Source organism: Coleofasciculus sp. LEGE 07092 (genome assembly GCF_015207375.1).
In the GTDB taxonomy this organism is placed as follows: domain Bacteria; phylum Cyanobacteriota; class Cyanobacteriia; order Cyanobacteriales; family Coleofasciculaceae; genus LEGE-07092.
The window spans coordinates 1-49,522 of sequence record NZ_JADEWY010000037.1 but is presented as its reverse complement, the minus strand read 5'-3'; the positions used below and the strand labels follow the sequence as shown (position 1 = coordinate 49,522).

Genomic DNA, 49,522 nt, shown 5'->3' with positions numbered 1-49,522 from the left:
AAGCAAGTTACCGTCAATGCGAACTACATCGGCGCTGATGCTCAAACCGTGGAAAACGCGGTGACAACCATCCTGGAACGGGAAATCAATGGCGTCGAAGGGATGCGCTACATGACCTCGAGCAGCAGTAATGACGGTAGCAGTTCGATTACCGTGACCTTTGATGCGACACGAGATCAAGATATTGCAGCGGTCGATATCCAAAATCGGGTGTCGATTGCCCAGCCGCAGCTACCCGAAGCCGTAACCCAAACGGGGGTGACGGTGAGTAAGGAATCCAGCAGCATCCTCATGGGCTTTGGTCTTTACTCCGAAAAGGGCGAGTACGACAACGTATTCTTAAGTAACTATGCCGACCTCTATATAGTAGATGCCCTAAAACGAGTGGACGGCGTTGGTAATGTCGTAATTTTTGGGGAACGTACCTATGCCATGCGCCTGTGGCTTGACCCCAACCGACTTGCCAGCCGCAACCTGACGGCTCAGGATGTGGTTGATGCCCTGCGAGAGCAGAATATCCAGGTGGGTGCTGGGCGTATCGGTCAGCCGCCAGCCCCGGATGACCAACAGTATCAAATTGACCTCCGGGCAGTTAGCCGACTTAAGGATGTCTCCGAATTTGAGGAAATCGTCCTGAAAACGGGTGAGGAGGGTTCGCTGGTCAAGCTAAAAGATGTGGGGCGAGCGGAATTAGGTGCGGAAAATTATAACACATTTCTGCGATTTCGGAAAAATGAAGCCGTGGGTTTGGGGATTTATCAAGTTCCCGGTAGTAATGCCCTGGATGTGGCTAGGGGAGTCAAAGCGGAAATGGCACGCTTGGCGGAGACGTTCCCACCGGGGATGGAAGTCGATATCGGTTTCGATACAACCGATTATGTGGAACAGTCCCTCTCAGAAGTCGTCTTCACCCTCCTGCTAGCGGTGGCGCTGGTAGTCGTGGTGATTTTTATTTTCTTGCAGGATTGGCGAACCACTCTAATTCCCGCGATTACTATTCCTGTTGCTTTAATCGGGACGTTTATCTTTGTTAAGGTATTTAACTTTTCGATTAACAGTTTGACCTTATTTGGTCTGACACTGGCAACAGGGATGGTGGTAGATGATGCAATTGTGGTGGTAGAGGATATTATCACTAAGATTCAAAAGGATGGCATGAAACCGCGTCGGGCGGCAATCGAGTCGATGCGGGAATTGTACGGGGCGGTGATTGCCACATCCCTGGTGCTGATGGCAGTGTTTATCCCCGTTGCCTTCTTTCCAGGCACGACGGGCGCACTTTACCGCCAGTTTGCCCTGACGATTGCGTTTGCGATCGCCGTTTCCACCTTTAACGCCCTGACTCTCACACCTACCCTTGGCGGTTTATTACTGCGTCAGAAACCCGAAACTCATGGTTGGCTTGATCGCATTTTTGGCGTGTTTAATCGCTTCTTAGAATGGCAGCAAAATCAGTATAAGCGATCGCTCAACGTTCTGGTAAAAGTTAAACTCTTGGTGATCCTGGTTTTTATCGGTCTTTTGGCACTGACAGGCTGGTTTTTCACCAGTGTGCCTTCAGCGTTTCTCCCCGATGAAGACCAAGGGTATTTCATTACGATTATTCAAGGACCAGAGGGAACATCGCTGAACTACACCAGCGAGGTGATGAGTCAGATTGAAGACATTATTCTAGAAATACCGGAAGTTCGAGCCACGTTTGCCGTCGGCGGCTTTGGTTTTAGTGGCAGTACTGCCAACAGTGCCATCATTTTTACAACTCTCACGCCTTGGTCAGAACGCAAAGACCCGTCTCAGTCAGCCCTAGCCATTATCGACCGAGTACGCGGTCCCCTGATGGGAATTAAAGAAGCGAGGGTTTTACCTGTTAACCCACCGTCTATCCAGGGTTTGGGCAGTTTTGGTGGCTTTCAGTTTCAGCTACAAGACAGACAAGGCAACCTGAGTCTGGAAACACTCATTGAGAATATGGGTAAGTTGCTGGGTGCTGCCAATCAGCATCCTGACTTGCAGGCAGTGTTTAGTACCTATGCGGCGAATACGCCTCAGATGCTGATTGAGGTTGACCGCAATCGAGCTAAGGCGCTGCAAGTGGATATTGATGATATCTTTAGCACCTTACAGACTTATCTGGGTTCACGTTATGTCAACGACTTTAACCTAGATCGGCGGACGTATCGGGTGTATGTCCAGGCAGACAAGCAGTTTCGCTCCAACCCAGAGGATATTAATCAACTCTATGTGCGATCGCAACAGGATCAAATGATTCCCCTGAGCAATTTGGTAACGCTCACCCCCACCACTGGAGCGCAAACAATTAACCACTATAACCTGTTCCGTTCGATTGAAATTAATGGTGCAGCGGCTCCTGGTGCTAGTTCTGGGGATGCGATTAATGCTATGGAACAGGTGGCAACTCAGGTACTACCACGGGGTTTGGGCTACGAATGGGCGGGGACTTCCCTGGAAGAAATTGAGTCGGGTGGTCAAGCACCGCTTATTTTCGGCTTTGGATTGGTGTTAGTCTTCTTAGTTCTAGCTGCCCAGTACGAAAGCTATGTTGACCCCGTTATTATTCTCTTATCTGTTCCTTTGGCAGTTTTAGGTGCGCTTCTAGCTCAGTCACTGCGGGGTTTTCCCAATGATGTCTACTGTCAGATTGGTCTAGTGATGCTAATTGGTTTGGCGAGTAAGAACTCGATTCTAATTGTGGAATTTGCCAACCAGCTTCGAGAACAGGGTATGCCGTTAACGAAGGCAACTGTTGAAGCGTCACAACAGCGCTTGCGACCCATTTTGATGACGGCTATTTCTACGTTATTGGGTATTTTTCCCTTGGTTATTGCGACGGGTGCTGGGGCTGGTAGTCGTCAATCTTTGGGTACGGCTGTGTTTGGTGGGATGTTTGTGGCGACGTTTTTAAGTTTGTTTGTGGTGCCAATTCTGTATATTGTCATCAAGGGAATAAGCGATGATTGGTTCAATTCTAAGGGTAAGCCACGGCAGGAGCGAGATATTGAGAAGTTAGAGCGTCAATCAGAGTTAACAGGTATTTCAGGAAAGCGGTAAGTCTAGTAATGCTGTCTGGAATGAGTCCTTGAGCTTGAGCGTGGCGAGATACAGCAGGTACTCCAGATCCCCGACTTCTTGGAGAAGTCGGGGATCTTGCTTGGGTATACTGTATTTCATCAACCTGAAATAGGCTGTATAGAGTTAAGAGAGTTCATGAATCTTAAGCGATCGCTAGATAGAATCAGCCATTTGATGTCACTGTTCGTAACCCAGGTAAGGGCTGAGACAGCAATGGGGAAAACAGACATTAACAAAGTGGCTGAAACTGTATTAATTCCTATCCTTGCTGAAGTTTACGGTTATAAAGAACTCAAGAATCTGAACTATACAGAAGATAGTAACTATCCCGGTATTGATTTGGGAGATGAGACGGCAAGGGTAGCGTTTCAAATTACATCAACACCTAATAGCAGTTGCCAAGCGATGAAGAGGATCTGAAGATAAGGCTTTATAACCTCTTGCGAGAACGCGGTGCAAGAGAAGGCAAACCTTTGGTCATTGTCTTGGATGGTTTAGATGAAGCTGAACGTCCTTTCTCGGCTCCTTTTCCTACTCCTCTGCCTGAGAATGTGTTTGTCATTGCTTCAGCGAGAGCTGACGAAGGACAAGAGCAAAAATATTTGGAAGGCTGGACAGATAATTGCCAGCTATCACATCTTGAACGTTTGTATAAGCAAGCGATCGCACAATGGTTACGAAATACGGATGAGTTGGCAGCATTTGCCGAAGATACCCATTTTGTTGCCCAACTTGATGAAATTACTCAAGGATTTCCGCTTTACTTGCGCTACCTGACTGAGGAATTGAGTCATGCGGCAAAACAGGGACAGGATGTGCGGGAACTATTAGCACAGACGCCTAAAGGGTTTGAGCGGTATGTGGAGCAGCAGTTAAGGGGCTTAGACGAACTGGAATTGCCAGATGAGCGGTGGCAGTTTTTTGCACTGCTGGCGGTAGCGAAAGGGGTACTTGAAAAAGAGGATGTTAAAGCGCTGACGGGAATGCGCGATCGCCAATTACGGCAGTTGCATCAGAGTTGGCAGGTGACGCGCTGGATGAGAATTAGCGAGGGAAAGCTCTACGCTTTTGCCCACCCTTTGCTAGCTACGACGTTTGCCGCCCAGTTGGGAGACGATGCTGAGGATGCTTTGCACGATTTAATTGACTACTGTGCTAAGTGGGAGAAATACCAGAGTCGTTATGCTTTGCGGCATTATGCAGAACACTTGCGGGAGGTGGAGCGGTGGGAGGAGCTGTATGCGATCGCACGGGATGAAGATTTTGCATCTACCCAACAGCAACAGTTACCCGATGAACCTGATTTGCCTCTGAAGACGGTGCAAACTGCCTTACTAGGTGCTGCGGAGGAAGACAAGACAGAGATAATGGCTGAGTTTGTGCTGGTACACGCACACAGACTGGGGCAGACAAATGCTCAAGAGTCACCACTAGATGCCTTGCGATCGGGTAGTCTTAAAAGGGCATGGAGACTGGCTGATCAGTATGAAATTGAACGGCGTATTCTGTGGTATTTGTTGCTGGCGTGGGAGTTGAAAGATGAGGGAAAGCTGGATGAAACACGCGAGACTTTAGATAAGTTGCAGAAGAAAGAATTACCTCATTTTCAAGTAAATTGGGATACCCGTTGGCAAGGTGATTATGCTGCTTATTTCCTCGCATATATTTTTATCCAGAATAAGGATATCTGTAGCATTAAGGATATCTGTACTGTTATAGTTCAGCAGATTTTGGAGAAATATCACCGCATTACTCTGTATAGGATTTTTAGCAACTATGGCGACTTGGATGCCATCGAAGAGATAGCAGTATCGCAAGCTGAAGCAAGAGAGTTTATCAAACATACGAATGCTCGTAAGACTAGCGAAGAAATTGAGAATCGAGGAGGACAGCATAGTAATTTTCTAACAAAAGCAGAAGAATACGCCAAGGCAGAGAATTTTACTGCCCTACGGGAGATTGTTGAGGAGGTTGAAAAGATATACGGTTGGACACAACTAGAAGCCCTAGGTTTGATTGCAAAGAAACTAGCAGAAGACGGGCAACCTAGAGAAGCCAGATCTACTTTTGCCGCTGCTCTCAAGTTGGCACAAGAAGCTGAACCTGAGTTTTTAAAAGCTTTAGCACTAGCAGAAGTAGCAGAGGTACAGGTAAAAGTCGAACAGAAGAAGGAGGAAGAGATAGCTACCGCCAGCATTGCTCATCAGATTGCCCAAGGTATTAAAAGCCATAGAAAAAAAGAAAGAGTAATTATCACAGCAAAAATAGCAGAGGTAATGAAAAACGCAGACAAGGGAGAGGAGGCGAAAGCTATTTTTGATAGTGCCCTAGAGATTGCCCAGTCAATTGAAACTCAAGATGGACGTGTAAATAGCTTCACAATAGTAGCTAAGGCACAAGTGAGGGCAAAGGAGTATCCTGAAGCTCGTAAGACGGCACAAAGGATTGAATTTCCTTGGAGCAAAGCTGAAGTGTTTGGAATTATAGCAAAGGCAGAGGCAGAAGATGGAAAAGATGAGGCACAGGCAACCCTCTCGACGGCCTCTGAAATTGCCGAAGGACATTCCCTGGATTGGGTGAATGCTCTATTTACAATAGCATTGGCACAAGCGGTTATAGACGAAGAAGCTGCACTAGCTACCTTTAAAGAACTCCTTGTATCTGCCAAAAAACTTCTAAGGGAGCGAGACATTTACTTGTCAAAAATAGCAGCAGCACAGGCACAGGCAGGAGAAATTTCCCATGCTCTGGAAACTACAGACGAGATTGAGGATGAATCGGAACTGGTGAAAGCTCTTTCGTGGATTGCCTTGACTCAGTTTAAGAAAGGAAAAAAACAAGAACTATTGAAAACTCTCACTGCTGCCCTTCAAGCTAAAGACAAGATAGAGGATGAACAAAAACTTATACAAGCGCTCAAGGCGATTGTAGGGATGCAGGTAATGGCAGGTAAGGGAGAGGAAGCAGTGAGGACAGCGGAGAAAATACTTACAGAGCGTAACTTGTATCTACCCGGAATTGCATCATGGCTGGTCGAAACAGGCGATCGGGAGAACTTCAAACGCTTGTTAATTCCCTGCGTTTACTACCTGGATACTGCTTATCAGATGTGTGGACTTCTGGCGAAACTTTATCCTGATCAAGCAACAGATATCGTCAAGGTTGTGAAAGAGTTTAGTGTAAGTTCAACTTAGAAGCTGGTGAATTCATCAAAGGAATAAACTGATGGCAAAACAAGACCCAGCAAAATTAAAAAAAGTATCTGTAAACCTTCCCTTCGGCATCGGCGGCGCAGAATGGGAAAGAGCAATATGCTAATGCTTTGGGAGAAATTGTGGGAGTAGAGGAATAATTGGCTGCCATCTTTCACAACTCTCTTATCAGGCTATTATATAGATTTTGCACTAACCCTTTAATCAGCCAGGGATTCAAATCCCTGCGTCATAGCTAAAGTCCTCTGAAGAGGACTAACACAATAAGTTTATATGAACCTACAAGAATTTTAGTCCATTTCAATGGACTTGATCTATGAGCCGTGGAATTAATTCCACGGCGGATAACTAATTCAGTGCAACATCTCAGCCTAAAAAAATATCTCGCAATCTAAAATACCCAATCTGACAACCCGCATAATCGCATTCATTCAAATAATCCAAAGGATACCATTCATTTCTACTAATCGATTCAAAATAACTACCATCCTGCTGGGCAACTTCCGGCTCCGTACCCGTTACATCAGCATAATACAGATAGCAAATTTCATTCGTTTGAGTCCCAACAATATACTTACCCAGCGGCAAAACCCCAACTGAAAAACCCGCTTCTTCATACACCTCTCTTACCGCCGCTTCCTCTGGCAACTCCCCTTCCTCTATCCCCCCAGTAATGGGGCAAGGATAAAGCCGATGTTCTTCATGAATATCAGGAATATCGATACAAAGAGGCTGCTGTCTAATCAGAACCTCATACTCTCCGCTATTAACCTTGCTTTTTCTCACCAGAAATATCGCAACAGAGTCTCTTCCTTTTCGTTCCAGGTAATGATAACCCCTAACCGTTTCCTTAATAGCAATCCAATCTGTACTAAAAATAGTTTTTTCCTTGCTCATCATGCTGACTGCAATATTTTGTCAACATTCCCAGGACTTACCCATTGACAGAAACCAAAATTTATCAAGCTGGAGCATCAGGACTGGGAAGGTTAACTCCACCAAATACCAAGCAGCCATCCGGATGACTTTGACGTTCTGAATGCACCTTCTCCCAAATCACTGAAGGTGTTAATTTTTCGGAATTCAAATAACGATTAATTGTATCGTGACTCAACTCTTTACTGTGTTCGGCAAACTTTGTCAGGGTATAATTAATTTGACTACTTAGGAGATATTGACAATAGTCCAAATGATTTATGCTCATTTTCAAAAATGAATTTTGATGCTATTTTATCATTCATTATTGTTTATTTCTAGCTCAGGATAATTTTAGCGATTCCTCTCTAGCTCGCTCTGGAGTTTGCCCCAATCGTTGCACGCTACATATAGCGTTGCCTAGTCTTGTGAGATACGTCTTTGAGCTTCAAGTCCCCCTTTATAAGGGGGATGCGAGGGGATCCTATTGTACCCACATGAGAGAGAACCGCTATGGTAAAATCCTTGCGGAATGAGGCAACGGATTTGGTAGCGGATGTTGAAAGGGAACGGAGAACGGGCAATCCTGTAGTTTTCCCTATTCCCTACTCCCCACCTCAGCTTGAAAACATTGACGATTGTCAATCTATAAGAATTGCATACCAATTGTGCTGCAACAAAACAGGATTTGGACAATGGGAATAGTTAGACACAGCACTTAATCTACAATGAAACGAAAAATCTGGGTTATTCTACTGTTAGTCGTTGGCACTTCTGCTTGTGTGGAACTAACGACCCCAGAAACAGACCCCGAATCTCAGGCAAAATTAGAAAAAGCCCAAAATTGCCCTACCTGTGATTTGAGTAATATTAACCTGAGTGGGGCAAATCTAAAAGATGCTAACCTGAGTGGGGCAAATCTCAACAACGCTAATCTAAGTGAGGCGAATTTGGAGGGTGCAAATTTGAAGGATGCCAATCTCAGTAGTGCCAATCTGAGTGGAACAAATCTCAACAACGCTAACCTCACAAAAGCTAACTTAAGCAATGCGACATTGATTGGTGCGCAGTTAATTAACGCTAAATTGAAGGGAGCTAGCCTTAATACCGCCAATCTCTATCTTGTTAATTTGTGTGGAGCTACTATGCCCAATGGTGCAAAGTCTGTGCGGGGGTGTAGCGAAAGCTTTTAAACTTGGGTAGGGCTACACAGCCGTGTATCCCTACGAAGATTAGTATTTAGTGCAGACAAATAAAGAATTAGTATCAAGCCATTGCTATTTTAACGGTACGAATGAGTTGTTCTTGGGTAAAGGGCTTGGTTAAATAGGCTTTAGCGCCTTGCCTCATTCCCCAGAGACGGTCAATTTCTTTGTCTTTGGACGAACAAATTATAATGGGAATATCGGCAGTAGCCGGAGTGTTTTTAAACTTTCTACACAACTCAAAGCCACTCAATCCTGGCATCACTACATCTGTAATAATTAAATCAGGATTTTTTTCGATTGCTTTACTCAGTGCATCTTTAGCATTAGTTACCCGAATGACAGTATGACCCCCTTTACGCAGATAAGAACCGATCAATTCCATCTGAGTCGGGGTGTCTTCGATCAGCAAAACGGTACTCATGTTTAATTATCCTTAATAAATTACGGCATGACAAAACCCTGGCACCCTGCTTTCAAAAGCAAAACCATTCAATGGTAAAATTGCCAACTAGTTTTAACTCACCTTGGTAGTAGTTCTAATTGCACCCAAGTCGTTCTGGAAAGGGTTAAAATTAGTAATTTTTGCAATGAAACCTTAGGTTCCAGCACTCTCGACAGTGCTGGGTGTCTTGGGTTTGAGCGGGAAAAGATGCACTCCCAAATGAAATATCAGGTTTCAGGGTTCAACCGACAATCATAACACTTGGTACTAGAGTTTAGGGGGAAAACCTTCTGGGAGTGAGCTGCCGCCGTATTTCTGGACGGTTCAACCAGAGCTGTATTCTTTAAAAAGAGTAAGCTAGACCCATGCAAATCGGTATATTCCACATCCAAATAAGAAGCGCCTAGAGATAAATTTATGCCTGAGCCCCAAATTGCTGCTATTATCTGTACTCACAATCGAGACACCTATTTAGGAGCTGCTATTGATAGTCTGCTGGTACAAGACTGCCAGGATATTGAAGTAGTGGTGGTAGATAATGCCTCAAGCGATCGCACTCGCGAAGTAGTAGAAGAGCGCCTTCCCCATCCTGATCTGAAATACGTCTACGAACCCGTTATCGGTTTGTCCGTCGCTCGTAATACTGGAGCCAAGGAAACTACAGCTCCAATTTTAGCTTACCTTGATGATGATGCCGTAGCCAGTCGTCAGTGGTTAAACGTGCTAGTAGCGGCTTATAAAAATAACGAAAAACTCGCCGTAGCCGGTGGGAAAGTTACCCTCATCTGGCCCAGTGGAATAGAGCCTCCTAGCTGGATTTCCCCTGAATTGGCGGGGAATCTAGGATTGTACGATCTAGGTGATAGGTTTATGTATATTAACACATCCGGTTTGACCCCTAGAGGCTTGAACTACTCTATCCGACGAACCTTTCTCGAACAAGTTGGTGGCTTTGATCCAAATCTGGGGCGGCAGGGCAAACGGTTATTATCAAATGAAGAGTTGTACATGACAGAACTGGCTCTTAAGCAGGGTTGGCAGGTGGCATATCTTCCTGATGCCCTAGCCGCCCATAATGTTGCACCAGAACGCCTCAAACCGAGCTGGTTTTTGCAGCGTAGCTGGTGGCAAGGCATTAGTGAATGCTATCGGGAAGAAATTGCCGGTCAGACGGGTGTTAGTCAGTTGTGGCGGGGCAGCGAACGTATGGCACGCGGACTCTACAAATCAGCCAAATATTTTTCTCAGCCAGCCCAACGCTTTGATAACTTAGTGTATGCCTACGGTCAGATTGGTTATTTGACGACCGCACTCCAAGCTATGCTATTTAAACGGAAATAGGCAAAGCTATCTAAATCCGTTCATCGTTCAGAATCGATGCTTCATAGGAATTAACCAGGAACGATTACTAGGGCAAACGTTGATGAAAAAAGCACTGATTTGCGGCGTGTCAGGTCAAGATGGAGCCTATCTAGCTAAGTTGCTTCTTGAGCAAGGCTATACCGTTTGCGGCACTTCCCGGGATGCCCAAATGTCTTCATTCCGAAATTTAGTGTGCTTGGGCATCCGTGAGCAAGTAAAATTAGAATCTGCTGCTCTGACAGACTTTCGCAGTGTGTTACAGGTATTGATGAAAACTCAGCCCGATGAAGTCTATAACTTAGCGGGGCAGAGTTCGGTAGGGCTTTCCTTTGAGCAACCCGTAGAAACCTTAGAAAGCATTTCTATTGGCTCTTTAAATCTATTGGAAGCCATTCGCTTTACAGGTGCGCCGATTAAGTTCTATAACGCGGGGTCGAGTGAATGTTTTGGGGATATTGGTGAAACCGCTGCCGATGAATCTACCCCGTTTCGCCCTAGAAGTCCTTACGCTGTGGCAAAAGCTGCTGCTTTTTGGCAAGTTGCCAATTACCGGGAAGCCTATGGTTTGTTCGCCTGTTCTGGTATTCTCTTCAATCACGAGTCTCCTTTAAGACCCGAACGGTTTGTCACTCAAAAGATTGTTTCTACCGTGTGCCGCATTGCCGAAGGCAGCCGCGAGAAGCTTTATTTGGGTAATGTTAACATTCAGCGGGACTGGGGCTGGGCACCGGAATATGTGGAAGCGATGTATTTAATGTTACAGCAAGAGCAACCGGATGATTATGCGATCGCTACTGGCGAGAGTTATACCTTAGAAAAATTTGTAGCAACGGCGTTTGATTGTGTCGGGTTAGACTGGCAGGAACACCTCGTTACCGATGCTAGTTTATTTCGACCCACTGATTTAGCAATTAGTCGCGGAAATCCAGCCAAAGCTCGAGAAAACCTGGGATGGCACGCTCGGTATAAAATGCCCGATGTCGTGCGCATGATGGTGGAAGCCAAACAGGTTCAGTAGGTCGGCACAATTAAAGTTAACGGGAGAGGATCGTCATTCCTCATTAGTTCTGTCTACCTACTTAACCTCAGCGGAATTCCCTTTGTCAGGGTTATCAGCAGAATGGGGCGTTACCAGAAAAATTTCCATAGTCTTATCAGCCCCTATACGTCCCTCAAATACCTGATGTTTGTGAATCGTGAACCGTTTTTCGAGAGCGGTTTTCAGCAGGTGAGAATTCTTCTCAGAAATTTCAAACGCTAACCAAAGACGTGATTGAATAGGCGGTAAGTCACGCAGCCAACTCTCAATTTCTGATTTCCCTGCACTGCTGAGAAGAATGCGTTGAGATTTTTGGGCAGAACCTTTATAGTAATGCGCTAGTGCCTTAGCATAATACATCGACCAAATAATGACATCACCGGGCTGTTCGTAGCGGTTTATCACTTGCACGACACCCTTGTAATTGGGTCGATCTTGAACAGTGTAGTAGCGTACCAACCCGCCGCTAATTGCTAGAGCATAAGCCAAGGCAACTACAATACCCATAATTCGCCACTGACGCCACAGTCTCATAATGCCTGCTGCTAGCAGGATAAGAATGTAAGGACTCACAAATAACAAATAACGATCTATCCAAAGAGAGATCGAGATATAAGAAAATAGAAATATCTGGGCTAGCGGTAGAAATGCCCAGGCTGCTACCCAAAACAGCTTTGAGGAGTTACGGTTCTTAATGAGAGCCGCACCGATTAAGCCCGCCACCACTCCCGTAAATACTTTGTAAAACCCAGCCGCGATCGCATTTGACTGAACTGCGAAGGGCCAAACTGTAAAGTACTTCAATGCGCGTGCCAGAAGGAGCAAATCAGGAGCCTGTCTGCCAGCTACGTGTCCTGACTGCCCGTATGAAGAATCAGGGGAAGCTACTTTAATAACCGAGAACACACACGGCAACCACAAAATCCCGAACAGTAGCAGCCACTTCCCGAAATTAAACAACACAGGACGTTGGTTGCGAAATCGCCACCCTATTAATAGGATATCCGGTACTAGGAGGCTAACGTTGAGCGGTACAGTCAATGTGGCTAAGAGTCGCAAACCTATCCATCCGCCCATTGACGCCACATTTGGATGCTTGGATTTCTCCGTCATGAGCGCATGGGTTAGAGCTAGAGTACCCCCCAGTCCTAGGCAAGCACTCATGATATACATCCGTGCCTCTTGCGCGTGATTGATAAATAAAGGTGAGAGTGCTAACAATAAGGCAGAAATCAAACCTTCTGGTTCTCCAGCCAGACGGCGACCGAGCTGATAAACTAAAAAGACGCTGCCCAAAGCAAAAAGGACAGATAATCCCCGCAGCCAAGCATCAGTCGTACTAACCTGACTCCAGACAAGCAAAAGTATGTAATAGAGAGGGCGTACCAGATTTCTAGGAGGTAGCCCTCGTCCTGTCTGAATATCTGTAACGCTGGTTAATTCATCAATCCAGAAACTTTCTGTATCAATTCGATACAGGTATAAGGTAGCAGCTATAAGCATAATCAAGCTAATGGGAATCCATTGCCGGAGCTGAGTTGCTTTAGTTACGGTTTGTGTAGGTGATGTCATATCAGTTCAGTACAATTAGGCGATGCATTTCAAGGCATAAATTATTGACATTCTTGCAGATATTGGTCAAAACTGAACCCAATCTCCATTAGCTGCAAAAATCAGCTCTAAACCTTTTCACCATTGCCATTAAGTGTCCTAGCTATAAAACTAAAATTATGAAGAAATTATGAAGATTTTGATGCTTTCCTCTACCTTCCCCTATCCCCCAACCCGAGGAGGAACACAGGTTAGAACCTTTAATTTACTCAAATATCTCAGTCAGCGATATGAAATTACCTTACTCACTCAACGTTCTGACGATGTAACCGATGCTGAAATTGAAGCACTGCGGGAATGGGTGGCAGAGTTAGTTGTCTTTCCCCGTCCCGAAACTGCCAATCTCAAGGGGGGATTGCTGGGAAAGCTAAAGCGTTTTGGTCGCTTTTTACAGCAGGGAATTCCTCCTAGCGTGCTGTCTGTTTATTCTCCTGATATACAACATTGGGTTGACAACTCCCTAGGAGCTGGCAAGTTCGATGCGATCACTTGCGAACATAGCGTTAACGAGATTTATGTTCGCCCCCAGTTTCAGCAGCAACTCCGAACTGTTGTGAATATTCATAGTTCAGTTTATGGTTCCTGTCGCAATCAGTTACAAACTGGTACCGCAGAAAAGCCCTTGCGAGACCGTTTAAACCTACCCCTGTTGCGCCGTTACGAACAACAGTATTGTTCTAAATTTTCTCGCATTGTGGTGACAACGGATGAAGATAGACAACAGATACAGGCGTTTAATCCTGATAGTCAAATTTATGTCATCCCCAATGGTGTAGATTTTTGCCTATTCCCTTATCGATCTGCCGATCCGGGTGGGCATCATTTGGTTTTTATCGGAGCGATGGATAACTTGGCAAATATCGATGCTGTTATCTTCTTAAGTCGAGAGATATTACCAGCCATACAACAGCGATATCCAGACACGACTCTAACCCTGGTTGGTTCACGCCCTACAGCAGAGGTATTGGCTTTAGGCACTCGTCCTAGTATTACCGTTACTGGGCGTGTTCCTTCTATGGCAGACTACCTGCACCAGGCTACTGCCTGTGTGGTGTCTATGCGAACGGGGTATGGTATTAAAAACAAAACCTTGGAAGCTATGGCAGCAGGTGTACCTGTAGTGGGAAGCGATCGCGGCTTGGAAGGACTGGAGGTGGAGGGTGAAGGTGTGCCGTTGAGGGCGTTGAGGGCTAATGCGATCGCAGAATATGTCGAAGCTGTAACGCGCTTGTTTGAAAATGCTCAACTGAGAAAGCAACTGTCTGAAAACGGGCGATCGTTTATCGAGCAAAATTACACTTGGGAACGCGCTGCCCAGCTTTACGAACAGGTAATTTGTGGGGATTAGAGAGTCTCTGTTTTGGAATATCGAGGGGATTCAGATACAAGAAAATCGTGCCATTCAAACTCATAGGGTTTGAAATTTTGTATACTGACTTGAATAGTATTCACGATTTAACATGACCTCCCAAATACCGTCCATTCAATTTTTTGAAGGAGTTTCTGAAGAACTGAGCAATGTTAGCTTGCGGCGGAATCGCAATACAGGAATACGTTCGGTATTGATGAGTTTCGAGTCTTTAAATGCCTTAGAAAAATTTAACAGTTTTACCAAACAATTTTCTAACGCCTTGCGTTTAACCGATGAAGAAGGTGAAATTAGTATTGAGCCGTCTTCGGTAAAATTTATATTCAGCGGTCCTGAAGGCGATGACCTAGAACGGGTAGATTGCCAGTTTGAAATTGAGCAGCCAGACCACTGGGAACGCTTTATGCGCTTTATGAATCGCTATGCTGAAGCAAATGGTATGGCTTACAGTGAAACGAAAAAAACTACAGAGAGTGATGGGGAGTAGAAAATGAAAGTTGCAGTTACTGGAGCCACTGGATTTGTCGGTAGCCGTTTGGTTGAGCGCCTCCTTTCCCAAGGACATCAGCCGCTAATCTTAACTCGCAACCGAGGGACTGCTGCCGGACTGTTCCCTAATGTGGAGATTGTTGCCTATACTCCCACCGAATCAGGTTCTTGGCAACAAGCGATCGCCGGATGTGATGGCGTTGTGAATCTGGCAGGAGAACCCATCGCCGAGAGTCGCTGGACATCAGAACAAAAGCAAGAGATTCTCAACAGCCGCAAGCTGGGGACACGCAAAATTGTGGAAGCCATTGCCAAAGCTGAACCCAAACCGAGGGTATTGATCAATGCTTCAGCCATTGGCTACTACGGTACTAGCGAAACGGCTACCTTTGATGAAACCAGTCCCTCTGGTAACGATTTTCTTGCCCAAGTCTGTCAAGCTTGGGAAGCCGAAGCCCAGAACGTCAAAGATGCTGGAGTTCGACTAGTTATCCTGCGTTTGGGAATTGTTTTGGGAAATGGGGGCGCACTAGCGAAAATGATCACCCCCTTCAATCTATTTGTTGGTGGTCCGATCGGTAGCGGTCGTCAGTGGTTTTCTTGGATTCACCGAGATGACCTAGTTAGTTTAATCTTAAAAGCTCTCACTCAAGATGATATCGAAGGCGTCTTTAATGCTACGGCACCAAATCCCGTGCGAATGTCAGAATTTTGTCAAAAGGTGGGGGAAGTTCTCAACCGTCCTTCCTGGTTGCCAGTTCCTGACTTTGCCCTAGAAGCTTTGCTGGGTGAGGGAGCGCAAGTTGTTTTAGAAGGGCAGCAAGTAGTTCCCAAACGAACAACTAGCATTGGTTTTGACTATCAGTATCCGATGGTGAAATCAGCATTGGTTGAGATTTTGAGTTAAACGTGAGACGGCTAAATAATTTCAATCCCCTGGAAGGAACCAGGGAGTTAATTCACAACTGAGAAAAAACACCCTGATAGGTAAGCGATCGCTCTCTTGAGGCGATTCAACGGTTGTTGGCAGTTAAGAACTCTGTTGAATCGCCTCGAAAGAAATCAATCGCTACTCAATTACTGAGGCAGCACGGTTACAGGACTCGGAGGAGTTGAGACTTCCTCGCTGGCAGACTCATCCCGTACCCGCTGCAATCGAACTCCTAATTGCCGTAATTTCGCCTCCAAATTCTCATAACCCCGGTCTAAATGATGCAATCCCTGAATCGTGGTTTTACCATCCGCCGCTAACGCTGCCAGCACCAACGCTGCCGATGCCCGTAGGTCAGTTGCCACCACAGGTGCTCCCGATAGCGTCGGTACACCCCGCACGATCGCAATATTACCCTTAACGCGAATATCAGCTCCCATGCGGTTCAGTTCGGGAACATGACCCAACCGATTTTCAAACACCGTTTCGGCAATAACACTATCCCCGTCACTCAACGTCAGTAAAGCCATTAACGGTGCCTGCATATCCGTAGGAAATCCGGGATAAGGTAGGGTTTCGATATCCGTTGCCCGGATAGTGTCACCTGGAATAACCCGCAGGCAGTTAGAGCCTTCAGCAACCACCTTAACGCCAATTTCATGCAACTTAGCAATCACCGCCGTGAAATGGTCAGGTATCGCAGGTGAAAGGGTAATTTCTGACTGGGTAATGGCACCCGCCACCAAAAACGTACCCGTTTCAATCCGGTCAGGAATGATCGAGTAATCTACCGAGTGCAGGCTGGGAACACCGGAAATGATAATGGTATTCGTTCCAGCACCCCGAATTTTGGCTCCCATCGCCTTACAAAAATTTGCCAGATCAATAACTTCTGGCTCTTGAGCAGCATTTTCAATGATTGTTTCGCCCTCTGCCAGGGTTGCTGCCATCATCAGGGTTTCCGTAGCACCGACACTCGGATAGTCCAGATAAATTTTTGCCCCTTTGAGCCGCTTGCTCCCATTCCCTCTGACGTAGGCATGAACGATGCCATGCTCGATGTGTACTTCAGCTCCCAGAGCTTGTAACCCTCGAACATGGAGGTCTACAGGTCTGGCACCAATGGCACAGCCACCTGGTAGGGGGACTCGTGCTACCCCCAACCGCGCCAGCAGCGGACCCACGACAAAAAAGCTAGCTCGTAGCTGGCTGACCAATTCGTATGGCGCTTTGGACTGTCCTATGTGACGGGCATTGATGTCCAAAGTATCTCCGTGACGTTCGAGCTTCACGCCCAAAGCCGCGAGAATTTGGCTCATCCTCATGATATCGACCAAGGACGGTACATTGCGCAGTCGGCAATCTTGGGGGCACAGGAGCGCTCCTGCCATAATTGCCAAGGCAGAGTTTTTGGCTCCGCTAATGGTGACGTGTCCCTTGAGGGACGCTCTGCCCCAAATCTGTAGAACTGAACTGTCTTGTTCAGGTACAGAACACGTATCTGTCAGGCTTTGAGAGTGATTGATGGGTCTACCTCCAGAATCAGCAGAATCTTTGCATTTTTTAAAATTTGGTTTTGATTCTACCTGAAAGATGGCAAATGTCTAGAGTTGCAACTCATTTGGTCAGTTTACGCTACTGTGTATCTAAATTCCATCTTTATTCATAGCAAAGGAATAAAGATAATCTCCTATTACGGGTTCAATTTTGGGTATCCGGAGAAAAGGAGTTGACAAATGCGTCTCGATTGTTGCATGATGGGAAACTGCATGGAAAGTTGAAAGGCAAGCGGAACTGGCGGAATTGGTAGACGCGCTAGATTCAGGTTCTAGTGTCTGCAAAGACTTCCGGGTTCAAGTCCCGGGTTCCGCATCTTAGAGATTAAGGGTTAGAGGCTAGGGGCTAGGAGCATTTTAGCTAGTTCTGGTTGAGTTTTTTACCTACTCCCTACTCATGCTGACCAGTACTCAAAATCCTCTGGTAAAAGACATCAGAAAGCTGCACAGAACCAAGGGACGGCGGCAGCAGCAATTAATGCTGCTCGAAGGAACTCACCTGGTGGCAGAAGCTTGTGCCGTAAATTACCCCCTGGTAACAGTTTGCTGTACCCCAGAATGGCTTCAAACTCATCCACAACTTTGGCAGGATGCCTCTAGTCGATGTCAGAGGGCAGAGATAGTCAGCCAAACAGTACTGAATCAAATGGCTACCACCGTACAACCAGACGGTGTTGTGGCAACGGCAATGCGTTCCTCTCTTTCCCCCAGTTTCCCAATGTCTTTCTCCCTCGGCTTGGCTTTGGAAACCCTACAAGATCCGGGCAATTTGGGGACAATAATTCGCACGGCAGCAGCGGCGGATGCTGATGGTTTATGGTTAAGTACTGACAGTGTTGAGTTAGATAATCCGAAAGTATTGCGTTCTTCGGCAGGGCAGTGGTTTCGCTTGCCAATGGCAGTCACTCCTGATTTGCAAGCAGTGGTTCGTCAATGTCAGAGTCAAGGCATACAGGTTGTGGCAACCCTACCCGATGCTCCACTAAATTACTGGGAAATTGACCTGGGATGCCCTACGTTGATTCTTCTGGGTAATGAAGCGGCTGGACTTACACCGGATTTGGCATCCCTAGCCGATCAACACGTAAAAATTCCACTCTGTCGGCAGGTCGAATCGTTAAATGTGGCAATTACCGCTGCTTTAGTGCTGTACGAAGCTCAACGCCAGAAACTAGAGTGTCGATAAAAATGACTAGTGATCGCGCGCGTCTTGTCTTTCTGGTTGAGATATAGCGGTTCTCACTTAGATGAGGTACAGTCCCATTCCCAATCCCTAAAAGCATCGGTATCCCACCAGAAAGGGTGAACTAGCAATCATCCTTGAGCTTTTATCTCTCTTAAGGCAGATTAATTTTATAAACGGTCTAAGTCCCGCTAGAAGCCGCGATCGCTGCGGCGCTTTGCGCGATCACTTGTTCTAAGGCTCGCAAGCGTTCCTCGGCAGCAGCGCATGAAGCGAAGCTATGCCGAAGGCAATCGCTGATATCAATTGCTACTCCGTCTATCATCACATCGCCATTATCCATTAGGGAATATCGAGCGCTATTTCGTACCCACTTCATCTGCCCTTCTGGGGAAGCGATCGGGTAATCTTGAGCGATCGGCTCAAGCGATGCAGCGGCAACTCTCAGGGCTTCATAGAAAAGTGGCTTGGAGATTTTCGAGAGTTTGTGAGAGTGTGTGGGTTCGTTCTTCTATTTTTTGCTCTAAGGTCTGATTGTAGTTAGCCAGCAATTGTTCTGCCCGTTTGCGTTCAATCGCTATGGCAACGGTATGAGCAATTAATGCCATGCCTTGCAATCGGTATTCTGATATTGGCTTGTAGGCAAACATTGCCATCACACCGACCAAGTGATTTTCAACTAATAGGGGATAGCCAGCAAAGGCAGTCATACCTTCCCGCTTTGCCCATTCTTTATCGCTAATCCAAGCATTATTCAGGACATTATTAGTTAGATGCGGCACTTTTTATTGAGCAATGAAGCCAAGTTTGGAGTAACCCACTGGTATTCGACTATGACTTCCATTCAGATGGGTGTACAAGCCCGAACTCGCTGTCAGTTCTAGAACATTATCTACTTCATTGAATAACCAGATACGGGCAAAAGCACCTTCGAGGTGTTTGACCATCGCCTCAGTACAACAGTACAGAATATCTTGTATGGTGTTGCTTTGGGTGAGGGCTAGCCCCACATCTGAGCTAAATTCAGCGAGTCTAGTTCGTTCCGCAAAATCTGCTTCTGCTTGCTTGCGTTCTGTGATATCAATAAAAGCAGCGATCGCATAAGTAACATTGCCTTGGGCATCGTATATTGGTGTTCCCCAACCCTCTATGGGAATAATTTTATCGGGTTGGTGAATTTCTATATCATCAGCCGTGGTACTTTCGCCTTGCAAAGCACGCACGAGTGGTAAGTCAGCAACAGGATACAAGCGATCAGATTGGGCAACATAGAGTTGGTAAATCCCTGGCAATAGATCGGATGTAGCTGATGGTATAAGTTCTTTCCCAAGTAACTCGCTCCCCTTGTGATTGCAATAGTAGAGTTGACCCTTAGCATCTAGCACTGCCACACCGACCGGCATAGCCTCTAGAAATTGAGTGACGCTCCTCTCACTTTCGGATAAAGCTTCATTCAACCCTTTCATTCGATCAAAGGAGACTTGCAGTTGCGCTGCCATGCTGTTAAACGACTTGCCTAGTTCTCCAAGTTCAGTCGTAAAGGGGCTGGTTAGCACCAATATATAAAGTTTTTCCGGTAATGCGGGAAAATATTGCACTCCAAGTTTCTTTACCCGCTTGTACGGCAGATTGATAGTAGGGTCTTTCAAGCGCATTGAAGTCTTTGCCAACATGGATAAGTTCTTGAGGCTCGCCTTGGCTATTAGTGGCATAGGTTCGCAATTCATAACCCGTCGATTTGCCTGAGATTCTAATTCCCAGGGGTCCATCATCAAGTCGTCCTGCTGCGACCAATTCTCGTTGGGTATCCACAAAGCCAACTAAGGCTAGATGATCGAATAGTTTTGCTTGTCGCCAGAAGTGATGTTCCAATCCAGTTGGGTTTTGCGCGTTAAGTTGACCCAGACTAAAAGCATCGGCGTTGATTTGATTGACTAGATGCCACTAAAGCGATGAGAGTCCTCGCTTTAGTGGCATCTACTTAAGGCTGATTTTAAGCTTAGTGTTGTTAGATATAGCTTTTTGTGATAACTAACCTTTTAATTAAGCTTAAGTCAATAGATGACCGCGTGCTAAATCGAGTGGGATACATTAGGCAACCCCATCGGTCAACCCTTTAAAGGGCATGAGGGTTGGGTCATCTCAGTGGCATTTAGCCCTGACTGCAAAACTCTTGTCAGTGGCAGTTATGACCAGACAATTCGCCTGTGGGACACATCTGGCAATCCCATCGGTCAACCCTTCAAAGGGCATGAGGAGGTGGCTCAAGATGCTGGCAAAACCTGTCAAAACTCGGTTTGGAACAAAACCCAAAATGCCCAATTTCTGGTCAATCAAGGTCGAGCCATTGCACGAGAGGCAAATATAGATTGATAAGTTGTTGAGAATGAGTAGCGAATAGAAATCAACCTAAAAGCTAACATAACAAGGAGAAGTCCCCGAGCCAGCCCGCCCAATGAACTCCATCGAACCCCTTCACAAGCGCTTTCCCAAAATACCGATTGAGCGACGGGCTTATGCCTTCCTCATTGATTTTGTCGCGGTTTGGCTGACTAGCTCCTTTGCGGGACGATATCCTCTCCTGCAAATGGTCGTTTTTCTGCTGCTCTGGCTGGCGATGCGGGTAATTCTCGTCTCAAATAATAAGGGGCAGAGTGTGGGACGCTGGGCAATGGATATAAAAGTTATAGATGCCAAATACAGCAAAATTCCGGGACTGGTGACGCTAGGCAAACGAGAAGGTATCCTAGGATTTTGCGCCCTCTTAGCGATGATTGGTCTAAACATCGGTTTGGCTAACGGCATCTCCATGCTACTCCTCATCGCGCCCCTGCTGGCAGATTGTGGTGTTGCTATCTCCGATCCTGATGCTCAACAAGCATTCCACGATCGCGTTGCTAAAACCATTACCATACCAACTCGTCGGGGGTTTTCCCTTGACCTGCGCGTCAAACGATGGGTTGCCCAGCTCCGCCGTCGTGTGCAAAAATAGAAATTTGTGTCTAATTTCGATAGCCCCTTTGATTTTCTAGAATTAGGACTATGGCAACCAAGAAAGGTGTCCGAATTATTATCACCTTAGAATGTACCGAGTGTCGCACCAACCCAGACAAGCGATCGAGGGGTGTTTCTCGCTACACAACTAAGAAAAACCGTCGCAACACGACGGGACGCTTGGAACTCAAAAAGTTCTGCACTCACTGCAACAAGCACACCATTCACAAAGAAATCAAGTAAGGACAGTTCTCGGTCATCAGTCCTTATCTTACCGAGCCAAAACCAATAGACCAACGACCACCAACCACGACTTATGACCTACTTTCGCAAACGCCTTTCTCCCATTAAACCCGGAGACCCGATCGATTACAAAGATGTTGAACTGCTGCGCAAATTTGTTACCGAACGCGGTAAAATATTGCCGCGTCGTATTACAGGGCTGACGTCTCAACAACAACGAGCGTTGACCCGATCAATTAAACGCGCTCGACTTTTGGCATTGCTACCCTTCGTCAACAAAGAAGGATAAGCAAAGCACCGCGAGAAAACTTCTATCACAGCGTAACAGCGGTGGTATCAGGTTATCTAGACCTTCGATACCCCGACTGAACGCTTTAGCATTGTCCCAGCAGCCCCCAGACTGGGTGTAAGCTGGTTCAATAACCTAGATCTAGATACAGTAGACAAACGCTACCGGGGTTAGCGCAACTGGTGGAAAAAGAAACACTCATTGAATTTCGCGTACATGGCGATCGCCGTCTCGCTACTGTAGACCGTCCAGAAGGCAAAAAGCACTGGATTGTCATAGACGAACGTGGTCAATCTCATACGCTTCATCCCCGACAAGTCAGTTACGAAGTTAAGGGATGTACTTTCAAACCCTCAGAAATCCCAGAGTTTCTTAAAGAGGTCGAGCCATATCTAGACCCATCGAGTTTAGAAGTGGCTTGGGAAATACTGGTCGAAGACAGCAAAGCAGTAACCTGTGCAGAAATGGCACAGTTGTTATTTTCCGACCAAAGCCCGCCCCTATGCTATGCGGCTCACTGCTTGCTCTCAGACGATAAGCTCTACTTCAAGCAAAAGGCAGATACCTACGAACCCCGTCCTGCCGCTAAGGTTGCTGAAATCAAACACCAACAACTAGCAGCAGAATCAAAGCAACGGGAACAAGAAGAATTTTTGACCCGCGTTCAGCAGAAACTGCACGGTGAAGCAGTGGAGTGGCAAGATAGCGATCGCGTTCGCATCGATATCCTAGAACGGTTTATCCTCCATCCCGAAAATGCCTCTCGTGCTGCTCAAGACATTCTAGCCCTGCTAGACCTCCCTCAAACCCCTCAAGGTGCCTTCGATGTGTTGGTGGACTTGGGCTTGTGGAGTCCTCACGAGAATTTGTTTCTGCGGCGTTCTTCATTCCCTGTTCACTTTCGTCGTGAGGTGCTTGAATTGGCGCAACAATACCTGGAGTCTCCACCTCCCGACCCAGATCAAGATCGCCTAGACCTGACTCACCTAAAGGTTTATACCATAGACGACGAAAGTACCGAAGAAATTGATGACGGGTTAAGCTTAGAAACACTTAATGATGGCGTAGAGCGTCTGTGGATTCACATCGCAGATCCGACGCGCTTAGTCATACCCGGTGACGAACTCGACCTCGAAGCCCGACGTCGCAGCACCACAGTATACCTGCCGACTGGGATGATTCCCATGTTCCCACCGGCACTAGCGACAGGTCCGATGAGTTTAGTAGAAGGTCAAGTCTGTCCGGCACTGAGTTTCGGTGTCGTATTAGATGAAGTGGGTAACGTTCAAGACTACAGTATCCACGCCAGCGTCATTAAACCCACCTATCGCCTCACCTACGAAGACGTAGATGAGATGTTGCAGCTAGGGATACGGGCAGAACCCGAGATTGCGGCGATCGCTCAATGGGCAAAGTGCCGCCAGAAATGGCGCACCTCTCAAGGAGCCATTGGCATCTATATGCCAGAAGCTGTGATTAAGGTGCGCAACGAAGACGAAATCTGCATTGACGTTTTAGAAGATTCACCAGCACGGCTGATGGTAGCCGAAATGATGATCCTGACCGGCGAAGTGGCAGGACGCTACGGTCAAACCCATGAACTGCCCCTGCCGTTTCGGGGTCAGCCCCAACCGGAAATGCCCTCCGAAGAAGAACTGCTGCAACTTCCAGCCGGACCTGTGCGTTTCTGTGCAATTCGTCGGTGTATGCCCAAAAGCGAAATGAGCATTACACCCATACGGCACGCAGGTTTAGGTTTAGGAACCTATACTCAAGTGACTTCTCCAATCCGTCGCTATACCGATTTGCTGACTCATTTTCAGCTCAAAGCGCACCTGCGTGGCGATTCTCTGCCATTTTCTGCTGAATACCTGCAAGAAACCATGCAAGGCGTTACCACAGCAGCGGCTGAAGCCACTTTGGTTGAACGGCAGACCAATCGCTATTGGGGATTAGAATATTTACGGCGTCACTCTGATCAACCCTGGCATGCTCTAATGCTGCGCTGGTTGCGAGAACACGATAACTTAGGGTTAATTCTTTTAGAAGACTTGGGTTTAGAACTCGTCATGCGCTTCAAGCGCTCCATCAGACCGGGCGATAGATTGGAAGTCAAAGTAGAACGCTCTGACCCCCGTCAGGATGTGATTCAGTTCCGAGAACTGGTGGATCAAGCAGTAGAGTCTGCGGCTACTTGAGTAGGGAGAATTTAGATGACAACCTATTTAGTAACAGGTGCTAGTCGTGGCATTGGCTACGAGTTCTGCCGACAGCTCAAAGAGTCCGGTGAAACGGTTATCGCCGTCTGCCGTTCGGCATCTGACGAACTGAAGAATCTGGGGGTACGAGTAGAAACAGATATCGATATTACCTCCGACCAAGCGGTTGCTGACTTGGTAAAGCGTTTGCAAGGCACTCCCATTGACGTTCTAATCAACAATGCCGGAATTGTAAAGAAAAATACCCTAGAAAACCTCGACTTTGACAGCATCAGGCAGCAGTTTGAAGTCAACGCCCTCGGCCCATTGCGGGTGACTCAGGCACTGCTTCCCAATCTCAAGGCGGGTTCTAAAGTCGTGATAATGACTAGCCGCATGGGTTCAATTGAAGACAATACCTCTGGTGACTACTACGGTTATCGGATGTCGAAAGTCGCCCTTTCTATGGCTGGCAAGTCTCTCTCCATCGATTTGGAGCCTCGACAAATTTCAGTAGCTATCCTGCATCCGGGAATGGTCAGTACAAGGATGACGGGTTTTAGCGGCACTCCTCCCTCAGCAGCGGTTAAAGGGTTGTTAGCGAGGATTGAAGAATTGAATCTCGAAAACTCTGGCACCTTCTGGCACGCCAACGGTGAAGTGCTTCCCTGGTGAGGTAATGAGTGAAAGCATACACCCACCAGGGATAGGAATTGGCTAATTAGCCTTTTTTCAAGTCAGTTTTTGATTTGTAGTAAACTTTTGGGCCAGTATCCTGTACGAAATGGCAGTTACGCCAAGAATGCAGGAAAGCTTTAATGATGGATTCATCAGATTTGCGATAGTAGTCCCCTAAAATCGGCTTGATTGCCTCTGTTGCTGTTTTCAGATGGTAGTGAGGCATATTGAGGAACAGATGGTGGGCGACGTGGGTGCCGATATCGTGGTGAATGCTGTTGATAAAGCCATAGTCACGGTCAATGGTCGAGAGAGAACCTTTGAGGAAATACCAGTCCTTACCACGATACCAGGGAATGTCTTGTTCTGTATGGTGCACAAAGGTGACTAAATCGAGCCAGACAACAAAAACTACATAGGGACCGAGATAATATTTTAGCAAGAATAGCCAGCCGTACTGATACGTCAGCCATCCCAAAAACCCAACCATCAAAGTCCAGAGGATGGTGCTGGTAATAACATCCCACTTTTCAGAAGGTCGAAACAGGGGGCTACTTGGGAGGAAGTGAGAGCCGGCTTCCCTTTCAGGAGAGCGAGCGAATAGATAAAGCGGGTAGACAACCAGCAAAACATCGAAGCGTAACAATTTTTCCCACCAGCGCATTGTCCGATACTTGGCTTCGGTTACGGGATACCAGCTTTCATCGGTGTGGATGTTCCCAGTGTTTTGGTGGTGAGTTCTGTGGCTAATGCGCCACCCGTGGTAGGGAACCAAAATGGGAATGTGAGCCAGATGCCCAATTAGATTATTAAGCCATTTCTTTTTGGAAAAAGAACCATGACCACAGTCGTGTCCAACGACAAAGAGCGCCCAAAACAAGGTGCCTTGCATTAGCCAGAACACAGGAAAGAACCACCAGGAGTCAAAAAAAAAGGCTACCTCATACAGGATGCCGATGATAAAGATGTCTAGGAAAAAGTAAGAGAGTGACTTCCAGGGGGATGGCTCGAAGCAATGGGGGGGAATCGCCGATTTTAGTTGTTGTAGGGTGAAGGGAAGTTCAGAATGACCATTATTGGATGATTCCTCTTCAGGAGGTTTGTTTAACTCAACAAGGTTGGATTGCACGTAGTTTCTGCTTTGACTGGGTTTTAAACAATGGCAAACATTCTAACCTCAAAGGTATTGGTAAAGTCAGAGAGTGATAACAGAGAAAATTTTCTGTATTAATAGATACTGTTAATTTATTATTTTTGTGACATAATACACAATATTTTTGTGTTTATAGAGGTTTTCAAATGGATTGCTACTATAAAAGTATTCATATTACAGCTTGTTCTTTTATGTTTCACAAGCCTAACGAAACTTGCCACCAGGTAAAAGTCTGAGGCAAGATCGCATTAAATATTAAGTTAGGGGCTAGCCAATGATGGTTTCCGCCAATACTGTGTATTCCAATCTCAAAAAAATTGACCGAGTTGACCTGGTTACTAGTGCTCTTTACCGAGAACAAGCTCAAGATATACTAGCTACGCCGTCAATAGAGTTGAAACTTAGAACAGCGATCGCTGAACTGCTCAACCACGTCAATCAAGAACTCGCCCTGCAAACCGTTGGCAGTGAAGATAGTTACTGAGTAACTACTTTACAACCTAAAAGTGAAAGACAATTATTAAGCAATGTTACACCCAGTTGTTAAGGTGTATTTCAAGTTGAGCCAATATTTAACTTTAGCGGTCAAATCAGTCAAATGTCCGTGATACGATGCGATTCGTACCTCGAAAACGATAGGGAGAAAACATGCCAGCACTAAGGGTTGCTGTTGTTGGGTCAGGACCAGCAGGCTCGTCTGCCGCTGAGACTTTGGCAAAAGCTGGAATCGAAACGTACTTGTTCGAGCGCAAGCTCGACAATGCTAAACCCTGTGGCGGAGCCATCCCGCTGTGTATGGTAAGTGAGTTTGACCTGCCACCAGAGATTATTGACCGACGGGTGAGAAAAATGAAAATGATCTCGCCGTCTAACGTTGAAGTCGATATCAATCTCATAAAAGAAGACGAATATATCGGGATGTGCCGCCGTGAGGTACTCGATGGCTTCATGCGCAATCGCGCTGCCAAGCTGGGTGCCAATTTAATTAACGGTACAGTTCACAAACTTGAGATTCCCACAAATAATACCGACCCTTATACCCTCCACTACGCCGACCATTCAGATGGCAGTCTCAAGGGTGTGCAAAAAACCCTCAAGGTTGATCTAGTCATCGGTGCAGATGGCGCAAATTCTCGTGTTGCCAAAGCCATTGATGCTGGGGATTACAATTACGCGATCGCATTTCAAGAGCGGATTCGCCTGCCAGAACCCCAGATGGCTTACTACGAAGATCTTGCAGAAATGTATGTCGGTAACGACGTTTCCCCCGACTTCTACGCTTGGGTGTTCCCCAAATACGACCACGTCGCCGTCGGCACCGGCACGATGAAGGTTAACCAAGCCAAGATCAAGCAGTTACAAGCCGGAATACGCGCTCGTGCTGCTAAAAAACTAGTCGGTGGTGAAATTATCAAAGTGGAAGCTCACCCCATTCCAGAGCACCCCAGACCTCGACGGGTTGTTGGTCGAGTGGCATTAGTAGGCGATGCTGCCGGTACTGTTACCAAGTCCTCTGGTGAGGGGATTTACTTTGCTGCCAAATCAGCACGGATGTGTGCCGAAACCATTGTCGAAACCTCCAACGGCGGAACTCGCATCCCCACCGAAGACGACCTCAAGCTCTACCTGAAGCAATGGGATAAGAAGTACGGCATGACCTACAAAGTCCTAGATATTCTGCAAACCGTCTTCTATCGTACCGACGCCACCCGCGAAGCGTTTGTGGAAATGTGTTCCGACAAAGACGTGCAGAAACTCACGTTTGACAGCTATCTTTACAAAACGGTTGTACCCGCTAATCCCCTAATTCAGCTCAAGATTACTGCCAAGACTATTGGTAGTCTGTTGCGGGGAAATGCACTAGCTCCCTAGTAAGCTGACACCCGCCTAGAACCCCGACTTCTTCGAGAAGTCGGGGTTCTAAACCGCAGAACACATCCTATTCCCCGACTGGAAACTTTCGCTCTCGCACCTCAGTGCTATACTCCTGCACCGCTTGACTCATTACTTCTCGCAAATTTGCATAAGACTTAGCAAAAGGTGGCTGCCGTTCCGAAAGCCCCAACATATCCGCCGTAACCAGTACCTGTCCATCACAAGAGGAACCCGCTCCAATTCCAATTGTAGGAATCGTTAACTTTTGCGTAATTTCTCTTGCCAAGTCAGCAGGAATATGCTCTAAAACGATCGCAAATATACCCGCCTCAGCCAGTGCGATCGCTTCAGCAAAAATCCGTTCAGCCGCTTCCTCTGTTTTTCCTTGCTGTCGATAACCCAATAGATGCACCGATTGTGGTGTCAAACCGACATGACCCATTACCGGAATTCCCACGGCTGTTAACTGAGCCACCGTTTGCAAAACTGCCGGATGTCCACCTTCCAACTTTATCGCTTGTGCTCCGGTTTCTTTCAACACTCGACCTGCCGAATGCATGGCTTGTTGAGGACTTTCCTGATAACTCATAAACGGCAAGTCACAAACGACCAAAGCTCGTTTAACCCCCCGACGTACTGCTTTGGTATGGTGCAACATCTCCTCCAGCGTTAGCGGCAACGTTGTTTCGTAGCCCAACGTCACCATTCCCAAAGAATCTCCCACCAGGATAATATCCACTCCGGCTGCATCCAACACCTGAGCGATCGCATAGTCCCAAGCTGTCAGCACTACAATCGGACGCCCCTGTTGTTTCCATTGGTTTAGCTGTTGGATGTTAACCATTAGTTATTAGTTATTAATCATGGGTCATTAGTCATTGATTTTTACAAAGGACAAAGGGCGAATGACAAATAACAAACCACAAATGACTAAAACGTTTCTGGGGGATTTTTGATAAACGCTAAATGTGGTCTGACAAGACCACTACTCAAACTTACCCAAGCCAGTCCTTCTGTCGTTCCCACCCATAACTTATTACCCGTGTCTGGAGACAGAGAAAGAATGCGATCAGACGGCAGATTGGGAATTTCACCGAGTACTGCTCCTGTTTCAGCTCGGATTTTTAACAAGCCGTTTTCAGTCCCCACCCAAACACTACCATCCAGTGCAAAGCGGACGGACGTTACACTGCGACCCCTCAAGGGTGTCACAGAACGTGGTTCTTGAAAGGGATTTTCAGGATCGATAACCAGCAAGCTGTTCGGCGTTCCCACCCAGAGATTGCCATCGGGTCCAGTGGTCAAAGCTTGCACGATAGTTCCTGAGAGGTTGCCGATACGACCTGTAACAAAGGCACTGGAAGTATCGACTCGCACCAGTCCCTCTAGAGTGCCGACCCAAAGCTGACCATCCTCATCTAGGGTGAGGGCGTTAGCGCTAACTCCCGGAAGTTCTTGTACGGTTGTCATCAATAATCCCTGGTCGGGACTGATTAGGGTAAGACCGCGATCGCTTCCCACCCAAAGATAGCCTCGGCGATCGACCAACAGTGATAGTACGCGATTTGAGGGCAGCGTGAAATTTTGAGCGGTCACTTCGTTGCTACGGGGGTCTACTCGCAACAGCCCTTCGTAGGTTCCCACCCAAATCCGTCCTACCCGGTCTTGTGCCAACGCGCCGATAGTGTAATTGGGCAAAGCGACACGAGTTTTTACTTGTCCGGTGTTGGGGTTAATTCTCGCTAACCCTGACCAGGAACCCACCCAGAGATCGCCGGTATAGTCAGGTTGCAAGGCAGGCACCCGAAAATCAGTAGGCAGGGGTTGTACTTCTTGCCGGAGGCGTTCCCGTGGCAGTGGGTCGCCCCCTGGTGGTGGCGAAGTTCCTTGGTAATCCGGTGCTGAGTCGTCGATATTCGTTTGTGCAGAAACCAAACCCCGATCAAGTTGTACCCGTGCCTCTGGCGTTGGTATTAGGGAAGGTGCATTCAACCCCAAGAGTATTGCACTGATGACAAGACCGATACGGGCATTCGCAAACCCCATGTTTTTTCTGGTTAATTTGTCGGCTTTTTCCTTCTCTATCTTAATCGGGCAAGCAATTAGAACGATATTTCAATGCAACTGGGCATCCAGTCCTGACGGCGGACTCTGAGAGGAGGTAACGTTTCGTGAATTCTGCGTTGTCTGTCTTATTTGCTTTATTGACCAAACTCTCCCTTCTGCTTCCCTTCTTTCTTAAGACTTGAAGGCAATTGAGCCCGATTACCTCCTCTTCTATCGAATCGGGTTCATTTGTAACGCAAAAGCAATAAAAATTAATAATTTGTATCTTTATAAAGATACCTTATACATTTCTAAAGAATATTTGAATTTAAACTAATCCAATTCTTGGTATATTGACAACGGTGATGAAAATCATAGAGCATTACCTAATGGACTGAATCGGCTGAAAACATTGTCTTTGCCAAGTCAAGTTTGCAATGAACTAACAGTCATTGGGTAATCCCAGACAGAAACCAACACTAGGGATTGGGGTAATGGTGTTGCCCCAGTTGAAGGCTTATTTGGCAAGCCTTTAACAAAGATTTTATTGTCCATAGTTGGAGCTAAATCTAAAACACCAAATTAGCAAGTGCCTGTCGCAACGTTCAGTAGTTCCTAAGGAAGGAAAGCATGGCTTACTCGAAAACCAAAACTCAGTCAAAGACTGGGTACGACGCCGGGGTAAAAGATTATAAATTAACTTATTACACTCCGGATTACACTCCTAAAGATACCGATATTCTGGCGGCGTTTCGCATGACCCCGCAGCCGGGAGTGCCTCCTGAAGAAGCGGGTGCTGCTGTTGCTGCTGAGTCTTCTACGGGTACTTGGACAACGGTATGGACAGACCTGCTGACTGACCTCGACCGTTACAAAGGTCGTTGCTATGACATTGAGCCAGTCCGTGGGGAAGACAACCAGTACATCTGCTTTGTGGCATACCCATTGGATCTCTTTGAAGAAGGTTCTGTCACCAACTTGCTGACCTCTTTGGTCGGTAACGTCTTTGGTTTCAAAGCTTTACGGGCGCTGCGTTTGGAAGACCTGCGAATTCCTATCGCTTACCTAAAGACCTTCCAAGGTCCTCCTCACGGTATTACCGTTGAGCGCGACAAACTGAACAAGTATGGTCGTCCGTTATTGGGTTGCACGATTAAGCCTAAATTAGGTCTGTCTGCTAAGAACTACGGTCGTGCAGTTTATGAAGTTCTGCGCGGTGGTTTGGACTTCACCAAAGACGACGAAAACATCAACTCCCAGCCCTTCATGCGCTGGCGTGATCGCTTCCTGTTCGTCCAAGAAGCCATTGAGAAAGCCCAGGCTGAAACGGGTGAAGTTAAAGGTCACTACCTCAACGTCACCGCCCCCACCTGTGAAGAAATGATGGAGCGTGCGGAGTTCGCCAAAGAAATCGGCACCCCCATCATCATGCACGACTACCTGACTGGTGGTTTCACCGCTAACACCTCCTTGGCTAAGTGGTGTCGCCGCAACGGTGTCCTGCTACACATCCACCGTGCAATGCACGCGGTAATTGACCGTCAAAAGAATCACGGTATCCACTTCCGCGTTCTTGCTAAGTGTCTGCGGATGTCTGGTGGAGACCACCTCCACTCCGGTACTGTGGTTGGTAAGCTCGAAGGTGAGAAAGGTATCACCATGGGCTTCGTTGACCTGATGCGCGAAGACCACATCGAACAAGACCGTGAGCGTGGAATTTACTTCACTCAAGATTGGGCATCTATGCCCGGAGTAATGCCCGTTGCTTCCGGTGGTATCCACGTTTGGCATATGCCTGCGTTGGTTGAAATCTTCGGCGATGATTCCTGCCTACAATTCGGTGGCGGCACCCTCGGTCACCCCTGGGGTAATGCTCCTGGTGCAACAGCAAACCGGGTTGCCCTGGAAGCTTGTGTCCAAGCCCGTAACGAAGGTCGTAACCTGATGCGTGAAGGTGGCGACGTTATCCGCGAAGCTTGCAAGTGGAGTCCTGAGTTGGCAACCGCTTGTGAACTGTGGAAGGAAATCAAGTTCGAGTTCGAGGCGATGGACACCGTCTGATCTAAAGTGCTGAGTGCTGAGTCCTGGGTGACAAAGTATACTCAGGATTCAGTACTCAAAATTCAGCACTTACTAGGCAGGGTTCAGAAGATGGATCTAAAACAAGTTGCGAAAGATACAGCCAAGGTGTTGACTAGCTACTTTACCTATCAGGCGCTACGGACAGTTATGGCTCAGTTGAGTGAAACTGACCCTCCCCAGGCACTATGGCTGCATTCCTTTTCTTCAAGGAACAGTATCCAAGATGGTGAAGCTTTCCTGCTAGCCTTACTTCAAGAGAAACAAGAGCTAGCGCTTCGACTCATGACTGTACGGCAGCACATGGCAGAAGAAGTAGCAGAGTTCTTACCTGAAATGGTTCGCACTAGCATCCAGCAGTCAAACACAGAACATCGGCGTCAGCATCTAGAGCGCATTACGCAATTTATAAGCTCTGAACCCCCTAGCTACCCCGAACAGCAACCTGATTCAGAAAACTAATACGACTGAGTCAGGGACACCATAAAGCCTCTAGGTTGTATACCCTTACTTCAATTTACGAGCATAACCCATGCAAACTTTACCGAAAGAGCGTCGTTACGAAACCCTATCCTATTTGCCACCCCTGAGCGATGCGCAAATTATCAGACAAGTGGAGTATATTCTGGAGCAGGGCTACATTCCAGCTATCGAATTCAGCGAATCTTCAGAACCGACGCAACACTATTGGACATTGTGGAAGCTTCCTTTATTTCAAGCTCGCTCACCTAAAGAAGTGATGGCGGAAGTGGATGCTTGTCGCTCTGACTACCGTGATAGTTTTATCCGAGTTGTCGGGTTTGATAACATCAAGCAGTGCCAAGTTCTCAGTTTCATTGTTTACAAACCCAATGAAGCTGGTGCCCGCCGGAGCTACTACTAAACTAATCTGCTGATTGCTAAAATTTTCTGAGATTGAAAATTGAAAGGAGAGGTTAAGCCTCTCCTTTTTTTATAGATTTTATAGATAACGTAGGTTTCTAGAACCTTAGTCTGGTCAACTAGAGCTGTATTTCAAGCTGCCGCTATAGTTCGTTAGAACTTAGCGGTGAGTTGTTGACTCCCTCAAAACCGCATTGCTCCAGTGGGAATTTGCTCCTCTTGTTGTTCTTCATAGTCTTCTTCGTCCTCAAAGCTCTCTTCTTCTTCATCATCAACACTATCAACAATCTCTTCAACCTCTTCAACCGGGGTGATAGAGACAGGTTTATCGACACCGTTGATAATGGCTCCCAAGAGGGGTGACGGTTCAGCTTCCACTAATTCTTCAGCAGTCTGAGTTAACACCGCCTTCTCACTGTAACCCGGTCGGGTAACGAGTACCATGCCGTCTGTTAGAGGTTGAAGCAACCAAGCATCATTGCACTGGGAGAGTGCAGGACTATCTACAACCACAAAGTCAAACCGACCGCGAGCGTCTGTCAGCAACTGCTCTAGTTCCTTCGATTCGAGAATGGCAGCCGCTTGTCGCTGAGGTCCCGGACTGGGTACGATGTAGAGATTTTCAATATCAGGAGCTAACTTAATGCATCCGCTCTTGGAGCTGTAGTAAAGCAGGGGTTGAACGCGGGCGTCGGAGTCAGAGGTGACTTTAAAGATTTTAGATTGAGAGGGCGATCGCAAGTCCCCTTCTACTAACAGGGTACGCTTACCGGCTTGGGCTGAAGCGATCGCCAGGTTGTAAGCAGTCACCGTCTTGCCTTCTCCTGGAGTCGTACTTGTCACCAATACCACTTTTAAGGATTTATTCTCCCCACGCACCAAGTTACTGCGGAATCGCTCGTAGAACTCTAAGTAAGGAGAATCGGGATTGAGCAAAATACCTGTTTGTCCAAAGTCTGGATCGAGAGTCATGACGGAGGGCAGTTCTGCCAAGATGGGTACATCTTGTTGCGCCAGTACCTGCTGTATCTCCTGTGCTGTGTAAAGCTTGCTATCCAGAATTGCCAGCAACACAATCAGTCCACCTGCCGCCACTAAACCGAAAAATGTCCCCCCTGCCAAGATCACAATGGGATTGCTTTTTTCGACACCTCCCCCAATGGCGTTGACTTGTGGAGCTTGGGCAACCGCCAGATTACTGACTGTCTCAGCTTCTCCGGTCTTAGCATTAAATAACGATGTCTGCAAAGTATTGTAAAAATTCTGTCTCATCGTGAACTGGTTTTGCAGCGCCATACGCTCTAGCTGCTTGGTTGGCAGTTTTTGATACTGTTCCAAGAGCTCCTTCTCAGTTCTCTTCATGGCAACCAATTGCTGTCTGAGAGTATCTCGCTGGGTTTGCAGGGCGACTAACTGATTTGCCAGTTGCATCCGGGCGGGGTCTAGGTTGCTATCTTGACGAATTTTGGGGAGTGTTAGAGGTTCACCTAACCCATTGCCACCGATGACTTCAGTCGCACGCTGCTGTAGCATTTTTTCAGAAGTCTGTCGTTGTCGCAGTAACTCTGCCACATTCGGGTGGGCATCTTTATACCCTTGACTCTTGAGCATTTGATACTGAGTATCGGCTTGCATAATTTGGCTGCGCAAGCTAGCAATCGTTGGGTCAGCACTCAAGGCTGAATTGGTATAAGCTTGGTCAGCCGTCAACCCCAGCCGATTTTCCAAGCTGGCGATCTGAGTATCCATACCTTCTAGAGTCAGTTGAAGCTGCCGTTGCTGCTGCTGGCTACCTGTAATCGAACCCAACAGTGTACCATCTTGAGCTGCCGCCAAAGCTGCTCCCTCAATCCGGTCGTAGCGTTCTAATTCCTGCTGGGCTTCTTGAAGTTCGGCTTTGGCTTCTGCGGCTCGGGTTTCAATTGAGTCAATGATCGCTCGTAGCCGTTCACTGTTCACCAAACGGCTCTGTTCTACCATCTTCTGCATCAGCACATCTACGGTTTTCGCCGCTTTCTCCGGATCGCCATCTTTATAGATGACTCCAATAATTGATGGTGCTTGTTTTTTATCATCATCGCCGCCACCAAACTTCAACTCCACCTGCTTTACCAGGTCTTTTGCCTTAGTTCCTACAGCAGTTGCTGTCGCTTCGACCACATTGTCGGCTAATAGCAGCTCCTCAGTCAGATTGGTTCCTTCCTGCTGAATCTGCTGTCCCGTTGGTGAAAATGTCGTGGGCAGAGTGGTCACTCTCAAAACCCCAACTGCCTCGTAAGACGTAGCGGCTTCCTCCGATGGCATGATTGCCACAATACCTGCTAGCCCGCTGATCAGAGCAAAAACAATCATTCCCGTCACCTTGTGGCGATCGAGAGCGATAATATAACGTTTGACTATGGGGGGGGTCATGGCAGTTTCACCGAACGTATGATGAAGCAGGAATTCTAATACTTTAATTTTAAGATATTGACTTGATCGAACTAGGTAGAGGTAAGTATTTGTGCCTGTATTCTAGCTTAAGCGGGTAGTCTTGGGAATTCTTTAGTTTTTATTGGGGATGGGGTAGATTTCTTTAATCTTAATTATTGTTATTGTCATTTCCCGAACCAAATACGTCTCCTATATTTTCAAAGAAGTTGCGGAAGCCGAGAAAATCACTAAAGGGTCGCGTGACCAAACGCAGGGCATTCTCAACCTTACCAACAAGGCTACGACCGACGACAATGACATCTTCATTTTGTAGGGGGACATTTTGCGCAGCATCACCAAGCAATGCCCGTTTCCCATTAATTCGTTGAGTAACAGCTTGACCCTTTTCCGGATCAAAGCGGATCACAGCAATTGATCGCAAGTTGGCATCTGTCAAGCTTGGGGCAAGGGAGGTTAACGCATCTACAAATGTACTACCATTGGGCAAGTTCAGGTTGCCGATTCTGCCATTCGGGTAGCTTAATACTCGGACAATAATTTGCGGTTGAGCCAAAGTCGAACGAGAGGCTAGACTAAGGTCATAATCTGTTGTCGTACCCGCTTCTAACTTCAAGACTACGACAGCATCGCCATCCCGGAGCTGCACATCCGGTAGGGCTGAGGCATTTTGCAGGGGCGTAAACAAATCAATTTGTTGCTCAATGATGGAATTGTTTACAGGAGAGCGCCGACGGATGATAACAGTACGCAAGTCGGCTTCGTTGGTTGTACCGCCTGCCACTTGCAGGGCGGCAGTGAGTGGCGAACCCGGTCCGAGGGAGTAGTAACCCGGACGGAGTACTTCACCTGTAATGGTAATAGTGGCTGGGCGAGTTCCTGCCAGTACTACCGTCACCTTTGGATCGACAACAAATTCACTGAAGCTCCGCTGTAGTAAATCTTGAACCTGTTCCGGTGTCAGTCCGATAACTGGCAGTTTGCCAACGAGGGGTACAAGGATATTTCCTTGCAAATCAATTTGGCTTGTAAAGTTGAGGTCGGGATACCGTTCCACTGTCGCTGCGATCGCATCTCCTATACCCAAGATATATTGCTTAAATTGAGCGTCGGGTGCTCGTTGAGGCGATTGCTCAGGGTAGCCTAGGGGTGGCAGAGGGGCATACAGTTCTAGGGCATCCGGAGTGAGAAGGTTTGGGTTAGGAATCGTTGCATCAGGGACTTCGACCGGGGGAAGAACGGGTATAGTCTGAGCTATGCCGGCACCAGCATCAACTATCCCTAGCAAGGCTGTAGTGGCAAGAGTTCCTGCTGTGCTGTAAAAACCAACCTTAGCCAGGGTAATTAACGGCTTCCACAAGACTACTGACTGATGGGGGTATTGTCCTGATTTTGAATTCATGAGGCACTGGAGGTTCCCGAAAAAGGATCGACCATCAAGGCGGTTTGAACTATTTTACTGACAGATTCTGCTAGAGATTCAGACGCTTCAAGATCCCCTAAGGGTTCCATCGGAATCTGAAGGCAAACGGCAACCCAAGGAACTCGCTGACGGTGCAACTGAGCGAGTTGATCTGTCCAGAACCAGCGGCTAGGTGCTGGATGTCCACCTTGGGGTGATGCATACCACTGCACTACGGCAAAGGTTTGCTGCTGAGTCCAAGCGCGAAAGAAACGCGCCTCAACTTCAGCAATAATATTTTTGTCTGTTGCTGCCGTAAGGGATGCCAACTCCGATGGTTTTACCTCAAACTGCATTTTTGTATAGGAATCGGTCTGCCATTGGAAAACACCATCGATATCAGCCCATTCGACCTGGGGCTGGGAGGTGTGATCGCTAGGAGGCAGTAAAAGCAACAGTATGGGTTTTGGATAGTCTGCTTTGATTTCTTGATAAGACCAGTCGTGACCCCCAATTGTTACCGTTTTTTGCTCAAGGGTTTGCAAACCGGGAAGTTCGAGTCCTGTCTTACGGAGATTTCTGATTTGGTTAAGGTTCGTTATTTTGGGAAGTTCCGCCCAGGGCCAGTTTCCTGTCCAGTAACCGGGGATTGCCCCAACTCCTAGCAGGACTAACAACAGCGCTAGGGCGATCGCTCTATCGAGTCGAACACCCCTAATTAACTTGCGCAGGCTCACTGATTTCATTGCATTTGCCTTCATGGATGCCTTTTGCTTGCCCCCATTGAATGTGATATACTAGTTCTTCGGTTTTATTCTCCCTCGGGTAACTGGGGACTCGATTCGGGTTCCTCTGGGCAATATCGTTCGATTGCGTTGAGTAAAATCACCAGCATACCCAGCATCCCAGCCGAATACACATCGCCACCCCAGCTTTCATGCAGCCAATGAAAGGCACTGTCTTGACCTGTACCGTGGAAGAAGGTAAGTAAGGCATTGCGAATAATATTACCCACAACGCTAACGACTACGGCTCCCGATAAAAGCAAAATCCTTTTCTGGCGGGACTTCCAAGCATCACTCCAGTACAGCAGCATCAAGGCAACATACAGGCTGGTGAACAACATCTTCAAACCCGCACAGTGAGGGGCAACTTCGACAATCCGTCCGCCAACGAACAAATTGACACCAACTAGCGTCACATCTAAACCGAACTGCACCAAGATAAATGCAGCCGTCCCCGCAATAAACCGCTGTAGGGGCAAGATATAAGGTTCTATCAAGTAGGGGACTGCCGTTGGCGTGGCTAAAAATACCAGCATGAGGGGAAAACTTTGCAGTCGGAATCCCCGAATGCCCTTAAACCACAGGCAAAGTCCAGCTAAAACAGCAGGAAAGGATAAATTAACCAGTTCTGATTGACCTGATAGATAGAATAATCCTCCCAATAGTAGTAACACCAGACCCAGAGGGTGAGCATTATGGGGTAACTTGCGCCATTGCTTTCGGTGAGTCCAAGCAATGTAAGCAGCAAAGGGCAGTCCAATTAAACCGTGGCTGAAGTATTCGTGAACCAGGCTGACACTTTTGTTGAGCCAGCCATCATACCAGTAAATCAGTAGGGGCGCATAGACAATTGCCAGCAAAGCAAGAATCGCACCGTCTATCAGGTAGCGATCGATGGCGATGGGAATTTTGCGTCCGATTTGCATAGGTTTTAGGGAATGGGGAGTGGGGAATGGGGTGTGCTGTAATTATTGATTTGCAAAAAACTTCTTCGTTTTGGAAACTCTGCAAAAGACTAATGATTGATGACGAATGAGTGTTGGGTTGGCAAGAGGTTTTCTAAGGAGTCTACAACGCACTGAATTTGCTCGTTGCTCAAGCCCGGATACATCGGCAGCGACAAAATCTCTTGACAAAGGGTTTCGGCATGGGGAAAGTCACCGGCTTGATATCCCAAATAAGCATAAGCGGGTTGGAGGTGGCAGGGGATGGGATAGTGAATCCCGGTTTGAATACCAACTACTGCTAGTTTATCCTGAATGCTTTGTCGCTCTAAAGGGCAGTCTGTCGTAACTCGAATCACGTAAAGATGGTAAACGTGACCCATTCTACTGTGGTTTTGGATGGGAAAAATTCCCGCCTTGGCTAAGGGTGCTAGCAAGTGATCATAGTGCTGGGCGGCTTGGTTGCGTAACTGGTTCCATTGGGGTAAATGGGGTAGTTTGGCGTGGAGAATGGCAGCTTGCAGAGTATCCAAGCGGCTGTTTGTGCCGAAGTCAGGGTGGAAATATTTACGAGGTGCTCCGTAATTGCGGAGCGATCGCAGTTTTTGGGCTACAGTAGCATCGTTGGTGAGAACAATTCCACCATCGCCAAAGGCACCCAAGTTTTTACTCGGGTAAAAGCTAAATGCCGCCGCCTTACCGACTGAACCCGCTCGATACCCTTCTCGTTCAGCTAAGTGCGCTTGAGCTGCATCTTCAAAAATTATTAAATTATGGGTGTCGGCAAATTCTAATAATTGGCGCGGCGAAACCATCTGCCCGTAGAGGTGAACAGGGAGAATCGCTTTGGTTTTAGCCGTGACTGCTTTTCGGGCAGCATCCAAGTTAATTAGGGCTGTGTCAGGTTCACAATCTACTAAAATCGGAGTAGCACCCGTATGAATGACGCCAATCAGCGTCGCTATAAAGGTATTGGCAGGAAGGATAACTTCATCACCCACACCGATACCGCAGGCTTGCAGCCCTAAAGCGATCGCATCCGTTCCACAGGCTACTCCAATACCATATTCAACACCAGACGCTGCGGCAAACCCCACCTCAAACTCTGCCAAAGCTTGACCCAATACAAAATCTCCCCGCTGAACTACAGATTGAATCGCCTGTTCTAGTTGGTCTTGAATGGGCTGATGTTGCAGTGTCAGATCGACAAACGGAATAGTTACCGGGGTTTGTGGATTCATTTAAGTTCACAAAAATAGTTTATTGATTAAAAGCGCAATTTTATCCCATATCCATTTATGTCTAATTTAAATAGCTATGCCCACCCTGAACTATCAAATTTTTGTAAAGTTTTCACGAACAAACGTACTCTCGCCCATCTCCCCCATCTTCCTTATCCCTCTTATCCCTCTCCAATCCGCTCGGCTCTCCTTAACTTGGCAGAACGAGAGCGAGGATTTTCATCTAGTTCTTCTGCTTGGGGAGTTACGGGCTTTTTGGTCAGCACTTGCAAGAGGGGTGAGTCCCGAAAGTTGTGCTTAACGAGACGGTCTTCTAGACTGTGAAAGCTGATAATGCCAATTCTGCCTCCTGGTTTCAGCCAAGTTGGGGCGCGATTCAGGAAGGTTTCTAAAGAAGATAGCTCTTGATTAACGGTGATGCGGAGGGCTTGAAAAACACGGGTGGCGGGATTAATTCTGCCATAGCGGTATTTGGAGGGAACGCTTTTCGCGATCGCATCTGCCAATTGTGTCGTTGTCTGAAACGGACGTTTTTCAACAATTCGGCGGGCAATGCGTCGAGATAGGCGTTCTTCGCCATATTTATAAAAGATATCTGCCAATTGTACTTCATCCCAGTGATTGATAACCTCTGCGGCTGTGAGGGACTGGCGCTGATCCATCCGCATATCTAACTGGGCGGTATGGCGAAAGCTAAAGCCTCGCTCTGGAACATCGAATTGAGCAGAGCTAACGCCTAAATCGGCAATAATTCCATCTAATAAAGTATTATCTGGCTTATATTCAGTAAAATTTCCGTGCCAGAATTGGATGCGATCGCTGTAGGCAGCCAGTTTAACACGAGCCGTTGCCAGCGCTTCAGCATCGCGGTCAATTGCCGTTACCCTCACGTCGGTGGCTGCTGCTAAAATCAACTGGCTGTGTCCCCCACCTCCCACCGTAGCGTCAAGATAATGTCCGCCCGGATGGATATTCAAGCCTGTAATTAATTCCTGTCTTAGTACCGGAACGTGAAATAAGGCTTCTGTCTTCATCGCTTGAGACTCAAACTCCATATAATTAAAGGGATGCAACAAAAGTCAACATAGTTTCAGCGATGAGCAATTGGCAATTAAGAAGATTGTCAATCGGTATGTTTTGTAATTTCAATGCTCTTACCACTCTGACACAGACCGAGAGACAATAAGCTAGTAGCCAGGAGCTAATGTGTTGCAGCTAACCCTTGGGAAAACCCCTTAATATGGCGAAAATCGAAACCAGAACCGAACCCATGGTTCTCAACCTGGGTCCCCACCACCCCTCCATGCACGGGGTTCTCCGCCTGATTGTTACGTTAGACGGAGAAGATGTCATCGACTGCGAACCGGTTATTGGCTACCTGCACCGAGGCATGGAGAAAATTGCTGAGAACCGTACCAACATCATGTACGTTCCCTACGTTAGTCGGTGGGACTATGCGGCGGGAATGTTTAACGAGGCAATTACCGTCAATGCACCAGAAAAGTTAGCCGATATTCCAGTTCCCAAACGTGCCAGCTATATTCGCGTCATCATGCTGGAATTGAATCGCATTGCCAATCACCTGCTGTGGTTGGGACCCTTTATGGCTGACGTGGGTGCCCAAACTCCCTTTTTCTACATCTTTCGGGAACGGGAGATGATTTATGATTTGTGGGAAGCCGCATCAGGACAGCGGTTGGTTAACAACAACTACTTCCGCATTGGTGGAGTTGCCGTTGATCTCCCCTACGGTTGGGTGGATAAGTGCGAGGACTTCTGTGACTACTTTGACCCCAAAGTAGATGAATACGAACGCTTAATTACCGATAATCCTATCTTCCGCCGTCGGGTTGAAGGCGTTGGCACTATCACGCGGGAAGAAGCGATTAACTGGGGACTATCGGGTCCTATGCTGCGGGGTTCTGGCGTGAAGTGGGACTTGCGCAAAGTTGACCACTACGAGTGCTATGACGACTTTGACTGGGACATCCACTGGGAAACCGGTGGAGATTGTTTTGCCCGATATCTGGTGCGGATACGGGAGATGCGCGAGTCGCTTAAAATTGTCCGTCAGGCTTTGAAAGGACTGCCAGGTGGTCCCTACGAAAACCTGGAAGCCAAGCGCATGGCAGAAGGGAAGAAATCCCAATGGAACGATTTCGACTATCAGTTCCAAGGAAAGAAAATTCCGCCAACTTTCAAGATTCCTGCAGGCGAACACTATGTTCGCCTGGAAAGCGGTAAAGGAGAACTGGGAATTTTCATCATTGGGGATGATAACGTCTTCCCGTGGCGCTGGAAGATTCGTCCGGCTGATTTTAATAACCTGCAAATTCTGCCTAATATCCTACGGGGGGTCAAAGTTGCCGATATCATGGCGATTCTGGGCAGTATTGACATCATTATGGGTTCCGTAGACCGCTGAAGCGTCTCAAGAGGCATAAGAGTTGTTTGTGCCTCTTGAGTCGGGTACTCCTTGGTGTCACTTATAGCAGTTCTCTCTCATCTGAGTTACAATACGACCCCCTCGCATCCCTCTTATAAAGGGGGACTTGAAGCTCAAGGACTTACCTCACAAGACTAAGAAACGCTATATTTCCAACTATCTTATTTAAAATGCAAATTTCTTTTAAATTTCCAATATGGTTAAATTAGCAATAGCCACAGGATTAAAATCCCCCTTAGGGAACGTCTACCGATGCTATACTTAACTAACGCTAAAGTAAGTTAGGAAGTAAGGCAGCGTAAAACTTCTACCTTCTTTAACTTGGCTTCGATTGGAAGCAACCGAGGCTAGATAGGGAGAAGCACTCCTGCCCATAAAGCTTGTTAGCGCACTATTGTGAGGGATATAAGTATTAGTAGCTTAATCTATTACCCCCAGTTTCAGAGGGGTAGACAATTTCCTAACTTGATTACTTTAAGTTTCATCTCGGTTAATGAAAAGTAGATACACCCGAGATAACTTATTGTAATCAGATTTGATTGATTTGGGGTGAGGGGTTACTCCCCTACCTCCCTAGTCAATGAGGTTTCTGCAAGCTGACAAACACCAGACGCTATGGCTCGCAAAAAATCAACCCGGAAGAAACTTAACCTGAGTAACCTTGACTCTCTGACTGCTAATGTTCCCCCAAACTCAGAACAGCCGGAATTAGAGGACTCTAAGTCAGAACAGCCGGAACTAGAGGACTCTAAGTCAGAACAGCCGGAACTAGAGGACTCTAAGTCAGAACAGCCGGAATTAGAGGACTCTAAGTCAGAACAGCCGGAACTAGAGGACTCTAAGTCAGAACAGCCGGAATTAGAGTCCTCTAAGTCAGAGCTATCCAAGCCAGAGAAAACGGTTGAGGAGAAGTCAAGTAACCGTGCTAGTGAAGGGAGTAACGGCACAGGTGAGAAAAAAGTATCTGTTTCAACGCCACCAAAGCCGCCTGAAAGACCTCCCCTAGAAATCCGACCCAAGCGACCCGATAAGGAACCTCCTCGGAAAGTGACTGAAGTGACCAATGAGGCGGGTGAAGTTTTCAAGTTTGGAGATCAAATTAGCGTAAAAGCTCCTTGGGGAGGTCAGGCAACAGCACAAATCGCTAGCTTTTATCAGGATAATGAAGGCAATAGGTGGGTGCAATACAATCCCCTTACTTCCATGCCCAACTGGTCTTGGGATGGAGGATGTACTCGCGCTAAAATCTTGCAGAAAGCAATGGAGTAGGGAGTACGCAAGAGTCTAGCGCCCTCACCCCCAACCCCTCTCCCCAACGGAGAGGGATTTCTGGGTATGTGTTCACAAGTTTTGCTCAGTCAACCAGTCTCTAACCCCTCAATTACTGGCGTTGAAAAGTATTTTTTTTGTTTTTCACTCAGATTTTCTTCATTTTTCAGCAACAGGTACTTACTTTAATTTCTTCTTGTGTCCTTCCTGGACAAATAGCAATTAACTTAGACTTGTCTAAATCTATTAGTACTGCACAATAATTTTGCATACCGGCAGTTTATTTCTGCTGTACCTGACGGGTGTCAAACTTTTTGGTATCAAAGCAGCTAGACTGACGTTAGCGATCGCTATCCCATACACTCAAACCGTGTGATCGCTCTACAATGAAGACAACCCCATCTAAAGAGCCAGCTATTTAATTGCAGTGAAGCCAGTATCAACCCTTTCAGCCTACAGCTTCCAATCTCATCAGATTGTTTGTCTGGAACACGAAACCACGCGGTTGTATGCCGAAGTTATTGAAGTTGTGGAATTGCGGCAAGTTTGTTGGATACGCCCTTTGCTATTAGCGGTATCAGTCGCGTCACCGGAATCCCAAGAACTCTACGATTTGCACCAAGGACCTGATCTGCTGTGGCCCACAAGATTGTTACGACCTGCTTTAGATACTGAAGTGATTCCGCTCTTGCTTAAGATAGACTATCTAGATAGCAAACTCCCAGACAACCCAACTATTCATGAGCGACTAAGTTATTTCATTACTGAAATTTGGCAAGCTCATCCCGAAGAGTTTGGAGCTTAGTGGATAATTGGTCATTCAATTCTGTCGTTTAGCTTCCCAAACCGTTAAAAGATTCATTCCAAAGCAACTAAATGCTAATTCACAGCACCCTCGCTGGACTTCCCTATAAATCCTTGATCAGTTTGAAAGCTTCTCCAGATTGGATGATAACACCCTCTTATTCAATCACATATCTGTGACGTTTTGAAGCGTAAAGTCAATGCCTTGAATAATAGCAGACTAATCTCAGTTCACTTTGGAGCTTTCTTCTCCGCCTAGCTACTTTACGTGTTAGGAACGAGTTGAATTCGACCAGCATCCATTTCAGACATCAGTAACTCTAATGCTTCGTAATCAGCATCTGAGATATAGCCCATACGGGTCAATTCACAGTTAATTGAGTTTTCTATATCAGGAGTCAGTTGTCTGATATAGAGGGCTTTCTCTACCAATTGACGAATAACGTGTGTAGTTTTCACTCTTTTTTTGCATAGAACTCCATTGTAATTAATTTTCTGCGGAATTTCTAGGCACTAGCGTGATCGCTGTCTTGATTTTCAGTGATCTGAGTCACTGTTTTTCCTGCTGAATAGAATTATCCGTAACAGCTATTCATTGATAGCCCAGTTCTTCCTCAGCTCAACTGCCTGTAACGAATCGCCTACAGTGAACATTTTAGTTCCTCGATTTATCTTAATATTAGCGTTTAAACCTAGTAAAAGCTGCCTGTAGTACCCATATCGACGCTAATAAAGTTTTATTTAACTAAAGAATAAGGTTTATTAGTAATTCGTGTAAACAAGTACACCCGTTGTCTCTCAATTTAGTTGACTTGCTTGAGAAGAGACGCCAGAGTTTTAAGCATTTTTCTCTCACAGTTTTTGGGGAAATTCACTATTTTTTCTCGCTATAATCAAAGATCAGGTTAAATAAAATTAATGAGGGAATAAATAATTTAGTATAGGAGTACACATTTTTTTACAATATACTGATTAACAATCGTATAATTTAGTAAGTCCGGTCAAAAAAGTAGCTTCCAAAATAATTTTCGAGCTATTTTGGGTATATTCCCTGTCAACCTATTCCACTGGCAAACGCGAGGAGTGAACTATGGCAATCACGATCTGGGACTCACAAGTGGCAATTGTTCAGCCCGATAGTTCCGTTAATGCCGACAACATCGTTGATTTTCAGAACCAACTTACAACAGTTATCCTGTCAGAACGTCATTCTGCTTTATTAGTCGATATGTCCTGGGTAGAATCTATCGACCGCCCTGGATTGATTGCCTTAGTTGCTGCTTTTCGTTTGGCTCAACGTCGAGGCAAGCGGTTTGGTCTTTGCCGTGTCACTCCCTCGCTACGCATAATTTTTGAACTGACTCAGTTAGACCGGGCATTCGAGATTTTTGAGAACCGCACTAGTTTTACCGATGCGATCGCTCAAAAGCAGGAGGAGGTTCAGAACCAGAAAGAGGTTCTGCTGATTGCATAGGGTTTGACTTTCCTCCTGCCATGCTGCACTGGCTCCCTTTTTGTGAATGGGGTATAGGGAACGCAAAGGATGACCGATTGTAACTCCACGATATGAGTATTGTTCTTACTACATCCCATACCCCATTCCTCTCAAGGTTAGGAAGCAATGAAGCATCTTAGACACGACTTGGTGAATAGGCATTTTTGCCCTATCTTCTGTAAGATGAATGAGTTGTGAGGATTAGCTGCCTGCCGAGCAGTGGAAATAAGCTCATGCCAATTGCTGTCGAGGAACTACTCACAAAAGCAATCAATAAACCCGCTCGTTATTTGGGTAACGAGTTGGGTGCGGTTCATAAGCCGTGGGAAACCGCACGGGTACGCTGGGTATTAACCTATCCCGAAATCTACGAAGTAGGCGCTTCCAATCTGGGGCATATTATTCTCTACAATATTTTGAATGCCCAACCCAGGCAACTGTGCGATCGCGCTTACTTACCTGCACCCGACTTAGCCGCCCAGTTGCGGGAAACCAAGACACCCCTGTTTGCTGTCGAAAATCGGCGATCGCTTAGAGACTTTGATATTTTAGGCTTCAGCCTCAGCTATGAACTAGGTGCCACCAACATTTTGGAAATGTTAGATTTGGCAGGAATTCCTATGACTTGGAGAGAGAGGGAGCAAGGGAGCTGGGGAGCAGAGGAGCTGGGGAGCTGGGGAGCAGAGGAGCTGGGGAGCTGGGGAGCAGAGGAGCTGGGGAGTAACTCCCAGTTTGGCTATCCTCTAATTTTTGCTGGAGGGCAAACCGCTACCTCTAATCCTGAACCCTACGCTGATTTTTTTGATTTTATTGCCCTAGGAGATGGGGAAGAACTGCTGCCGGAAATTGGTTTAGTGATAGAAGAAGGTAAGGCAGCAGGATTAACGCGAGAAGAATTACTGCTAGATTTAGCGCAGGTTCCGGGAGTCTATGTGCCTCGGTTTTATGATATGGCAGAGGATGGCTCAGTGCATCCTAACCGCCCCGATGTGCCAACGCGAATTCTGCGGCGAGTGGCGACACCGATACCGGCATACTCGATTGGACTGGTTCCCTACATCGAAACTGTACACGATCGCCTCAAAATAGAAGTACGACGCGGCTGTACTCGCGGCTGTCGCTTCTGCCAACCGGGAATGCTGACTCGTCCGGCGCGGGATGTGGAACCGGAAAACGTGGTAGAGGCAATCGAACAGGGAATGCGGGCTACGGGTTATAACGAGTTTTCTTTGCTATCCCTGAGTTGTTCTGATTACCTGTCGTTGCCAGCGGTGGGAATGGAAATTAAAAATCGGCTCAAGGATGAGAATATTTCCCTGTCCCTGCCCAGTCAACGGGTAGACCGATTTGATGAAAACATTGCCAATATTCTGGGTGGTTTACGGCAGAGTGGCTTGACTTTTGCCCCAGAAGCTGGTACACAGCGGATGCGGGATGTGGTGAATAAAGGGCTAACCAATGAAGAGCTGCTGAAGGGGGTAAAAACCGCTTGCGAGCAGGGTTGGGATAAGGTCAAGCTTTACTTCATGATTGGTTTACCCGGTGAAACCGATATCGATGTGTTGGGGATTGCGGAAACGGTAAGTTGGTTACGGCAAGAGTGCCGGATATCGGGTAGAAAACCCCTCAATTTTAATATCACGATTTCTAATTTTACGCCTAAACCCCATACTCCCTTCCAGTGGCATTCGGTTTCAACCTCAGAATTTGTGCGCAAGCAAGAGTTGCTGCGTGAGGCGTTTCGCAAGACGAAGGGCGTTAAGGTGAATTACACCGATGTCCGGATTTCTGCTATGGAAGATTTTGTCGGACGCGGAGACAGGCGCTTGGCTAGTGTTTTGAGCCGCGCTTGGGAACTGGGTGCGGGGATGGATTCGTGGTGGGAGAGTTTGGATCGGGCATTTGCGGCTTGGGAACAAGCGATCGCAGAATCTGACCTAACTTGGAAATACCGCCTTGTGGACAAGGGCGAATGGAATGTGATGGCAGGTACGGATACAGGCGATCGCCAAAACCGCGCCTATGATGCGCCGTTGCCTTGGGATCATATTGATACTGGGATTGAAAAGAACTGGCTGATTGCTGACTTGCAACGCGCTTTGGAAGCGGCAACGGTTCCAGATTGCTCCTTTGAAGGCTGTTCTCACTGCGGCATTTGCGGCACCGATTTCGGTCATAATATTGTGATTGATGCCCTACCGATTCCGAAATTTGCCGGTCACTACCAACCCAATACTGAAAAAGTTCAGCGGTTGCGGGTGTGGTTTGGCAAGTTGGGGGATATGAGGTTAGTCAGTCATTTGGATTTGGTACGGTTGTTTGATCGGGCAGTCAGACGCGCATCACTACCGATTACCTTCAGCGGTGGCTATCATCCCGGTCCTCGGATTATGATTGCTAATGCCTTGTCCCTAGGTGCTTCTAGCACGGGTGAGATTGTGGAGTTTGAATTAACTCAGCCGATGGAGGTTGAGGAGTTTAAGGAAAAACTGGAATCTCAACTTCCGTCTGAAATTCCAGTCTATCGAGTTGAAGCGGTGGACTTAACGACTCCTGCGGCAACTCGTCTGTTGGAACGGGGCGAGTATACCGTTACGATTGCTGCGGTTGAGAATACTGCTGCTGAACAGTGGCAGGATTGGGTTGAGCAGATTTTAGCGCGTGAGGTTATTGGGTTAGAAAAAAGAACAAAGTCGGGGAAAAAGCAACAGGTTAATTTACGCGAGTGGTTGTTTGAGTTGGAACTAGTGGAGGTAAAAGAAGAGTCTTTGCCTCAAGCTGCAGTGCTGCGCTATGTGGGTAGCTGTCGCAATGATGGAACTCTGCTGCGCCCGGAGCAGTTGGTTTATATGTTGGAACAGTTAACTCAGCAGGAGTTTCAGCTATTGAATATCCATCGATATCAGTTGATTTTGGGTGAGGAATAAACATTCCCTTCGACAGGCAGATGTCTGTCTTACGATAAATTGATGGGTAAGATGCTTTTCCTACGATAAAGTTATATCTATAACAGACGCGATCGCACTTACTAGTGTCACAGTACGAACTAGACCAATACTACAGAGTCCTAGGATTGGAGCCTGGAGCCTCACTCGAAGAGGTGAATCAGGCTTACAAGGACTTGGCGTTTATTTGGCATCCCGATCGCGTTCCGGAAGAAAACCAGAGGTTGCGGCAAAAGGCTGAGGAAAAACTCAAGGAGATTAACCAAGCGCGGGATAAACTGCGATCGCAAAAGAAAACTGCACCCACATCCAAACCGCCGCCCAAAAAAGAGCCTTCTCCCACGAGACGTTACTATCAATCGAAACCACCTCAGCCAGAACCTGCCCAGTCGCGGGATTACTACCAACCCAGACGCCCCCAACCCCAAACCCAGTCTAGATCACATTATCAGCGACAGTGGCCCCATCCTGATTTAAGTGGAGCGGATTTTCGAGGGGCTGACTTGAAAGAAAAAGACTTGTCAGGGCGAAATCTCAGCAATGCTAATCTGAGTCGGGCGAATTTGACGGATGCGTTTCTGCATAACGTCAACCTCAGTGGGGCGAACTTAGAACAAGCCAATCTTTTTAGAGCCAACTTGTTCCAAGCTTGCCTGATTTGTGCCAATCTGCGGGACACTAACTTGATTGGAGCCGATTTGAGTGGTGCCGATTTGAGTGGGGCTGACTTGAGGGGAGCTAAAGTTGGGACAAACGACCGATTGCTGGTGAAGCTGACGGGAGCGAACTTATCGGGGGTAATCTTGCCCGATGGCACTATTCATCAGTAGGTTAGTGATTGGGACAAGGAGACAAGGGGACAAGGAGACAAGGAAGTAACTTTTCTTCCCCATCTTTCCTATCTCCCCTATCCCTGT

47 protein-coding genes and 1 tRNA gene are annotated in these 49,522 nt (G+C 47.0%); 29 read left to right on the top strand and 19 right to left on the bottom strand.

Annotated elements, in window-relative coordinates:
* The 3 genes from IQ257_RS11485 to IQ257_RS11475 form a co-directional block, all read left to right on the top strand.
* The coding region (locus IQ257_RS11485) for an efflux RND transporter permease subunit (RefSeq protein ID WP_193933046.1) at positions 1-3,069 on the top strand (3,069 nt) is incomplete at its 5' end.
* 156 nt (positions 3,070-3,225) lie between these two features.
* Positions 3,226-3,510 carry an SMEK domain-containing protein gene (locus IQ257_RS11480; protein ID WP_193873535.1) on the top strand — a complete coding sequence of 95 codons (285 nt, stop codon included), beginning with the start codon at positions 3,226-3,228 and terminating at the stop codon, positions 3,508-3,510.
* The gene (locus IQ257_RS11475; protein ID WP_193873534.1) at positions 3,486-6,284 is read left to right on the top strand and encodes a hypothetical protein; all 2,799 of its coding nucleotides are present in this window, start codon (positions 3,486-3,488) and stop codon (positions 6,282-6,284) included. Before IQ257_RS11480 ends, IQ257_RS11475 begins: the two co-directional genes overlap by 25 nt.
* Before the next feature lie 384 nt (positions 6,285-6,668).
* Here IQ257_RS11475 and IQ257_RS11470 read toward each other — a convergent pair whose 3' ends face one another.
* Together IQ257_RS11470 and IQ257_RS31505 are read right to left on the bottom strand one after the other, a co-directional pair.
* Entirely contained in the window at positions 6,669-7,202 is a 534-nt protein-coding gene (locus IQ257_RS11470; RefSeq protein WP_322744291.1) for an NUDIX hydrolase, read from the bottom strand.
* A 61-nt stretch (positions 7,203-7,263) separates the two neighbouring features.
* Positions 7,264-7,506 carry a hypothetical protein gene (locus IQ257_RS31505; RefSeq protein ID WP_193873533.1) on the bottom strand — a complete coding sequence of 81 codons (243 nt, stop codon included), beginning with the start codon at positions 7,504-7,506 and terminating at the stop codon, positions 7,264-7,266.
* A gap of 224 nt (positions 7,507-7,730) precedes the next feature.
* On the opposite strand from IQ257_RS31505, the gene IQ257_RS11460 reads away from it, so the two are divergent.
* Positions 7,731-7,922 (top strand): hypothetical protein, encoded by a 192-nt coding sequence (locus tag IQ257_RS11460; protein WP_193873532.1) that lies wholly within the window; start codon positions 7,731-7,733, stop codon positions 7,920-7,922.
* Between the two features lie 23 nt (positions 7,923-7,945).
* Positions 7,946-8,410 (top strand): pentapeptide repeat-containing protein, encoded by a 465-nt coding sequence (locus tag IQ257_RS11455; protein WP_193873531.1) that lies wholly within the window; start codon positions 7,946-7,948, stop codon positions 8,408-8,410.
* A gap of 73 nt (positions 8,411-8,483) precedes the next feature.
* Here IQ257_RS11455 and IQ257_RS11450 read toward each other — a convergent pair whose 3' ends face one another.
* Complete coding sequence (locus IQ257_RS11450) at positions 8,484-8,846, bottom strand: response regulator (protein ID WP_193873530.1); 363 nt, start codon at positions 8,844-8,846, stop codon at positions 8,484-8,486.
* 438 nt (positions 8,847-9,284) lie between these two features.
* On the opposite strand from IQ257_RS11450, the gene IQ257_RS11445 reads away from it, so the two are divergent.
* Both IQ257_RS11445 and IQ257_RS11440 read left to right on the top strand, forming a co-directional pair.
* Positions 9,285-10,208, top strand: a complete 924-nt coding sequence (locus IQ257_RS11445) for a glycosyltransferase (protein WP_193873529.1) — start codon at positions 9,285-9,287, stop codon at positions 10,206-10,208.
* Positions 10,209-10,287: 79 nt separating this feature from the next.
* A complete protein-coding gene (locus tag IQ257_RS11440; protein ID WP_369076428.1) occupies positions 10,288-11,247 on the top strand; it encodes a GDP-mannose 4,6-dehydratase in 960 nt (319 codons plus the stop codon).
* 57 nt (positions 11,248-11,304) lie between these two features.
* Here the strand turns inward: IQ257_RS11440 and IQ257_RS11435 are convergent, their stop codons facing one another.
* Complete coding sequence (locus IQ257_RS11435) at positions 11,305-12,840, bottom strand: glycosyltransferase family 39 protein (RefSeq protein WP_193873527.1); 1,536 nt, start codon at positions 12,838-12,840, stop codon at positions 11,305-11,307.
* Between the two features lie 169 nt (positions 12,841-13,009).
* Here IQ257_RS11435 and IQ257_RS11430 point away from each other — a divergent pair, with 169 nt between their 5' ends.
* The 3 genes from IQ257_RS11430 (at position 13,010) to IQ257_RS11420 (ending at position 15,644) form a co-directional block, all read left to right on the top strand.
* Complete coding sequence (locus IQ257_RS11430) at positions 13,010-14,227, top strand: glycosyltransferase family 4 protein (RefSeq protein ID WP_193873526.1); 1,218 nt, start codon at positions 13,010-13,012, stop codon at positions 14,225-14,227.
* 112 nt (positions 14,228-14,339) lie between these two features.
* Positions 14,340-14,735, top strand: coding sequence for a photosystem II reaction center protein Psb28 (gene psb28 / locus IQ257_RS11425; protein ID WP_193873525.1), 396 nt, complete (start codon positions 14,340-14,342; stop codon positions 14,733-14,735).
* Positions 14,736-14,738: 3 nt separating this feature from the next.
* Positions 14,739-15,644 carry a TIGR01777 family oxidoreductase gene (locus IQ257_RS11420; protein ID WP_193873524.1) on the top strand — a complete coding sequence of 302 codons (906 nt, stop codon included), beginning with the start codon at positions 14,739-14,741 and terminating at the stop codon, positions 15,642-15,644.
* Between the two features lie 170 nt (positions 15,645-15,814).
* On the opposite strand, the gene murA is transcribed toward IQ257_RS11420, so the two are convergent.
* Complete coding sequence (gene murA, locus IQ257_RS11415) at positions 15,815-17,194, bottom strand: UDP-N-acetylglucosamine 1-carboxyvinyltransferase (protein ID WP_193873539.1); 1,380 nt, start codon at positions 17,192-17,194, stop codon at positions 15,815-15,817.
* Positions 17,195-17,456: 262 nt separating this feature from the next.
* Here murA and IQ257_RS11410 point away from each other — a divergent pair.
* Together IQ257_RS11410 and IQ257_RS11405 are read left to right on the top strand one after the other, a co-directional pair.
* Positions 17,457-17,540: transfer RNA gene (locus IQ257_RS11410), tRNA-Leu, on the top strand.
* Between the two features lie 81 nt (positions 17,541-17,621).
* The gene (locus IQ257_RS11405; protein WP_193873523.1) at positions 17,622-18,410 is read left to right on the top strand and encodes a TrmH family RNA methyltransferase; all 789 of its coding nucleotides are present in this window, start codon (positions 17,622-17,624) and stop codon (positions 18,408-18,410) included.
* Between the two features lie 178 nt (positions 18,411-18,588).
* On the opposite strand, the gene IQ257_RS11400 is transcribed toward IQ257_RS11405, so the two are convergent.
* From IQ257_RS11400 to IQ257_RS30050, 4 genes are all read right to left on the bottom strand, one after another.
* Positions 18,589-18,786: a hypothetical protein gene (locus tag IQ257_RS11400; protein ID WP_193873522.1), complete on the bottom strand. Its 198-nt coding sequence runs from the start codon at positions 18,784-18,786 to the stop codon at positions 18,589-18,591.
* Positions 18,787-18,859: 73 nt separating this feature from the next.
* Positions 18,860-19,189, bottom strand: coding sequence for a GAF domain-containing protein (locus IQ257_RS11395; RefSeq protein ID WP_193873521.1), 330 nt, complete (start codon positions 19,187-19,189; stop codon positions 18,860-18,862).
* Between the two features lie 3 nt (positions 19,190-19,192).
* Positions 19,193-20,005 (bottom strand): PAS domain S-box protein, encoded by an 813-nt coding sequence (locus IQ257_RS11390; RefSeq protein WP_322744289.1) that lies wholly within the window; start codon positions 20,003-20,005, stop codon positions 19,193-19,195.
* Positions 19,938-20,279 (bottom strand): hypothetical protein, encoded by a 342-nt coding sequence (locus IQ257_RS30050; RefSeq protein WP_228060627.1) that lies wholly within the window; start codon positions 20,277-20,279, stop codon positions 19,938-19,940. The genes IQ257_RS11390 and IQ257_RS30050 overlap by 68 nt, the downstream gene beginning before the upstream one ends.
* A gap of 204 nt (positions 20,280-20,483) precedes the next feature.
* Between IQ257_RS30050 and IQ257_RS11385 the strand changes: the two genes are divergently transcribed.
* From IQ257_RS11385 to IQ257_RS11360, 6 genes are all read left to right on the top strand, one after another.
* Positions 20,484-20,780: a WD40 repeat domain-containing protein gene (locus tag IQ257_RS11385; RefSeq protein WP_193873538.1), complete on the top strand. Its 297-nt coding sequence runs from the start codon at positions 20,484-20,486 to the stop codon at positions 20,778-20,780.
* A gap of 82 nt (positions 20,781-20,862) precedes the next feature.
* A complete protein-coding gene (locus IQ257_RS11380; RefSeq protein WP_193873519.1) occupies positions 20,863-21,399 on the top strand; it encodes an RDD family protein in 537 nt (178 codons plus the stop codon).
* Between the two features lie 50 nt (positions 21,400-21,449).
* Positions 21,450-21,644, top strand: a complete 195-nt coding sequence (rpmG, locus tag IQ257_RS11375; RefSeq protein ID WP_193873518.1) for a 50S ribosomal protein L33 — start codon at positions 21,450-21,452, stop codon at positions 21,642-21,644.
* A 73-nt stretch (positions 21,645-21,717) separates the two neighbouring features.
* Positions 21,718-21,933 carry a 30S ribosomal protein S18 gene (gene rpsR / locus IQ257_RS11370; protein ID WP_193873517.1) on the top strand — a complete coding sequence of 72 codons (216 nt, stop codon included), beginning with the start codon at positions 21,718-21,720 and terminating at the stop codon, positions 21,931-21,933.
* Between the two features lie 182 nt (positions 21,934-22,115).
* Entirely contained in the window at positions 22,116-24,131 is a 2,016-nt protein-coding gene (locus IQ257_RS11365) for a ribonuclease catalytic domain-containing protein (protein WP_193873516.1), read from the top strand.
* Positions 24,132-24,146: 15 nt separating this feature from the next.
* Positions 24,147-24,806: an SDR family oxidoreductase gene (locus IQ257_RS11360; RefSeq protein WP_193873515.1), complete on the top strand. Its 660-nt coding sequence runs from the start codon at positions 24,147-24,149 to the stop codon at positions 24,804-24,806.
* A gap of 46 nt (positions 24,807-24,852) precedes the next feature.
* Here the strand turns inward: IQ257_RS11360 and IQ257_RS11355 are convergent, their stop codons facing one another.
* Positions 24,853-25,938 carry a DUF3474 domain-containing protein gene (locus IQ257_RS11355; RefSeq protein ID WP_193873514.1) on the bottom strand — a complete coding sequence of 362 codons (1,086 nt, stop codon included), beginning with the start codon at positions 25,936-25,938 and terminating at the stop codon, positions 24,853-24,855.
* Between the two features lie 298 nt (positions 25,939-26,236).
* Between IQ257_RS11355 and IQ257_RS11350 the strand changes: the two genes are divergently transcribed.
* Together IQ257_RS11350 and chlP are read left to right on the top strand one after the other, a co-directional pair.
* Positions 26,237-26,446 carry a hypothetical protein gene (locus IQ257_RS11350; RefSeq protein WP_193873513.1) on the top strand — a complete coding sequence of 70 codons (210 nt, stop codon included), beginning with the start codon at positions 26,237-26,239 and terminating at the stop codon, positions 26,444-26,446.
* Positions 26,447-26,610: 164 nt separating this feature from the next.
* Complete coding sequence (gene chlP, locus IQ257_RS11345; protein ID WP_193873512.1) at positions 26,611-27,834, top strand: geranylgeranyl reductase; 1,224 nt, start codon at positions 26,611-26,613, stop codon at positions 27,832-27,834.
* A gap of 67 nt (positions 27,835-27,901) precedes the next feature.
* Here chlP and panB read toward each other — a convergent pair whose 3' ends face one another.
* On the bottom strand, positions 27,902-28,681 hold the full coding sequence (gene panB, locus IQ257_RS11340; RefSeq protein WP_193873511.1) for a 3-methyl-2-oxobutanoate hydroxymethyltransferase: 780 nt from the start codon (positions 28,679-28,681) through the stop codon (positions 27,902-27,904).
* A gap of 86 nt (positions 28,682-28,767) precedes the next feature.
* Complete coding sequence (locus tag IQ257_RS11335) at positions 28,768-29,883, bottom strand: ligand-binding sensor domain-containing protein (RefSeq protein WP_193873510.1); 1,116 nt, start codon at positions 29,881-29,883, stop codon at positions 28,768-28,770.
* 630 nt (positions 29,884-30,513) lie between these two features.
* Between IQ257_RS11335 and IQ257_RS11330 the strand changes: the two genes are divergently transcribed.
* The 3 genes from IQ257_RS11330 (at position 30,514) to IQ257_RS11320 (ending at position 32,845) form a co-directional block, all read left to right on the top strand.
* A complete protein-coding gene (locus IQ257_RS11330; RefSeq protein ID WP_193873509.1) occupies positions 30,514-31,944 on the top strand; it encodes a form I ribulose bisphosphate carboxylase large subunit in 1,431 nt (476 codons plus the stop codon).
* 90 nt (positions 31,945-32,034) lie between these two features.
* Positions 32,035-32,424 (top strand): RuBisCO chaperone RbcX, encoded by a 390-nt coding sequence (gene rcbX, locus IQ257_RS11325; RefSeq protein ID WP_193873508.1) that lies wholly within the window; start codon positions 32,035-32,037, stop codon positions 32,422-32,424.
* A 70-nt stretch (positions 32,425-32,494) separates the two neighbouring features.
* Positions 32,495-32,845: a ribulose bisphosphate carboxylase small subunit gene (locus IQ257_RS11320; protein WP_193873507.1), complete on the top strand. Its 351-nt coding sequence runs from the start codon at positions 32,495-32,497 to the stop codon at positions 32,843-32,845.
* Between the two features lie 182 nt (positions 32,846-33,027).
* Here the strand turns inward: IQ257_RS11320 and IQ257_RS11315 are convergent, their stop codons facing one another.
* From IQ257_RS11315 to rsmH, 6 genes are all read right to left on the bottom strand, one after another.
* Complete coding sequence (locus tag IQ257_RS11315; protein ID WP_193873506.1) at positions 33,028-35,256, bottom strand: GumC family protein; 2,229 nt, start codon at positions 35,254-35,256, stop codon at positions 33,028-33,030.
* 169 nt (positions 35,257-35,425) lie between these two features.
* Complete coding sequence (locus IQ257_RS11310) at positions 35,426-36,676, bottom strand: polysaccharide biosynthesis/export family protein (protein WP_193873505.1); 1,251 nt, start codon at positions 36,674-36,676, stop codon at positions 35,426-35,428.
* Positions 36,673-37,422 (bottom strand): cyanoexosortase B system-associated protein, encoded by a 750-nt coding sequence (locus IQ257_RS11305; protein ID WP_228060626.1) that lies wholly within the window; start codon positions 37,420-37,422, stop codon positions 36,673-36,675. The genes IQ257_RS11310 and IQ257_RS11305 overlap by 4 nt, the downstream gene beginning before the upstream one ends.
* Positions 37,423-37,487: 65 nt before the next feature.
* Entirely contained in the window at positions 37,488-38,387 is a 900-nt protein-coding gene (gene crtB, locus IQ257_RS11300; RefSeq protein WP_193873503.1) for a cyanoexosortase B, read from the bottom strand.
* A gap of 89 nt (positions 38,388-38,476) precedes the next feature.
* Entirely contained in the window at positions 38,477-39,646 is a 1,170-nt protein-coding gene (locus tag IQ257_RS11295; RefSeq protein ID WP_193873502.1) for a DegT/DnrJ/EryC1/StrS family aminotransferase, read from the bottom strand.
* 161 nt (positions 39,647-39,807) lie between these two features.
* Complete coding sequence (gene rsmH / locus IQ257_RS11290) at positions 39,808-40,701, bottom strand: 16S rRNA (cytosine(1402)-N(4))-methyltransferase RsmH (protein ID WP_193873537.1); 894 nt, start codon at positions 40,699-40,701, stop codon at positions 39,808-39,810.
* Positions 40,702-40,886: 185 nt separating this feature from the next.
* Between rsmH and IQ257_RS11285 the strand changes: the two genes are divergently transcribed.
* The 3 genes from IQ257_RS11285 to IQ257_RS11275 all read left to right on the top strand — a co-directional run bounded on the left by IQ257_RS11285 (position 40,887) and on the right by IQ257_RS11275 (position 44,166).
* Positions 40,887-42,071, top strand: a complete 1,185-nt coding sequence (locus IQ257_RS11285; protein WP_193873501.1) for an NAD(P)H-quinone oxidoreductase subunit H — start codon at positions 40,887-40,889, stop codon at positions 42,069-42,071.
* Between the two features lie 636 nt (positions 42,072-42,707).
* Positions 42,708-43,361: a hypothetical protein gene (locus IQ257_RS11280; protein WP_193933045.1), complete on the top strand. Its 654-nt coding sequence runs from the start codon at positions 42,708-42,710 to the stop codon at positions 43,359-43,361.
* 427 nt (positions 43,362-43,788) lie between these two features.
* Positions 43,789-44,166, top strand: coding sequence for a hypothetical protein (locus IQ257_RS11275; RefSeq protein WP_193873499.1), 378 nt, complete (start codon positions 43,789-43,791; stop codon positions 44,164-44,166).
* 263 nt (positions 44,167-44,429) lie between these two features.
* Here the strand turns inward: IQ257_RS11275 and IQ257_RS11270 are convergent, their stop codons facing one another.
* Positions 44,430-44,624, bottom strand: coding sequence for a hypothetical protein (locus tag IQ257_RS11270; protein ID WP_193873498.1), 195 nt, complete (start codon positions 44,622-44,624; stop codon positions 44,430-44,432).
* Positions 44,625-45,255: 631 nt separating this feature from the next.
* Between IQ257_RS11270 and IQ257_RS11265 the strand changes: the two genes are divergently transcribed.
* From IQ257_RS11265 to IQ257_RS11255, 3 genes are all read left to right on the top strand, one after another.
* A complete protein-coding gene (locus tag IQ257_RS11265) occupies positions 45,256-45,639 on the top strand; it encodes an STAS domain-containing protein (RefSeq protein ID WP_193873497.1) in 384 nt (127 codons plus the stop codon).
* Positions 45,640-45,893: 254 nt separating this feature from the next.
* Positions 45,894-48,587 (top strand): TIGR03936 family radical SAM-associated protein, encoded by a 2,694-nt coding sequence (locus IQ257_RS11260; protein ID WP_193933044.1) that lies wholly within the window; start codon positions 45,894-45,896, stop codon positions 48,585-48,587.
* Between the two features lie 104 nt (positions 48,588-48,691).
* On the top strand, positions 48,692-49,435 hold the full coding sequence (locus tag IQ257_RS11255) for a pentapeptide repeat-containing protein (RefSeq protein ID WP_193882478.1): 744 nt from the start codon (positions 48,692-48,694) through the stop codon (positions 49,433-49,435).
* Positions 49,436-49,522: the final 87 nt, after the last annotated feature.

Bases quoted from the DNA above. Each gene is read 5' to 3' on its own strand.
- IQ257_RS11480 (WP_193873535.1), top strand. From the start codon at position 3,226: ATGAATCTTAAGCGATCGCTAGATAGAATCAGCCATTTGATGTCACTG.
- IQ257_RS11470 (WP_322744291.1), bottom strand. From the start codon at position 7,202: ATGATGAGCAAGGAAAAAACTATTTTTAGTACAGATTGGATTGCTATT.
- IQ257_RS31505 (WP_193873533.1), bottom strand. From the start codon at position 7,506: ATGAGCATAAATCATTTGGACTATTGTCAATATCTCCTAAGTAGTCAA.
- IQ257_RS11460 (WP_193873532.1), top strand. From the start codon at position 7,731: ATGGTAAAATCCTTGCGGAATGAGGCAACGGATTTGGTAGCGGATGTT.
- IQ257_RS11455 (WP_193873531.1), top strand. From the start codon at position 7,946: ATGAAACGAAAAATCTGGGTTATTCTACTGTTAGTCGTTGGCACTTCT.
- IQ257_RS11450 (WP_193873530.1), bottom strand. From the start codon at position 8,846: ATGAGTACCGTTTTGCTGATCGAAGACACCCCGACTCAGATGGAATTG.
- IQ257_RS11445 (WP_193873529.1), top strand. From the start codon at position 9,285: ATGCCTGAGCCCCAAATTGCTGCTATTATCTGTACTCACAATCGAGAC.
- IQ257_RS11435 (WP_193873527.1), bottom strand. From the start codon at position 12,840: ATGACATCACCTACACAAACCGTAACTAAAGCAACTCAGCTCCGGCAA.
- IQ257_RS11430 (WP_193873526.1), top strand. From the start codon at position 13,010: ATGAAGATTTTGATGCTTTCCTCTACCTTCCCCTATCCCCCAACCCGA.
- psb28 (WP_193873525.1), top strand. From the start codon at position 14,340: ATGACCTCCCAAATACCGTCCATTCAATTTTTTGAAGGAGTTTCTGAA.
- IQ257_RS11420 (WP_193873524.1), top strand. From the start codon at position 14,739: ATGAAAGTTGCAGTTACTGGAGCCACTGGATTTGTCGGTAGCCGTTTG.
- IQ257_RS11405 (WP_193873523.1), top strand. From the start codon at position 17,622: ATGCTGACCAGTACTCAAAATCCTCTGGTAAAAGACATCAGAAAGCTG.
- IQ257_RS11400 (WP_193873522.1), bottom strand. From the start codon at position 18,786: ATGAAGTGGGTACGAAATAGCGCTCGATATTCCCTAATGGATAATGGC.
- IQ257_RS11380 (WP_193873519.1), top strand. From the start codon at position 20,863: ATGAACTCCATCGAACCCCTTCACAAGCGCTTTCCCAAAATACCGATT.
- rpmG (WP_193873518.1), top strand. From the start codon at position 21,450: ATGGCAACCAAGAAAGGTGTCCGAATTATTATCACCTTAGAATGTACC.
- rpsR (WP_193873517.1), top strand. From the start codon at position 21,718: ATGACCTACTTTCGCAAACGCCTTTCTCCCATTAAACCCGGAGACCCG.
- IQ257_RS11360 (WP_193873515.1), top strand. From the start codon at position 24,147: ATGACAACCTATTTAGTAACAGGTGCTAGTCGTGGCATTGGCTACGAG.
- IQ257_RS11350 (WP_193873513.1), top strand. From the start codon at position 26,237: ATGATGGTTTCCGCCAATACTGTGTATTCCAATCTCAAAAAAATTGAC.
- chlP (WP_193873512.1), top strand. From the start codon at position 26,611: ATGCCAGCACTAAGGGTTGCTGTTGTTGGGTCAGGACCAGCAGGCTCG.
- panB (WP_193873511.1), bottom strand. From the start codon at position 28,681: ATGGTTAACATCCAACAGCTAAACCAATGGAAACAACAGGGGCGTCCG.
- IQ257_RS11335 (WP_193873510.1), bottom strand. From the start codon at position 29,883: ATGGGGTTTGCGAATGCCCGTATCGGTCTTGTCATCAGTGCAATACTC.
- IQ257_RS11330 (WP_193873509.1), top strand. From the start codon at position 30,514: ATGGCTTACTCGAAAACCAAAACTCAGTCAAAGACTGGGTACGACGCC.
- rcbX (WP_193873508.1), top strand. From the start codon at position 32,035: ATGGATCTAAAACAAGTTGCGAAAGATACAGCCAAGGTGTTGACTAGC.
- IQ257_RS11320 (WP_193873507.1), top strand. From the start codon at position 32,495: ATGCAAACTTTACCGAAAGAGCGTCGTTACGAAACCCTATCCTATTTG.
- IQ257_RS11315 (WP_193873506.1), bottom strand. From the start codon at position 35,256: ATGACCCCCCCCATAGTCAAACGTTATATTATCGCTCTCGATCGCCAC.
- IQ257_RS11310 (WP_193873505.1), bottom strand. From the start codon at position 36,676: ATGAATTCAAAATCAGGACAATACCCCCATCAGTCAGTAGTCTTGTGG.
- IQ257_RS11305 (WP_228060626.1), bottom strand. From the start codon at position 37,422: ATGAAATCAGTGAGCCTGCGCAAGTTAATTAGGGGTGTTCGACTCGAT.
- crtB (WP_193873503.1), bottom strand. From the start codon at position 38,387: ATGCAAATCGGACGCAAAATTCCCATCGCCATCGATCGCTACCTGATA.
- IQ257_RS11295 (WP_193873502.1), bottom strand. From the start codon at position 39,646: ATGAATCCACAAACCCCGGTAACTATTCCGTTTGTCGATCTGACACTG.
- rsmH (WP_193873537.1), bottom strand. From the start codon at position 40,701: ATGGAGTTTGAGTCTCAAGCGATGAAGACAGAAGCCTTATTTCACGTT.
- IQ257_RS11285 (WP_193873501.1), top strand. From the start codon at position 40,887: ATGGCGAAAATCGAAACCAGAACCGAACCCATGGTTCTCAACCTGGGT.
- IQ257_RS11280 (WP_193933045.1), top strand. From the start codon at position 42,708: ATGGCTCGCAAAAAATCAACCCGGAAGAAACTTAACCTGAGTAACCTT.
- IQ257_RS11265 (WP_193873497.1), top strand. From the start codon at position 45,256: ATGGCAATCACGATCTGGGACTCACAAGTGGCAATTGTTCAGCCCGAT.
- IQ257_RS11260 (WP_193933044.1), top strand. From the start codon at position 45,894: ATGCCAATTGCTGTCGAGGAACTACTCACAAAAGCAATCAATAAACCC.